Genomic DNA, 57,671 nt, shown 5'->3' with positions numbered 1-57,671 from the left:
CTTAGGTGCGCTCCTTGGCTATATGTGGGCTGCCTATGTGTTTGCCAGCGGTCTCATCGCTGTGCTCACCATTGAATATTTGATCATGCAGCCTGTCGATCAGATTGAACGAATCTGGCCGGCTATTTTTGCGATTCAAATGGGATTGGGTGACGGGGTTGAATGGGTAGGCGGTGTGTGGATGCTAATGGTAAATACCAGTTTGCAGCGCTACCAGATCGCATCCAAACCAGTAGCGCATTTTGGATTAGTGACCGGCGCGATAGGCACCCTTACTGTGATGCCGGATATGGCACTGGCTGGCCTCATCTTTGGCTTGCTGCAAATAGTGTGGTTTTGCTGGCTGGGCGTGTTATTCATCACCGGCGCGGGCAATCAACCCGTCTATGCTTCCGCCATCAAGGGCGTTAATACCACGCGGTAACGGGTTGCGGTTTGCTCAAAATCGATGTTCCATTGCATCACACTGGCAATGCGTTGTACCAGATACTGCCCGTGTCCTAATCCCTGGTAATAAGGGCGATCGCTGGTATCGGCCAGCGGATTCTCAAATACCCACTTGCCGTTTTTCAGGCTAATGTTCATGCCTTTTCCACCACCGTGATACACCCCGTTGTTCACCAGGTTCTGGCAAAGCAGCGTCATAAGATAAGCATTGCCAGTTACCTTCGCGTTGTCGTCGATATCCAGTTCAGCATCAAACTTCAATTCTGGATGTACATGGTGTATCGCTAACAATACGCGTTCAAGAATGGGCAAAACGGCTACGGCGGAAAATTGCAGGTTTTCCTTGCGGGCCAGTGCCAGCAGTACCTCAACGGTTTGTTGCAACGTGTTGGTGGCTTGTTCTAACAACTGACGTTCGGTGTTATTTGAATCGGATGTAGGCTGCACCGCCAGGGTGTTTTTTAGCAATGTAATGGGCGTACGCAATTCGTGACTTACATCGTGCGTAAAATCGCGCTCGCGTTGCCAGGCATCCTGTAAGGCCGAGTAGGTAGACGTAAAGTTGGTGGCCAGTGTGCCTATTTCATCCTGGCGTTCGGTACCAGCAATGGAGCAGGGCGAATCCGGTGTTTGCGTTTTAACCGATGAGGCAAGCGCCTGCAATGGCTTGGCAAGCCTGGAGGCTAAAAACCAGGTGCTGAGAATAGCAAGTATCATGGCCGCTGCCGACGCGCTGAATAAAAATACGCTGAACACATCGGTAAAGCTTGATAGCGGCGTCAGTGCCGAAGAGCGCATGGTAACGCCGTCAGCCGGTATGGCGGTATGGTTGAACGCTTTGAAGTACATCACTTCTTCGCTTTGTTTAGCTATCAGCATGCTATTGTCGATAGCGGCGCGCTGCCACGGACTGCTCGCTGGTTTGTCAGAAAGTGAAAATGCGTCAGAAGATAAGGCGCTTAACGCATGCTCAGAAAGCCAGTGTTGTTCCAGTCGCTGGATTTCTAAATCCAGTAAATGCGACGCTACAATGTCTTCTGTTACATCCACAAACAGCACACTAAGGCGGGTGTAAAACAAATTAATTACCAGTACCAGGCTGCCAAACGCAATGAACAACTGCGCCTGAATGCCGCTAAGCTTCATGATTGAGCCCTGTTAGCTTGTAACCAATGCTGCTAATGGTTTCCAGAAGGGGTTCGCCACTGGTTTTTTCCAGGGCTTTTCTGAGGCTGTACATATGAGATTTTAACGCATTGCTCTCGGGCGGTTCATCGCCCCAGATATGCGTGATTAAATCGCTGCGACTAACCGGGTAGGGGTATTCCACAAGCAGCTTGTGCAAAATACTGAAGCCAACCCCGGTTACTGTAACGGGTTGCTGTTGCCAATATACGGATTTGGCCCGCGTATCAAGCGTTAGATGCCCTTCGCGAATCTGGGTATTGGTGTGTAATTGCGGGCGTCTTGCCAATGCTTCCACGCGAAGTGCCAGTTCGCGAAAATCAAAGGGCTTGGTTAGGTAGTCATCCGCGCCCTGCCCAAAGCCTTTGGCTTTATCCGTAAAGGCATCCCGTGCAGTGAGCATAAGCACCGGCGTTACGCGTGTAGCGTTTTGCTTAACTTGCTGGCACACGTCCAGGCCGTCCATGTCGGGCAGGTTTAAATCCAGAATGATCACGTCAAAGGTATGGGTGAGCGCAAGGTCGAGACCTTGTTGCCCGGTGGCGGCAAAATCCACCTGCCATTTAAGGCCTTCCAGAAAACCCGCCACTTGTTTGGCAATCGCCAGGTTGTCTTCAACCAACAATATTCTAATGGATTTATTCATCATGTTGCCTATTTTTGGTCCCTGCCTGGGTGACGCTATCAAACCTGTGCACACCGAACAAGTTTCAAAGGATAAATAAGCCCAGGTGAAATGAAGGTAAAGCAACTCAAATTACTTGTTTTTACAGAAGGGTATTCTACGCTTTTAATAAGTGTTCCAGGTACCCAGAATTCATCCGTGACGACCTATCTTTATATTGGCAGTAGTACAGAAAATCAGGATGTTGACCAGCAGGCCGAACGATTGGCCGAGGTGTATCCTTACGACATCATAGTGCGGGAGCCCAACGCCGACCCCGGTGCCAAACCTAAACTCGACAGACTATTAAAACGCCTGCGATCGGGTGACAGGCTGATCGTGAAAGATGTATCCCGACTTGGGCGTAGTATTACCCAGGCTGCAAGGGTGGCCAAGGATCTGAAGTCGCGCAACGTGATGCTGGTGGTAGATAACCTGGAGCCCCTGTGTAATCCCACATTAAGTGTCTTTACCCTGATTGAATGCGCCGCCCAGATGGATCGTGATTTGTTAAAGGACCGTCAGGCAATTGGGATTGCCAAAGCGCGCGCTGCCGGTAAATACAAAGGCCGCAAAGCCATCCCCGCAAAGTTGGTAAAAAAAGCCCAGGAATTGATTGCCAAAGGAATGAAGCGAAAAGATGTTGCCTCCACACTCAGTATTGGTGAGTCCACGCTCTACAAGTATCTGGCATTGGCCAGGCAGAAAGAAACATAACAGAGAAACTCTTCTTTTGATGTAAATCAGAGCTCTAAAAGGTCACCCCTGATAGCGTAGACTTTCAGGGAGGCTTCGCGTTTGTCTGCTGCGCAGAGCCTGCTATTTCCAGGTATGCCTTTCCCGGGAGCATGGTAATGAATGAACAGAATGCGTCATTTCATACACAAACCGGCGATGAAGTACTCAGCGCCCTTAACTCAACTGCGTCGGGTTTAACCGATGACGAGGTTGCTGCGCGTTTACAGCAATACGGCCCGAATAAACTGCCACAGGCCCCTCAGCCGGGCACCTTTACCCGCTTTATTAAGCAATTCGCCAACCTGTTGGTGATTGTACTTATCGTGGCTGGTGTACTTACCGCGTTGCTACAACACTTGATAGATACCTTTGTTATTTTTGGCGTGGTGATTGTAAATGCCATGATTGGGGTAATTCAGGAAGGCAAGGCTGAAAAAGCCATGGATTCCATTCGCAATTTGCTGGCGTTAAAAGCGGCGGTGGTGCGCAACAGTAAACGCAGAACATTAGCAGGCGAGGCGCTGGTGCCTGGTGACATCGTGCTGCTGGAAGCCGGCGACAAAGTACCTGCCGATTTACGAATACTCCGCTGTCATGGGCTGGCTATTCAGGAAAGCCTGTTAACGGGCGAGTCGCTACCCGTAGAGAAGTCCGTTCAGGCAGTAGCAGAAGAGGCTGCGCTGGGCGACCGGGATTGCATGGCGTTTAGTGGCACTAATGTCACAGCCGGTCAGGGAATGGGCGTTGTAGTGGCTACCGGCGCCAATACCGAAATCGGCAGAATTGGCGGTTTGTTATCGGATGTGCAAAAGCTCACTACGCCACTGGTAGAGCAAATGGATGTGCTGGCCAAGTGGATCACCGGGATTATTCTGGCCATTGCCGTGATACTGCTGATGGTAGGCACCTGGGTGCTCCAACAGCCTTTTACCGAGTTGTTTTTAGCTGTTGTGGGGTTGTCGGTAGCGGCTATTCCGGAAGGATTACCAGCAGTGCTAACCATCACACTGGCCGTTGGTGTGCAGGCCATGGCGAAACGGCATGCCATTGTGCGAGTACTGCCAGCCATTGAAACCCTGGGGTCGGTGTCGGTGATTTGTTCAGACAAAACCGGCACCTTTACCCGCAACGAAATGATGGTGGTGAGTGTCGTCACTCACAACGCCAGGTTTGAAATCGATGGCGAAGGTTATGCGCCGGTAGGGGATATTCTGCGTGGCGGCGAGCCGGTGGATACCACTTCGCAACCTGTACTCACCGACATTGCCAGGCTCAGCGCACTGTGTAACGACGCTGAAATACACTGTAAAAACAGCGTATGGACTATTGAAGGCGACCCCATGGAAGCGGCACTGCTTTCTTTTGCTGGCAAAGTAAGTCTGCCCGATGGCGAGGATTACCGCCACGACTGGCCACGTACTGACGTGTTGCCGTTTGATTCGTCTACACAATTTATGGCAACGCTAAACCACAACCACAGCGGCACAGGGTTGGTATTGGTAAAAGGCGCGCCAGAGGTGATCCTGAAGCGTTGCCCTATGGCGATGTCGGATACGGGAGACGAAATACCTCTGGTATTGCAGGATTGGCTGGATAAAGCCGAAGCGTTGGCGCGACAGGGGCAGCGTGTTTTGGCATTGGCTGCTAAGACGGTGTCTGCAGAGCATACCGTACTGGCTACCCGCGATACCGAAGGAGAGTTGAGTTTGTTAGGGTTGATAGGCTTGATTGATCCGCCACGTCAGGAGGCCATCGAAGCGGTGAAAACCTGTCAGGCCGCGCGGATCCAGGTAAAAATGATCACCGGTGATCATGCCGTTACCGCTCAGGCCATCGGCAAACAGCTGGGGCTGGCGCACGGTAGTGTGCTTACTGGTACGCAAATAGATGGCTTGACGGACGCCGAATTAAAACAAGCCGTTCAGACAACTGATATCTTTGCCCGCACCACACCCGAACATAAATTGCGTTTAGTGATGGCTTTACAGTCACTGGGACTAACCGTGTCGATGACCGGTGATGGGGTAAACGACGCCCCGTCGCTGAAACGGGCCGACGCGGGTGTAGCGATGGGGTTGAAAGGCAGTGAAGCGGCCAAGGAAGCCGCCGCAGTGGTGCTGGCTGACGACAATTTTGCCTCAATTGCTGCAGCGGTTGAGCAGGGGAGAACGGTATACGCCAACATCAAAAAAGTGGTGAGCTGGACGTTGCCTACCAACGCCGGCGAGGCATTAACTATTATCGTGGCGCTGTTAGCGGGATTGCCTTACCCCATCACACCAGTGCAAATCTTGTGGGTGAATATGATCACGGCGGTGACGCTGGGAATGGCACTGGCGTTTGAACCAACCGACAAAGACACGATGAAAAAGCCCCCACGGCCGCGTGGACAGGCATTAATTCAGCCCGCTTTGGTGTGGCAAATATTGCTGGTGGGTAGTCTGTTTTTCATGGCCGTGTTCAGTATCTATCAGTATGCCATAGCGGCTGGACACGATGTGGAGTATGCGCGTACACAGGCTATGAACATGCTGGTGGGGCTGGAAATCTTCTATTTGTTCTTTATTCGCACTATGCACCGCCGTTCAATATCGCTTGCGGGTATAAAGGGCACCAGGGTTGTGTGGTATGCCGTGAGCTTTGTGGTGATTGCACAACTGGCAATTTGTTATATTCCGCTGCTGCAAACCGTGTTCGGAACCCAGGCGCCAACCCTTACTGATAACCTGCTTATTGTGGTTACTGGCCTGGTGATGTTATTGGTACTGGAAATAGAAAAGGTGCTGCGGCTTAGCCTGTATGCAAGGGTAAAAAAGTCAAAATAGGGTAGAGACCACCGGCATTTTATCTGGCAGACTGAATTTAAAAAGCAAAGACAAACGGATAGGTGGCAGGCTGTATGACTCAACGTCCATTACTCAGACATATTCGCGATCACAAAGCCTTGTTTATGGAAATTGCCCGCTTACGCGATGAAGCAGTGGCCGGAATGGGGCTGACTCACTACGAGTTTCATAAAACACCCAAATATATCAGTAGTACCGGTGAGCGGTTAACTATTGAGCCAGAGCGCAGTATTATTCTGCCCACTACCGATCTGCTGAAAGGCGTAAAAGGGAAATTGCTACGCGCTATTGAAGGCTTTTCCATTGTGCCTCACAGCGATTGTGGTTATCGCTATCCCACCGCGGCACTGGCCGGAAAAGACGCGCCGTTTATTAAACGCCTAAGATCAGAATATTTTCATCGGGTTGACGAAGACCGCAGTATTTGCCGGCCGGTAAACCTGTCATTTGGTATTAAAAGCCGCGGGAAAGCCGATAATCGCCAGGAATACGAAGTGTGGATCCCCGAGGAGTTACTCGAAGACGATCCTTCGCCATTACTGGTTAATCAATACGGTGAAGACTTGCCCGACGACGTTCGCCATTTTGCACAGCAGCCAGCAGTGATCCATGGCTGGATGGGAGTGAAACGCGCGGCATTTGAGGCCCTCTACCGTCCACCAGCGCACATGGGTGAACTGTTATTATGTGTGGGGATGTCGGTGGATGCCTACAACATTGGTGCGCGCCCCGACTTATCGTTTTCACCGGAAGCCGACAGTTCCATTGCGGCAAGCAATGCTGAGCTGGAATGGGAAATCATGGGGTATTACGCCCCTGTTGGCGTGCATTACGACCATGATACGTTGTGGGCGGCAATTAATCACACTCTGCAAGCCATTGGTGAGCCGCTCAATACGTTGTACGCCAAAGACATCATTCCGATTATGGAAAGTAAAACCGAGCGTATTTTAAGTGCGGTTGAAGCCCACGGCAGCACGCCGGAGGATATTCAGCGTTTAAATTTGCGTCCGTGGGAGTTTCTGCAAACCAGCAGTGAGTCACGGGTAAAAAGACAGGATCCCAATCGCTCAGTGAATTTTCTGGGCAGGCTAAACCGCTTGTTCTACCAACCAGAGCACAAACTACCCTCTATTAGTTCGCTGCACGATCTCATTGCTGATGACCGCTGATAGCGAGTCGTCAGCAATAGTTTCCAGCCTTTGAAAAGCCAGCTTTACGCACAGGATAAACCAATTGCACTGGCGTTGTTCACATACAAAGGGGTAGGTGTATCATCCACGCGGATTGGTATAAACCTTTGACACACCCGTGTTGTGTCCCTATCCCTCTGCCACAGCACAAGCAGACGGTAAACAAGGATTAATGATGTTTGAATCGGTAAATGCCTACGCTGGCGACCCCATATTATCGCTCATGGACACCTATATGCAGGATACCCGTGACGACAAAGTAAACTTAACCATTGGCTTTTACTACGACGAAAATGGCATTGTGCCTGACATGGCCGCCGTGAAGCAGGCCAAAGCGCGATTGTTTGCAGAGCCGCCTGCATCGCCAACGTATTTACCCATGGACGGCTTGCCAGAGTACCGTACTCGCGTGCAAACACTGGCTTTTGGTGACGCCCTCGCTGATGTGCAGGCTAGAACCGCTACCGTGCAAAGCCTGGGGGGCTCCGGTGCGCTGAAAGTCGGCGCTGATTTTATCAAGCGCTATTTTCCGCAGTCGCAGGTATGGGTAAGTAACCCCACCTGGGAGAATCACCATGCCATTTTCAAAGGCGCAGGTTTTGCGGTAAACACCTACCGCTATTACAGCGCTGAAACCAAAGAGCTCGACTTTGCCGGTATGCTGGAAGATTTGAATCAGCTACCCGCCCGTTCAGTGGTATTACTCCATCCGTGTTGTCATAACCCAACCGGTATTGATTTAACCGCACAGCAGTGGCAGCAGGTGATTGGCGTGATTGCAGAGCGGGAATTACTGCCGTTTTTTGATATGGCCTATCAGGGCTTCGGGCAAGGGCTGCAAACTGACACCCTGGCCATTGCGCTGATGGCAAAAACAGGCCTGCCATTTTTGCTCAGCCATTCGTTTTCAAAAATCTTCTCGTTGTACAGCGAGCGCGTGGGCGCACTCAGTGTGGTCTGCGAAAATCCGGCCATTGCGCACAATGTGCAAGGCCAGCTTAAGTTTACCGTGCGCAGCAACTACTCTACGCCGCCAGCGCACGGAGCGCGCCTGGTGAATCTGGTGCTCAGTGATGCAGGGCTTACCCAGCAGTGGCAACAGGAGTTGACAGACATGCGTAATCGCATGCAAGCCATGCGCAGCGGTTTGGTTAAGCAACTCAGTGAGCATCGCCCGGATCGGGATTTTGGCTATTTGCAGCGTCAGCAGGGCATGTTCAGCTATAGCGGATTAACGCCGCAGCAGGTTGCGCGTCTTAAAGACGAGTTCGGTGTGTATATGATTAGCAGTGGCCGAGTGTGTATTGCCGGTCTGAACAATACAAACCTGGAGCGTACGGCAATCGCGATTGCTGCGGTGCTATAAAAAGCGCTTAAAAAGCCGTCAATCACTTTGCAAAGTCCGTGTCTTCGCGGCAAGATGTGAACAGATACTCTGCCACAGGGAGGCGAGTGATGACGGCATACCGCTATCAGCAAGGACTAACGCTTTATCGATTCGACAATCTTGCCGATGTAATGGCCAAAGCGTCGCCGCTGCGCTCCGGTGATCAATTAGCCGGTATAGCCGCGATTACGGCTGAACAGCGCGTGGTAGCGCAACGTATATTGGCAGACTTGCCATTAAGCACCTTCTTAAATCAGGCGCTCATCCCCTACGAAGACGATGAGATCACCCGTCTTATCATTGATACCCACGATAAGGTTGCCTTTGCACCGATTTCCCACTTTACTGTTGGCGATTTTCGTAACTGGTTGTTGTGTGAAACGACTACCACCGACATGCTTCAGGACGTGGCACTTGGCCTGACACCTGAAATGGTGGCTGCGGTCAGTAAAATCATGCGCAATCAGGACCTGATTCTGGTGGCACAAAAATGCCAGGTAGTCACTGCGTTTCGCAATACCATTGGACTGCCCGGACGCTTCTCAACCCGACTACAACCGAATCATCCAACTGACGACTTAAACGGTATTGCCGCCAGTATCTTTGACGGCCTGATGTACGGCAGTGGTGATGCGGTTATCGGTATTAATCCCGCCACCGACAATGTTGCCCAGACAATCCGGCTGCTCAGTATGCTGGATGAAGTGATTCACCAGTACGGTATTCCTACTCAGTCCTGTGTGCTTACCCATGTCACTAATACCATTGAGGCAATCGGGCGCGGTGCGCCGGTGGATTTGGTGTTTCAGTCGATTGGTGGAACTGAACGAACCAACATGAGCTTTGGTGTGAACTTGAGTTTGTTACAGGAGGCGCGAGAGGCGGCATTATCCCTTAACCGAGGTACCGTAGGTAACAACGTGATGTATTTTGAAACCGGGCAGGGCAGTGCACTGTCGGCGAATGCCCATCACGGAGTGGATCAGCAAACCTGTGAAGCCAGGGCCTATGCGCTGGCCAGGGTGTTGGATCCGTTGCTGGTTAATTCGGTAGTCGGGTTTATTGGGCCGGAGTATTTGTACGACGGCAAACAAATTACCCGAGCCGGCCTGGAAGACCATTTTTGCGGTAAATTACTCGGCCTGCCGATGGGCTGTGACATCTGCTACACCAACCATGCGCAGGCTGATCAGGATGACATGGATAATCTGCTTACCCTGCTGGCCAGTGCCCACTGCCAGTTTATTATGGGGGTACCGGGGGCCGACGATATCATGCTGAATTACCAGACCACGTCGTTCCACGACGCGTTGTACATCAGGCAGTTATTTGGCTACCGGCCTGCGCCTGAGTTTGAAGAGTGGTTAGCCCGGATGAAAATTTTCAGTGCAAACCGCGACAGTTTACTGCAAGACACTATGCCAGCTAAATTTGAGCTGGCCCTTCGCTCATTAGAGGAGGACAGATAGCGGATGTCTAAAACAACAAAAGCCCCTACAGCAACCGTTACTACTAATCCCTGGCAAACATTATCTGCTTTCACCGACGCCAGAATTGCACTGGGCAGAGCCGGCACCAGCTTGCCAACGCGAGCCTTGCTGGACTTTCAGTTGAGCCACGCTCAGGCAATTGATGCTGTGCAAGCGGAGTTGGATGCATCGGCTATTCGCTCAGGTTTGCAAGCGCTTAGCTATCGGCAGAGTCATCCCGAGGTATACGACGTTAAGAGTCAGGCAGGGCATCGCCAGCAATATCTGCAACGCCCCGACTTAGGCCGCAAACTCAGCGAAGCGGATACGTTTGCACTTCAGCAGCAACGTACTGAACAGGGTTTTGATTTGGCTATAGTGATTGCAGATGGTTTGTCTGCCAGTGCCGTGAATCAGCATGCCGTTGCGTTTGTTGATGCACTGCTAAAGGAAATATCGTTTGCCCAATGTGGCTGGTCACTCGCCCCAATTTGTTTGGCACAACAAAGCCGGGTCGCGCTGGGTGATGATATTGCCAGAGCGTTGCAGGCACGTATGGTACTGATGGTCATTGGAGAGCGCCCCGGACTGAGTTCCCCCGATAGTGTAGGACTGTATTTTACCTGGCAACCTCAACCCGGTTGCGACGACGCAAAACGCAATTGCATCTCCAATGTGCGCCCGAAAGGATTGAGCATACAAAACGCAGCAAAACGCTGCCAGTATTTAATGCAGGAATCCTACAACAAACAACTGTCAGGGGTCGCCCTGAAAGACCGCTCCGACGATGCTTTGTTGACAGGTACCGCTCAGTCAGAGATATTTTTGCTCACAAGTACCACGAAGTGATGGCATTACTTTAATTTAACTTTCACTTGAACGGTATCAAAGAGAATTGACACCTCTAAAACGATAACAAAAAAACAAGAATAGGCTTAGCAATGAAGTACGTATTTAAGCTAGCAGGTAGCGTTAGAATGGCGCAGCTAATCGGATTGGTTGCGCTGGTGGGCCTGGCAGCCACCGGCGTTGCGCTGGCCAGTCAGAGCGATGAAACCTTTGAGGCACTCTATCAGGAAGAGTGGCAGAAACGACAGCAGCAATATGCGGTAGATGAAAACGCTGAAGTCAGCCGGATTCCGGTATCGTTACCTGTAGTGCATGCAAAGGCTCAGGCCGACCGACTGGCTTACTGGGAATCAGTTCAAAGCAGATTGGCCGCGATACCGCTAACCGCATTGTCGGCAGAAAACCAAATTAATTACCGGGTCTTTTCGTTTCAAATTCAAAGTCTGATCAACGATCAGACATTCAAACTGTTCGAAAAACCGCTTACGGGTGATACCTCGTTTTGGGGCGACCTGACTTACATGCCCAAAGGGCAGTTTCTTACTCAACAGGATTACGAAAACTATCTGCTGTGGCTGGCCGACATTCCGCGCTATTTTGATGAGCAAATCATTAATATGCGCGCGGGTCTTGCCCGTGGCTTTACGCCGCCCGCCATTGCGTTGGTTGGCAGGGAAGCAACCGCTGCGTCGGTAGCCAATGCTGCATCGCCAAAGGACACTATTTACTTCAAGCCGTTTTCGGCCTTTCCGGCTACCTTTTCCTCCGAACTGCAAAGTACCCTTACCGCCAGGGCAAACGCGGTGATTAAGGCATCGGTTATTCCCGCTTATCAGCAATTGTTGGCCTTTTTAACCGATACGTATATTCCGGGTGCGGTTACCGAGCTGGACGCGTTTTCGTTACCGGATGGCCGGGATTTCTACCAGTCACAAATCTTCAAGTACACCACACTTACCCTTACGCCCGAGGCAATTCACGATATCGGCCTGAGCGAAGTAAGAAAAATAAAAGCGCGCATGCACGCTGTAATGCGCGAAGTGGGATTCAGCGGTGATCTGGCTGAGTTTCTTAGCTTCCTGCGCACCGATCCGCAATTTTATGTCACGACGCCCCAGGCACTGCTTGATCGTGCAGCCTGGACTGCGAAAGAATTTGATGCAGTAGCCAAAAACTGGTTTGGCAGACTGCCGCGCAGCCGGTTTGCCATAATTCCGGTGCCCGACGATATTGCGCCTTATTACACTGCGGGTCGCGGTGGGCCGGGTATGTACCTGGTGAACACCTACGACTTGCCTTCACGTCCTTTGTATTCATTGCCTGCATTAACACTGCACGAATCCGCTCCCGGGCACGCTTTTCAAATGTCGTTAGCGGCTGAAAATACCGATATTCCGGCGTTTCGTCGCAATACCTACATTTCGGCCTATGGCGAGGGATGGGCGCTTTATTCCGAAAAACTGGGCGAAGAAATGGGCATGTACCATACGCCTTATGAAATATTTGGCATGCTGAGTTATCAGATGTGGCGGGCAGCGCGACTGGTAGTGGATACCGGCATTCACGCCAAGGGCTGGAGCCGCCAACAGGCACAGGATTTCATGAAGAACAACACCGCGTTGTCGGTACATGAAGTTACTACCGAAGTGGATCGCTATATCGCCTGGCCTGGGCAGGCATTGTCTTATTATCTGGGGCAGATGAAAATTGAAGCACTACGCGCTCAGGCCGAACAGGCGCTGGGTAGTCAATTCGACATTCGCGCGTTTCACGATACCGTGTTGCAGCTTGGCTCAGTGCCCTTGTCTGTGCTGGAGGCCCGTATTGAGCGCTTTATCGCGGAGGGTGGTCCGTCGCCCTACGCGAATAATTAAGCGGCTTGATAATCGTTACTGATGGGTGGGCTGGGGTGGCCCACTCGTGGCACAGGTCTGCGACATAGGCCACTACATCGGATTCTGCTACCGTTGATGGAATGATAATGTCGGTGGCAGCGCGTTTTTTTCCTTCGTTGCCAGCATAAAATGCCATCCAGCGGTCGTTGCGTTTTACTACTTCGACCGCCCGTCCAAATACATCCAGTTTCATTGATTTTCCACGCCTTGGGCCTGCTGTGTAAAAGGGTTGTCGTTACCCGCCAGTTTTCGTGACTGAATGATAATGGCAATCGCGCCTACAATACCTGGAGCAATCCAGAATGCGAATTGCCAGGCACCGATGTCGGCTAACAGGGTGCGCCCGCCAAAGGCAAAAAAGGCTGTGTAAGCACCGATCCCCGAACCAATATAGCCCGACAGGTGTTCAATTAACCAGGCGTGTTTGCCCACTTCGGTTGCATAGGTAAAGCGCAACTGACTAATCGCATTCATTAAGCCAAGCGGCGCAAAAATCATCATCAGTACATGATTATGCATTAATCCGGTTATACCAATTACCAGGCTGGAAGTCACCAGCATGACGGCCGGAATCATCCTTGATGGGCGGCGCATTGCACTGCGATCGTGTCTGGCTGACAGCGCCCAGCGCCCCATCATCAGATTACAGTACATCAGAATTGACAGGTGAATCAGAAACATTGCGAAGCGCTGCAAACGCTCAACCGATGCGCCAATGTTGCTGGATTGACTGAATATATCTGGCTTTACCTCAAATGGTACCATAATGAGCAGTAATGCCATTAACGCACCAGTAAACAGTGAAACCAGCATCACCTGCTGGTAATAGCCGCCAAAGCGGCGGTGATTAAGCGCGCCTTTGCGGGTAGTAATGGGTACCCAGAACAGTACTAGCGCCGCCACACTGGCAATTACATGGGTCACTAATAAGGATTGGTAGAATAAAGGCATGGTGGATCTCCGTGTGTACTCTCAGCAATGCATTCAGGTTACGCAAGCGGCGCCCGGTACATAAGTGCCGAAAGTCACAATGTAAAAAATGACTTTTGGCCTATTTCATTACACGGCGTAATCTTCAATACTACCGCTTGGTATAAATCGGTGATTAAGGACGACATGACGCTGGGTAATCTGTGGCGCAAGCTGATATCAAAAGAAGACGTTAATGCCTTGCTTACGGTGTGCTTGGTAATGGCCGCCAACATCTGGATTTTGCTGGGTCATGAGAGCTTCACCGTTGCTCAGTTGTGTCTGGTAATTGCGCTGTTCGTGGCGTTTGCAGTGATGTTTCTGGTTACCACAAGGGATAAGTCATTCAAGCGCGACCGCCTCACTCGTCAATATTTACTGGCAGTGCAATACGCCATTGTACTGGCATTGTTTGCCGCCAGCCCGCTGGGCTTTAACGCCATTTTGCTGGTGGTATGGTCGGCGCAATTGCCGTATTTCCTGCCCTTGCGATGGACATTACTGAGTTCGCCTTTATGGTCAGCCTTGCCTTGGTTTCTGTACGCGTTGGTATGGCAAACCAACGGTCAGTGGGTGTCAGGTTTGTTGTTCTGGACGTTTAATTTATTTGCGTTGCTCATGATGGAGAACCGCCGTAAAGCCGAGATGCAACAGCAACGGGCAGAGCAGGCAACCCGAGAGCTGCAGGCGCTACAAAATCTGATGCAGCAGGCCAGCAGAAAAGACGAGCGTACGCGCATCGCACGGGATATTCACGACGTAGTAGGGCACCATCTCACGGCGCTGTCACTGCATTTGCAGGTTGCCTCACATACGGTAGATGCTGCGCATAAACCGGCGATTGAGCAATGTCTGTCGATAGCCAGATTGCTATTGGCTGATGTGCGTGAAGCGGTGTCAGACATCCGCGAACTGGGTGAGTTGGATTTGTGTCAGGCCATTGAAACCCTGATAGAGCCACTCAGGCATAGAGTTGAGTTTACCCTCAGGTGTGGCGATACTTCCGCGCTGTCGTTGTCGCAGGCGCAAACCGTATTGCGCTGTGTTCAGGAGTCGGTAACCAACAGTTTGCGGCATGGTCACGCCACACGCATTGAGATAGCCATCACACACGAAGCAGGCCAATATGTGGCTGAAGTGAGTGACAATGGCAAAGCCTCCAGCGGATTTGTGGCTGGTAACGGTTTAACGGGTATTCAGGAGCGCATGGCAATGCTCAACGGTGAAGCCACCTTTAACGCCAGTTCAAGTGGCTTTGCTACCCGTTTAGTGTTTCCGGAGGCGTTATGACCATTAAGGTACTGGTAGTAGACGATCAGCAGTTGCTGCGCCAGGGGCTATGCAGTTTGCTGGCATTGTCTGATCAGGTAAAGGTAGTGGGCCAGGCAAGTGATGGCGAGGACGCGCTGAGCTGGATAGCGCAGCACCCCGGCCAGGCAGACGTAATGCTGCTGGATATTCGCATGCCAAAGCTGGATGGAATAGGGGTGCTCAGGCAGCTTCAGCAAACCAACCAACACATACCAACGATTATTCTTACCACGTTCGACGACCATGACAGTTTGTTGCAAGCCATTCGTGCTGGTGCAATGGGCTATCTGCTTAAAGACGTGTCTTTGGATACCCTGGTAGAGGGGATTGCCAGTGTACATGCGGGTAATACGCTTATTCAGCCTGCGATCACAGCATCATTGCTCAAAGGGCTGCAAGGCCTGGGGCCGGGTGAAGAGGCGGTGGCACCGGTGGAAACACTGTCTGAAAAAGAAAGAGCGATTCTGCGTTTAATGGCATCGGGCTGTAGTAACAAGGAAATTGCTCAGGCGCTGTTTAAATCGGAAGGCACGATTAAAAATCAGGTATCGGGTATTTTAGCTAAACTCGATGCCAGAGACCGAACGCGTGCGGTGTTGCGGGCAGTGGAGCTGGGGATCATCAGCTAACAGTTTTTACACACATAGCAGCTTTATTACACATTTTTGCTTACACATTGCGTCTTGTAGCACGGTGTTTGAATGATTAAGTTTGCGGATACAATGGTTGCAACTATACACAGCACATGAGTCAGCAAAAAGCACCGCCTAATCACAGCTTGCAAGGGCAATTTTGGTTACCACTGTTAGCGTTATTTGCGTTAACGGTAGTCACGCAAATGAGCAACGTGATTTACCAAAAAGTAATGAATCAGCAGTCATTTGCAGACACCCTTGTACTAGGTATGATTTTCCTGTCAGTGCTTACCCTGCCTGCTTTGCTGATAGGGCTCAAGCTTGGCAGGAGCATGGGAATGGGGCTCATTAATCAGCGCGTGTTGCAGGAAGGTGGTGCAGCCGCAGGTTTGAGATTTGCAGTTGCGGTTGCTATTCCGTTAGGGTTGAGTTTGCTGGCGTTGCGCTGGCTACTGGTTGATTACCTGCCACCAGAATTGCCTGCCTATGGCTTCAGAGGGCCAGTCGGCGGGTTATTGGTTTCTGTGGGCGCCGCCGTGGGTGAAGAAATCTGGTTTCGCTTCGGGTTGATGACACTGCTGTTATTCATTACCGTTAAAGTGCGCAAATCGGCACTTGCCACGCATACCATACCAATGATGATCATATTGCTGGTGGGGCTGGGATTCGGACTGGCACACCTGCCAAGCGTGGTAGCCTACGGTGCTCATTCTGGCTTTGCTGTGTGGGCAACCATTGCAGGTAATACCGCAGTTGCTGTACTTTATGGCTGGTGTTACTGGCGCTATGGTCTGCTGTCGGCCATTACCGCCCATTTTAGTGTGGATGTCGTACTTCACGTGTTGCCGGCGCTGGTTTAACCGGTAATCTGTTACCGGGAACCAGTAACAAGGCACGTTAACACTGCAACAGGTTACAGCGCCTTTTTGGTAGGAAATACTACGTTCGCGAAGATGAGTCCTGCTACCAGCGACATAAAGATCAAGAATACATCCTGGCCAAGGTGTTCAACGTTCACAAAATCCTGGCCGGAAATAAACGAATTTAACCCAATGTAGGTTTTAGAGCCTGGCACCAGCACAATCAGGCCATGCATCGCTACAATGGTGGCTGGCTGATTCGCGATGCGGGTAAATGCATTGGCCAGAAGACCCAGCGAGAACGCGCCCACGAAACTACCGATGCTTTGCGGCAAATAATCCGATGCCAATGCGGTACTACTGTATGCCAGCAACGCCGACGCTAACGCCCAGGGAATATGCTTGGGACGGGTCTTAAAAATCGCAACCAGGCCAAAACACAATACCAGCACGGCCAGCCAGGTCGACCAGTACGGCAGTGAAGACGCCGGGTTGTAGGTGTTTTCGCCAAAGATACTGAAGCCAGTCGCTACCCCCAGGTAAGCACCAAAATACAGCTTAAACAACTGCATTAAGGCATCCATGATCCGCGCAGTGCCCGACACCATATTGCGTGAACTTAATTCGGCGAGCCCCATGGTAAGCGCCAGACCGGGCACAAAAATAATCACCGATGACAAAATGATCAGCGGAATGTTTATGCCCGGGTCAAAATGACGACTAAACCCACAAGCCAGTAACGCAACCACAAACGCGGCAACGGGTTCCATCATCAGCGCGACACGTTTGGAGCGCTCCGACCACAACACCCAGAAATACACCACAAAGCCCAGCAGTACACACCAGCCCATCTCCGACCAGCTTGCACCCATCAGCAGCGAAAACGCACCGGTAGACATGCCATAAGACAGCCCCGTTACCCATTTGCCATAGGGGCTTGGCATGGTATCTATTTCGTTGAGTAGTTTGTCGGCTTCTGCCAGCGTAAGCTGACCGGTAAGCAACTGATTAGCCAGTTCGTCGGTACGCGATAACGAGTTTAAATCCAATTCTCCCGGATCTAACCGCGCCGCATGGCTGTACTCGTCTTCGTGCCGATCGCTCCAAATCACCACCGACAATGACGTTGGCGTAGAAATAAACGAAGCATGCACACCCAGATAGCGTGCTACCTCGTTAAGATAAGCTTCAAGCCGGAATGCGGGTGTACCGTATTTATGGAGCATCTTACCCAGTTTCAGTATGAAACGGCGGATTTGAATAAATTCTTTAGTGTCCAACGGTTAACTCGGCTTCGAAGTGATAATTATTAAAGGGAATAGGGCGCTAAATTACCATGTAGGGCCGGCAAGCGGAACCTTTAACGTATTTACCTGCCTAATTCCCGGTAGTAAACAAGCCCCAAGACATGGCTTGCAAGGCGCCTAAGGGCAGAAAGGGGAAGAAATGAAATACACACTGATGATTACGTTGTTGAGTTTGCTGTTAGCATCATGCGCAACGTCGCGTTTAAGCGACGAAGCCATGGAAACCTTAATTGAAGAATTTATTGCCAGTGAACAACTCGAAAACCAACATTCCGTTTCAGCTTTCACGTTAGACAGTTACGGTCAGCTGAACGATCACTATGTAGTGTTTCGCAGTGCGCCCATGCGCCATTTTCTGGTGAAGCTGGCACCGCGCTGCTCGGAACTGAGTTTTTCGATGGGACTGGTGCTACACCGCCGGTTTGGCAATACTCTGAGTGAAGGGTTGGATTACGTATACGTACCCGATTCTCTGCCGTTTAAGTGTTTTATCAGTAAAATTTATCCGCTCACCAAAATGCAGCACGACGTATTGCGCGCCAGTATCAAAGCCGAAATTAATGAGCTGGAGCTGAAGGAAGAGCAGGAAAAAGGCGATCAGGGCACAACACCCGAAACTAAGCTGTAACAAATTGTGGCAAACCCTTGAAGTTAATGCAGTAACGGCCCATGTTAACGGTATATTCCAAACCAATGGGCCTGGTGCATTATTGTTATGCGCAAATTAATCGACGCAATCCTCACTCCGGCTAAACACGCCAAAGCGCTCGGCACAAGCCAGTGGCAGCGCTGGTTTATGCAGTCGGAGCACCGCTTTACCATTACCGGCCTGAGCCGCAGTGGTAAATCAATGCTGTTTACCAGTTTAATGACCGTACTGAAATACCGCAGTGAAGAGCAGTATCAGTGCTTACCCTTACTGCGCTATTTGCCAATGGAACTGGTGGAAAAAATGTGGCTTGAACCATTGGGCGATCTACCACTGTTTCCGGTGGAAGAGCATATTCGCGATTTGGAAGCCGGGCACTGGCCGCCTGCGACGGAAACCGTAGCCGGGTTTAAGCTGGTAGTGCGGTTGCGGCAAGCTCATCAGTTAAAAAAATACCTGTTGCCGTTTACCGATGTGGTATTTGAATTTATTGATTATCCCGGAGAATGGCTTACCGACCTGCCCATGTTGAGTAAAAGCTATACGCAGTGGTCGGACAGTGCCTGGGCGCAGCAAATGAACGAACCACAGCAGCGCTATGCCAAAGCATGGCACGATAAGGTTAACGCGTTTGATTTTGAACAACCGCCAACACAAGCGAACGTAGAGCAACTTGTTTCGGCCTATCGCCATTACATACAGGAAGCCAAATCACAGGGCATCTCTATGCTTCAACCTGGCAGTTTTTTAATTCCAGGTTCCGGATTTGATTATGTCGCACAGGGGTTTACGCCATTGCCTTCCCGCATAAGTAGCGATATAGCCAGCCCCTGGACACAGTGTTTTACCCGGCATTTTGAGGTGTTTAAACACCAATGGCTTACCAGGTTGAAAAAAGACACCTTTCGCCAAACCGACAAGCAAATCATTCTGGTTGATCTGTTTGAAGGCTTAAATCATAGCCGCAGTCACTTATATCAGCTGCGCGAAACCCTCAGTCATCTCGCTGATACTTTTGTGTACGGCAATGAAAACTGGTTTAAGCGCAATGTATTGCAACAGCAGGGTATTGCCAAAGTGGCGTTTGTAGCCACTAAGGCCGATTTAGTGCCGGCAGGGCAGCGCGATGCCCTACTGAGTTTGCTGAAAGACGTAACGCGAGGTGCAACCGCGCGCTTTAAAGACGGAGAAGTGCAGTTTGAACACTTTCTGGTGTCGGCCATTCAGGCCACCGATGAAGGCAGTCACAGCAATGCACTGCGCTACGTGAATCCGGAAGGCCGCTATATGGAAGCCGATTTTGAGGCGTTACCGCCAGACTTGAAGTCGATGCCTGCTGATGAGCACTACCCAGTGCTCAAAGCCGCGGTGCCATCTGACTATCTGGCGCGCATGTTAAACGGAAAAGGACTCGACCGTTTGTTGCAGTTCTTATTGGAGAAGTAACCCATGAAAACCACTGACGAATCCCCTTACCGGGCAAAGATTCAGCAAACCGAAATTAAAACGCAGCGCCCTGATCACGCTATGCCGGTTAAACAAGCTCAGGATGACTGGCAGCCCCAACACGCCAACCAATCCGGGTTGTCGGCAAAGTGGTGGGTACTGTTGTCGGGTGCGGCCTGTTTTGTTGGCTTTAGTGTGTTTGAGGCCATTGCGTTTATTGACACTCACTTTGCCAGCGCGCCGGTATCAACCTCGATTCTAGCGCTATTACTCAGCGCCTTTGTGGGTAGCCTCGGGTGGTTAACTACCAGTGAATACCGTGGCTATCGCAGGGTCAATACGTTCATCGACAAACGCCCCATCCGCAGTGATTTACTGGCACTCAGTCAGCCGGTTCTGGCTGTAAAACAACTCGATCAATATGCGCAGCACTTCAGTGCGGGCAGCTATGCCCAACGTTGCTACCGGCAGTTTAAGTCGATGTTACAGGACGACCATTCCGTTGAGGATGTGCTAAACCTGTATCAACAGTACGTAATAAATCCTGTGCGCAAAAAAGCCAATGATGTTGTGAAGAAGGAAGCCATGGCTAGCGGCAGTATGGCGTTTATTAGCCCTAACCATCTTATTCAAACGTTGTTGTTGTTGTGGATAAGCGTGCGTACCATTAAGCGCGTAGCGCAGGTTTATGGGCTGCGCCCGGCCACCACAGGTAATTGGAAGCTGATGAAAATACTCGCCCAGAATCTGGCTGCACAGAGCCTGTTCGACCTGGCAACCGATGAGATGACCAATCAGCTAAGTGGCTCGCTGGCTGCCAAGCTGGTAGAAAATTCAGCAGAGGCGGTGGCTGCGAGCGCACTGAATGTGCGTTTGGGCAAAGCCCTGATAAAATTACTGGATGACCAAAGCGATACACGCCAACTGGGAGATTATCGGTAAAACTGGCGCGTTAATCGCACGGGCGCTTGTAAAAGGGAACCTGGACGCCACGTCTGGCTCATACATAATGGGTATAACCAACGCGCCCACAGGCAGTCGCCCCAGCAGGTCTCCCGCTAGGTCTCCCGCTAGGTTTCCCGGTAGGGGTTGGTGCGAAAACAAACCATAATAACAAGAGACATCACCATGATAACAAGACGACAGTTTACCGTAGCGCTGGGCACACTGGCCGCTGCGGGCTTCACCGGCGGACTGTTTCGCCAGCCCAAAGCCTGGGCAGAAACCCTGGTTACTAAAACCACAGCTGGCTATGGTCCACTGATCAGCGATCCCCAAGGCGTGCTCTCGTTGCCAGAAGGCTTTAGCTACCAGGTGCTGTCGACACTGGGTGAACTGATGAGCGATGGCAATAGTGTGCCTGATCGTGCAGATGGTATGGGATGTCTTGAAATTGACGATGAACACATTGCGTTAGTGCGCAATCACGAGTTACAGCCCAAACATCTGAAGGAATTCGGGCCAGGGCAACCTGATCCATTAAAAACGCCTCGTGCCTACGACAACAACGAATTGGGCCAGGCGCTTCCCGGCGGTACCACTACTCTGGTGGTTAACACCAAAACGGGTAAGAAAGTGAAGGAATACCTGAGTTTAACCGGCACAGTGCGCAACTGCTCAGGTGGCGTAACGCCATGGGGTAGCTGGCTTACCTGTGAGGAGAGTGTTGACAAGCCTTCCTCCACTAATCAGCAGTATCATGGCTATGTATTTGAGATACCTGCAAACGCTAATGGGCTGGTGGATCCTAAGCCACTCAAAGCACTGGGGCGCTTCAATCACGAAGCGGTATGCGTCGATCCGGAAACCGGCGTAGTGTACTTGACCGAAGATCGAGGCGACAGCTTACTGTACCGCCTGGTGCCCAATGAATACGGCAATTTACAGGCAGGTGGAAAACTCCAGGCGCTGGCGGTGAAAGGGTATCCCAAATTTGATACGCGCAACTGGCAAAAACAAGAAATGCCGGTGTCATCCTGGGTAGATTGTGAGTGGGTGGACATTAAAAATCCGGATAGCCCCGAAGACGATCTGCGCAAACAAGGCTATGAAGAAGGCGCCGCATTATTTGCCCGTGGCGAAGGCGTGCATTGGGGGCAGGGCGAGTTTTATTTTTGCTGCACCAATGGCGGTAATCAAAAACTAGGGCAGGTAATGCGCTATCAGCCGTCGCCGTACGAAGGTACCCCCAGCGAGCACGACAAACCGGGGCGTCTGCAATTGTTTGTGGAAAGCAGTGATGCGCAAATCTTTAATTTTGGCGACAACCTGACTGTGGCGCCAAATGGACATCTGATTGTGTGTGAAGACCAGTATACGGCGGTGGTAGACAATCACCTACGCGGCGTTACCCCCGAGGGTGAAGTGTATCCGTTTGCACAACTTGCCTTACAAACTGAAATGGCAGGCGCATGTTTTTCACCGGATGGTTCTACCTTGTTTGTGAACATATACTCGCCCACGCAAACACTGGCAATTACCGGGCCGTGGAAGCACTTAAGCTAATTCAACACTGCGAATATCTCACACCCCTTTCAAACAACATGACCATTTGGAAGGGGTTGTTTATCTGCTTTATAGGAATAATTTACAGCATTCACAGGAATAATAATTATTCCAAATCCTCAGTAGAATAAAAATTATTTTGTAATAATACCCACGCTTTAACTATAAAAAATCGCCACGTTGTTGCTATTTACTATATAAAAAATAAAACAATAATGCCTTGCCTTTCTAGTTAAATTGCTGATTTATATTGTTTTTTGTTGTTGTGATTCGTGCGGTAACACCCATGGACGCTGCGTTATAACAACGCGGTTTATATTGGAATGGAATAAAATGCAATTTCTCCCGTGATTTTGAAATATTTTGAGATAAAATATTTCTTAAAAAATCAAAAATAAGAAAAAATTATTCTTGACCTCAAGGGTTGCTGTAGGTTAAAAGTTGACCATAAGCGGTATAAACCGTACTACAAAAACAGCAACAGGGGTCTCACACATGAAAAAGGAACTCACGCCATTTGAGGCGCGTTCAGCGGGGCGCTATTTAGCGCAATCCATTCGCCGGGCGGTTCGTCAATCCTGGCAACATCGCTCAACCTGCGCAGCAGTTATTTTCGCTGGCACCGTGGCCGCTGGGATCAGCGCACCGGTTCAGGCTCAGCAAACCACTGGTAGTATCAAAGGTACAGTTAGTGCGGTTAACGGCGTGGTATCGGTAAGCGGTGTTAGCGTTGAAGCAACCAGTAACGTGATGCCAAAGCCCAGAACAGGCACTACCAAAACTGACGGCTCATTTACGCTGCCATTTTTGCTGCCAGGTGACTACGACGTGAAATTTACTTTCGCTGATGGTTCGGTGAGAACATTAAAAACCCGCGTTTTGCTGGATCAATCCGCTGTAGTGAATCTGGTATACGAGCCAGCAAATACTGAAGTGATTGAAATTGTGGGTTCGCCCATTATTCAGGAAGGCGACTCCTCCCTGACTAACTCGTTTAGTCAGGAACTGATTGCGGCCATGCCAATTGGGCAGACTTACCGTGACATGCTGAAGATTCTACCGGGTATTGAATATAGCGAAAACAGCGTATTAGGCCCATCAGCAGGTGGTTCGGGTGTAGACAATAGCTATGGTTTTGACGGTGTGGATTTGTCGTTACCTATGTTTGGTAACTTGTCGTCTGAACCTTCTACCCATGATATCGCCTATGTGTCTGTGGACCGCGGCGGTGCGAAGGCCATTGGCTTTAACCGTTCAGGTGGTTTCGCGGTTAACTCGGTTTCAAAATCCGGTACTAACGAATTTCACGGTAACGTGGAATACCGTATTCAGAACGCTGATTTCTCGGCAACACCCAAATCCGGCGTGATTCAGGATACCGACAGAACCTGGATTATCACCTCTCTGAGTGGTCCGCTGATTGAAGACGAACTATTCTTCTACGCATCGTACTATCGCCCGGAAGTTGATGGCACTAACAAAGTTACCGTATATGGCCCGGCTAAAAAATATAACAGTACCCGCGACGAATTCTTCGGAAAACTAACGTGGGCACCTAACGACGATCTATTGATCAACTTAAGCCAACGGGTATCTAACCGCGAAATCGAAGGCGCATCTATCGGCGAATTTGAGACCGACAGTGTGTCTTTGGGGAGTTCTGCTGATTTGAGCATTCTGTCATTAGATGGCTCGTATCTGCTAAGTGATACTTCTTCATTTACCTTCAAGTACGGTATGTACCAGGAAGATACTGCCAGCCGCCCTGATGTAATGTTAAGTGCGGTACCATCGATTGGCGGTTCGCTGGATCTGAACAATCTGGATCAGATGGGTTATTTCGGTGTGCCGAGTTTGCGCGACATTCCTGCTGGTGCCGATGCCGATACTATTGCTGCTATCAACGCCTACAACGCTGCCGCGTTGCCGCTGATTCAGGCCTATGGCTATGTGGGCGATAGCGGTGAAATGATGGGTGGTACCGGCGTAGGCGCATACCCAACTATCAACAATCAGGACTTCGAAAGGGAATCACTGGAACTGGCCTATGATACCGAGTTAGAGCTCGGTGACATGACTCACTTTTTGCACTTTGGCTTTAAGTGGTCTGAAATCATGGAAGACCTGGCACGTTTATCAAACGGCTGGGGAACCATTAGCTATGTTGGCGGGTTGGGTGCAGAAGGCGATAACGACGTATCGGATGTTTACTATCAGGTTGCGGTAGAGCAAATGAGCCTGGTAGGTGAAGATGGCACGGTACCTACCATCAAGTCTTTTGCTGAGAGCTACAGTTTCGAAATTAACGACGAAATTGAACACGGTGATTTTACCTACAACATTGGTGTACTGGTAAGCAAAGACATCCTTTACGGACAGGGATTGAAGAAAAACAGCAGCAATGTGTCTGGCTATGAATTAGCTCCGGGTGAAAAGTACGAAATGTACGAAGTAGACTGGAAAGACATGATCCAGCCACGATTGGGAGTAACCTGGGATTACGATGCCTCTGGCAGCGTATTTGCAAATTATGCCAGTTACAACCCGGAAGCCAGTTCTTTGGCCCGTGCGGCATCATGGGATCGCAACAGCCGTCGTACAATTCTGGTTAACTTCGATGAAAACGGTGATTACCTGAGTGCCGGCGGTGCTGCAGGCTCCAGTGGTAAGTTCTTCGCCGATAATATGAAGCCGCGCCGAATTGATGAATTAACAGTGGGTGCCACTAAGCTGGTTACACCTGAACTGTTCCTGCGCACACACCTGCGTTATCGCTACGGTAGCCACTTCTGGGAAGATATGCCAAACGATGCGCGTCTGTATGGCGATTACACCGGTGGCAGTGTGCCAGACAATATCGCTGCCAAAGGCTTGTATATTCCCAACCTGGCAGACATGAGAGCGGAAGTGGGTGGTTCGTCTTATGTGATTGCCGAAGTAGACGGTGGCCAGACTAAGTATTACGAATGGAGTATGGAAGCGGAATACAACGCAGACAACATGTATGTTAATGCGTCTTATACCTGGAGCCATTACTACGGTAATTTCGACCAGGACAATACCACCACAGGCAACGATGCCAATACCTTCATCGGTTCGTCGTTCTACGGTGACGGCCCTGGCCGCATGGTGTGGGACAACCGCTACGGTAAGCTAATTGGCGACAAGCCGCACAAATTTAAAGTGCTAAGCACCTATACTTTCCCCTGGGAAGGCGTAGCTGGCGCGTACTTTATCTTCCAGTCGGGTGAAGCCTGGACTGCCTGGGACGGCGCTGTGTATGGCTATTCTTCCAGCACCAGCCGTTATGCAGAACCAGCTGGAAGTCGCCGCGGTGCAAGCCACTGGCAAATGGATTTAAGCTATACGCAAAACTATGAGTTTATGGATGGTCTGGTTGGGCGTTTCCGTGCCGACCTGTTTAACGTGTTCGACAAGCAAACAGGCTACAGCTACGATCCTTTCCCTGGCGATAATTTCGGTAGCCCGCGCAGTTACTATAACCCGCGTCGCATCCAGTTATCGGTAGGTCTGAGTTTCTAAGCTCCGTACAACCTCGTTGACTCACGATGGTTCAGCCACCTCAATTTGAGGTGGCTTTTTTATTGGTGTAGCGCGAAGGCTCAGGCCATACAAAAACAGTTGATTTTGTTGCCGTCTAAGTCGCGGAAATACGCGCAGTAATAAGTGTCCATGCGCGTACCTGGTGCGCCTTCATCTTTTGCACCCAATGCCATGGCTTTTGCGTGTAAGGCATTTACCTGCTCAGGATTGGCGGCGGCCAGCGCTACCATGCTGCCATTGCCTACCGTTGCAGGCTTTTCGTCGAACGGTGTGGCTACCGCAAACATAGGTGCACTTGGGTTATTTCCCCACGCAATCATGCGCGGAGCATCAATGGCGCGTTGTGCGCCCATTATTGACAATAACTCGTCGTAAAACGCACCGGCCCGGGCTAAATCGTTGGTACCAAAAATGGTGTAGGCTATCATGCTAAATCCTTGTAGTAGGGTTGAGTAAACCCATCTAGCTTAAGCGTAGACATTCCCGCACAGCAAGTACTCATTCAATTTTATCTGTCACCCATGTTCCGCTAGTGCTACAGGCGGTAATCTGTTAGTCTAAATAGGAATGATTGTTATTTATGAACGTTGCCAACCGAATGCAGATTGGGCAGCGTGAACAGACTGGAAATTCACTATGACATTATGGGAACTGGGTAAGTCGCAATCCGCGCTGGTTAGTCAGGTAGACACCGCGCTGGACCCTCAGATTATTGCCCGTCTCTACGAAATGGGACTGGCGCCAGGGCGCAGTGTGCAATGCGTAAGACGAGGCCCTCTTGGCGGCCCTATGGTAATGCAATTAGGGGGAAGCGTGTTCGCGATGGAACAAAATCTGGCTTCTTGTATTGAGATCGCGCTTCAAGACTAACCATAAACTGTTAGCACACTTCAGGAACAGTAGTACTCATGCAACGCATATTAATGGTAGGTAAGCCAAACTGTGGTAAAAGTTTGTTGTTTAACCAACTTACCGGATTACGCCAAAAAGTAGCCAATTACCCAGGGATCACCGTAGAAGTAACCCGCGGCAGGTTTGATAAATTTGAACTGGTTGATTTACCCGGGGCTTATTCACTGAACGGGCTTACCCGCGACGAAGTGATCGCAGTAGAAGAAATTAAGCGTTCACTGGTAGATGACAACACCAGTATGGTGCTGGTGGTACTGGACGCCACCCGATTAGCACAGAGTTTGATTCTGGGCCTGCAGGTTAAGCAACTGGCCGTGCAGCATGGTAAACCCGTTATGTTTGCGCTGAACTTCATTGATGAAGTGAAACGCGTGGGCGAAAGCATCGATACCGAAGGACTGTCTAACGCTCTGGGTAGTCCGGTTATGCCGTTATCTGCTCGCTCTCTTGATGGCTTGCACGAATTCAAACAAGCACTGTTGTCGATGGCTGACTGGCCGAAGGTACACAAGGACGCGCAGCCTCCTGCAGCAGATTACTCGGATGTTGCCTCTCGTAGTCAGGAATTGGCCAGCGAATTCGGCATTCAGCACGATATTGTGCTGAAAAACCAGAATCGCATCGACAGCTTTATGCTGAATAACTGGACCGGTGGGCTCATTTTTATCGCTGTGATGTTTGTGTTGTTTCAGAGTATTTTTACCCTGGCAGCACCGCTGATGGATGGTGTGGAAAGCTTTATTGAGCAGGCAGCCAGTGGTGTGGGGTCGCTTACTCAGGAAGGCATGTTTCATGACTTCATGCACGATGCCATGTTTGGCGGTGTGGGTTCGTTCTTAGTATTTGTGCCGCAAATCATGGTGTTAACCCTGATCATTGGGTTGTTGGAAGATTCTGGTTATCTGGCTCGCGCGGCGCTAATGTGCCATCGGCCGCTGAGCTTTTTTGGTTTGTCTGGTCGCAGTTTTATTCCTTACTTGTCGGGTCATGCCTGCGCTATCCCGGCTATTATGGCAGCGCGTACCATTGAATCCCCACACAAACGCTTAGTTACCATGCTTACCATTCCGCTGATGTCCTGTTCAGCGCGTTTGCCAGTCTATGCTTTGCTGGTAGCAGTATTAGTGCCTGCTGACGGTACCTTCCTTGGCGTATTCAACTTACAGGGCGCGGCGTTCTTTGGCTTGTATTTCTTCGGCATTGTGATGGCCTTGATTATTAGCCAGGTGCTCAATCGCTTTTTGCCGCGCGATTTAGAAAAGACCGACATGCCGTTTATTCTGGAATTACCCACTTATCGCCTGCCTCACTGGAAGCCATTATTCCACCGCGTTATTAACAGCGGTTTGCAGTTTATCCGCCGCGCTGGTCCGATTATTTTTGTGGTATCGGTAGGCATTTGGGTCCTGGGTTATTTCCCTCTAAATGCCTCGCTGGAAGACTCCTGGTTAGGTCAGATTGGGCATTACATTGAACCTATATTTGCCCCAATGGGACTGGATTGGCGCTATGGCGTGGCTATTTTGATGTCGTTCCTGGCCCGTGAAGTGTTTGTTGGTGCGCTGGGCACGCTGTTTGGTATGGAAGGCGCGGACGAAGACGTAGCCGGGTTAGCTGAGCGCGTACAAGCTGAGGGCCTGACACCAGAAGCCGGTTTGGGCTTAGTACTGTTCTACGTTGTGGCACTGCAGTGTGTTGCTACCGTTGCTATGCTTAAAGGCGAAAGCGGCAGTAATAAACTGGCCTGGGGGCTGTATGTGGCCTACGGTGTGCTGGCCTATGTGATAGCCGTGGTAGTGAATCAATTTTCCGGCTTTATGTTTGCGTAGGTTGGTATCCCACAGGGTATGCTATGCAAAGAACAAGGGCGCTGTATAGCGCCCTTGTTGTATCAATCCAGCCTTATTTTTGTTTCCGTTAATTTACCTGTTTACTTCTCTTTCAGTGCAATACTCTGTTTGTAGTAAGCCAGCGCAGATTCGTGGTTGCGGGTCTTTTCGTTAATTTCTGCCAGTAGCAATAAGACTTCCTTCGACGGTTGCAGCTTCATGGCCTTTTGCAGTGCTTTACTGGCCAGGGTCATGTCGTTGGCCTTATACGCCACTTTACCCAGAACACGGTATAACTCCTGGTTGTCTTCGTCGGCCTTTATCCACTTCTCCAGTGCACTGATAGTTGGGGCCGGATTAGGTAGTGCTAATTGTTGTAATAAAGGTAAAAAGTCGGGCTGTGGCCCGCGTTTTTGCCAGTCCAGCAGCATGGTCTGAGCTTCCTGATGCATGCCCTGAGCCAGCAACTGTTCGGCGTAGGCTACCTGATAACCAACATCGTTGCGATGTTTGCGGGGTAACGATTCCCAGAAGGTTTTTAACTGAATTGCGCCCTGCTTGCTGGCAACTTCAGACAGCCGGCCTTTGGCAATCTGCCTGGACCATATGGTGTACTGATCGCCCAGTACTTTTTTATAACCATCAAGTTCGCTTTCGAGTGTGGCCCACTGATTACTCTCTGCCAGTGCTTGCACGCGCAGTGCAATGGCGGGTTTAGTGGCCTTTTGTTTAACGTCGAGTTTGTCCAGCTCTGCCAGTGCTTGTTTGGGCTGATGAGCAGACAATGCCATGCGCGCCAGCGTAACACGTGCAGCTAACGCCGAACTTGGGTATTCCGCCGCTTCGTTAAGTTTACGGGTAGCAGTGTCATGTTTGCCGCGTGCTACGGCTGCCTGAGCGGCTACCAGATAATTCACACCCTCAAACTCACCCTGCTCAGCTATGTCAGCGGCTTGGGTAGCGGCATCCCACTCCCCTTCTGCCAATGCCTGAATACTGCGGTAAAATGCACGTTGCTTTTTGCGCTCGGCCCGGCCACCAAACCAACTGCCTGGCAACCTGGTGAGTTGCCACGCCCTGCCAAACAACATGCGGATAAGGACCCAAATCACCACAGCGCCTAACAGCATGATCCCAAGCGCTACTACGCTGGTTTCAATCATCAGGTTACCCATGGAGATCAGCACATAGCCTTTATTGCCAATGAGCGACGGCGCGGCTATCAGGGCAATTAGCACTACGGTAATGAACAGCAGCTTTAGGATCAGTTTTCTCATAGCGCGCTGACTCCTTCACCAAACACGCGTTTCACCCGGCTATCCAGCAGCGCTTCAAGGGCGGCCTGCGAGTTGAGTTCGGTTGGAATGGCTTTGCTGATATCAGTGGCTTTTAAATGACTGAGCGCCGTTTCAAATCCGCTTACCTGCGGGCTGTCGGCTAAGTAGTGTTCAACAAGAATGGCAGTGGCTTGATCAAGCGACGCCTCAAACAACGCCTGTTCGCTGGCCAGAGCAGCGGCCTGCGCTTGTTGTAATGCCAGTTTGAGCTGCTCTTGCGCCAGCCATTTCTGTTTGGCTGTCATCATGGGCTCAATGGGTTCGTCACGCACTTCCACGTGAATAAAGTCGTCTACTAGAGAGTGCCATACATTTAACAGGTTTTGTTTCCAGTCGCTGGCTGAATCCGTCACGCTGGTGTCTGGTGCCGTGTAGTTTTCTTCCGGGGCATCCAGGGGAAGCTTACTCACTTGTTTAAACATACCGTTAAGTGCCAGTGCTACCGACACCTGAGAAGTCGGGTTAACCTGTTGTAACGCCTGAATGTCCTGGGCAATCAACGCACGAACGGGTAACACTGAAGGATCAGATAACGATTGCAAGCGCTTGTCGGCATTCCCCAACAGCAAAATGGCGGTACGTACATCCTGCTCCAGCCACATTTTGCGTCCGGCCATACGCACTAAATAATCGGCCTCGGCTACCAGCCAATCGGTAGGGCGGCGTCCGTTCATTTCCTGCAATTGTGCTTCGGCGTTAGCGAGTGCACCTGCCAGTTCATTTATCTTAGCGTCAGCCGCTTGCTGCGCGTCGGCTAGGGCGCGGTCGGTTGCTTCCTGTTTGGTGAGGTCAGTTTTTATCACATTGCTGTCGGACGCGGCGCGATTGCCCTGCGCAGCAATCGAATCAGACACACTGGCTTCAAGTGCGTCCAATTTCGCCTGCGTTACGGTACGTTGATTAACGAACCAATACCCACCGTATGAGGCAGCACCCAGCAACGCCAGATTCAGCACTACAAATAACCACAGCAAACCGGTACCCGCGGGTTTATTAGCGGCCTGTTTTGACTCAGCAGCAACTTTCGCTCTGGCCGAAGCAGTGGCTTCAATGGTTTCAGCCAGACGAGTTTTGGCGGTGTCTTGCGGTTGCTGATTATCAGCCATAGGTTACTCCCAGTTTTGCTTTATCCATGCAATGAGCGACAGGTCGTTGGCTTGTGTGCAAATATCTATTTGTTCAATGCCCTGCTGACGCAACTGCTCTGCAATTCTTTCGCTCACCGTTAACCAGCGGTACTGATGTAACGATTGAGCCTGATAGGTGTTTAATAAACACTGTGCCTGTTCGCCGCTGGTTGCCACAATACCGTTGATGGCTTTCCAGTTAATGGGTTGACTGAACAAGGGTGACGCCAGTGTAATGCGTTCGTAAACGTCAAAAATGGTGAGCTGGGCGCCTCTGGCGACCAACGTCTCCTGAATATGGGTCCGACCACCTTTACCTTTTAATAACAAAATGTGCTGGCCGGTGCAATCGTGTAACAGCGGTAAATCCAAAAGGCCTTCCGAACTTTCGCGCTCTGGCGTGATAACCATCTTACTCAGGCCTACCAAAGCGTCTGCAGTACCCTTGCCAACGGCTACGATACGGGTTGCGGGCGGAAACTGCGTTGCTGCACTGGTCAATGCCTCACGCAACGCCTCAGCCGCGGCCTTGCTGGTGAGCACCACTATCGCGCTGCTGTGTTGGCAGAGCCATTCACATGACTTAAGGGCTTGTGAGGGAATACTTTTAATGGTTTGCAGCGCGACTACCGAGGCGCAAAGCTCCGCCTGAGCAAACGCCTGGGCGCTTGCCGCCAGTTTAGGCTCGGGACGGGTAACCAGATACATGGCGGCGTTTATACTTAATCGTTGTGAAGCGCAGATAAAATGTCGGCTGCGCCCTGGGCCAACAGTGACTCAGCCACTTCTATGCCAAGGTTTATGGCCTGGTCGCGATGCCCTTGTGCGTTGGCATACAGGATCACAGAACCATCTGCTGTGCCTACCAGTCCCGTAAGGTGAAGAGTGTCGCCCTGCAGCGTGGCATAACTGCCAATGGGTACCTGACAACCGCCTTCCAAACGCGCATTCATGGCGCGCTCAGCTGTTACACGGCTGGCAGTGTCGGCGTGATTCAGCGCACTAAGTAGTTCTATCAGTTCTGCGTCGTCGTTGCGGCACTCAATGCCCACTGCACCCTGACCCACTGCGGGCAGCGAATCGGTGTGAGGGATTGGCTGGGTGATGCGATCTTCCATGCCTAAACGAATTAAACCTGCACAGGCCAGAATAATGGCATCGTATTCATTGGCATCCAGCTTTGCCAAACGGGTATTTACATTGCCGCGCAAATCCTTGATCACTAAATCCGGACGGTGATGCCTTAACTGACACTGACGGCGAAGACTGCTGGTGCCTACCACTGCGCCTTCAGGTAACGACTGAAGCGAATCAAAGCGATTAGATACAAAGGCGTCGAACGGATTTTCGCGCGGGCAAATGGCGTGTAAGCCAAATCCTTCGGGGAAGTCTACCGGCACATCTTTCATAGAATGCACGGCAATGTCGGCACGGCCTTCCAGCATGGCGACTTCCAGTTCTTTTATAAACAACCCTTTGCCGCCAATTTTGGCAAGGGGCGTATCCAGAATCCGGTCACCCTGGGTAGACATCGGTACCAGTTCAACACTGAGGTGAGGGTGATGGTGCAATAACTGCGCTTGCACATACTCGGCTTGCCACATGGCCAGAGCGCTCTTGCGTGTGGCAATTCTAATGGTGCGATGAGGCTTCACTGCATTGTTCGCCATAGGGTAAATTCTTGTGTTTCAAATACAAATTCAATCAGCACAGTGTAACTGAAATTGCCTGAACGCGCGACGAAATTAGCTTGATCTGCCTCTATGCAACGGTGACTAACTGAGTCTGGCCTGGATCCAGGCGCTGATGTCGTGAATTTCTTCCATACACACGTTGTGCTGCATGGCGTAGGCTTTCCAGCTTACCTGATAGCCTGCATCCTGCAGGGTTTGAAAAGCGGCTTGCCCCATTGCAGCCGGCACCACGTCATCGTGCGTACCATGGCCAAACTGGATAGGCGTATGCTTATTGGCATCACTGGCTTCATTGGCGAGCAATGCAGGCTCGCACAGGTAAGTAGACAGTGCCAGAATACCGGCCAGGGTTTTGCTGTAACGCGTGCCAAGGTGCAGTGCAATTACGCCGCCCTGAGAAAATCCGGCAAGGATAATGCGGTTAGCCGGTACGCCTTTGGCAATTTCAGCTTCAATAAGCTGCTCAACCAATTCTGCTGACTCTCTCACTCCGCCTAGATCGGCACGTTTATCAAAATCCATTGATTTGATGTCGTACCAGGCGCGCATGCGCATTCCACCGTTGATGGTCACCGGGCGTTCAGGCGCATGCGGAAAAACAAAGCGAATAGCCATGTCTTCGGGAAGCTGTAATTCCGGAACGATGGGCGCAAACCCATGACCGGAATCGCCCAGACCATGCAACCAGATCACGGTAGCTGTAGCGGCTGAAACGGGATTGATATCAACATAAGGTAACGGCTGGCTCATGGTAACGATGTCCTTGATTTTGTTGTTCTGCGCCGGATTTAGTAATTTGGAATACTGCAGTGCAAAACTACCATCATGCCTCGGCCGGAGCAATCGCGATTTTTGAGACAACGGTGGCATGTCATTGAATTTATGACAAAGGCTGTGAATAGCTACGCCTCGGTGTGCTACAATCGGGATTTAGCATACACTGTTGATGAAGTGGTACGCGATATGAGTACATTACTGGGCAACCTGTTTATTCTGGCTGCGCCGTCCGGGGCGGGCAAATCGAGTTTAATTAAAGCCTTGCTGGCACAAACACCGCCTGCGGGTGCCAATCCGTTGCAGGTATCGGTGTCGCACACTACCCGTGCACCCCGTCCGGGAGAAGTAAACGGCGAGCATTATCATTTTGTTACGCATGCCGAGTTTGAGGCACTGATCGCGCAAAATGCATTTTTTGAATATGCAGAAGTGTTTGGCAATTACTACGGCACGTCGCGGATCACCATAGAACAAACCCTGCATCAGGGCATTGATGTGTTTCTGGATATCGACTGGCAAGGTGCCCGACAGGTGAAAAAGCTGATGCCCGATACCTGTGGTGTGTTTATATTGCCGCCGTCGGTGGAAACACTGCGCCAGCGCCTCGAAGGTCGCGGGCAGGACGATGAAAGCGTGATTGCCAAACGCATGGCCGAAGCCGTATCGGAAATGTCGCACTACGACGAATTTGATTACGTGCTGATCAACGATGACTTTAACACCGCGTTGGCCGAATTAAATTACATTGTGCAGACGCAGCGGTTGCGAACCCATAAACAGCAACTGCGCCATAACGCGCTGGTCAGGAGTTTATTGGGCTAAGCTCAAATTTAGTACTACCCTTTTCCCGCCGTGTTGTTGTATACTACGCGGCCATTTTTAGTAATAGTATTGTTCAGTTCGGAGATATACATGGCTCGCGTTACAGTCGAAGATGCAGTTGATAAAGTTGGTAACCGTTTTGACCTGGTACTGGTTGCTGCACGTCGTGCCCGCCAAATCGCCACAGAAGGCAAAGAGCCGATGGTTGATGCGAGTAACGACAAGCCTACCGTTATTGCATTACGCGAAATCGAAGAAGGTCTGGTTAACGCTGAAACCATCGAACAGGATGAGCTGCGTGACCAGCAAAGCCAGGACCACGTAGAGTTTGCTTCAGTAGCAAGTCTTCTGTCTGACCAGTAAGCCCAACGGCCTCTGGCAGTACTTTTTGACAGCGCCAGTGCTTCTTATTCAAGAAACACTGGCGTTTTTCGTTGGAAAGCTGCTCATTTCACCGTATTCTTAACGCTTGATATTATTGGAAATGCGTAACAAACGTGTATCTGTTTGAAGGGTTAAAGCAAAAAATCGCCGAATACTTGTCGCCTGAACGGGTTCAACTCGTACAGGAAGCCTTTGTATTGGCGCACGAAGCGCATGATGGACAGATGCGCTCAAGTGGCGATCCCTACATTACGCACCCGGTTGCTGTAGCCAGTATTCTGGCTGATATGCACATGGACCATGAAACCCTCATGGCCGCCCTTCTCCACGACGTAATCGAGGACACTCACTACAACCAGGAAGATTTGGCCGATGCCTTTGGCAATACGGTGGCTGATCTGGTGGAAGGCGTGAGCAAGCTCGACAAAATAGCCTTTAGCAGCAAGCAGGAAGCACAGGCTGAAAACTTCCGCAAAATGATGATGGCCATGGTGCAGGACATCCGGGTTATTCTGATCAAGCTGGCCGACCGCACACACAACATGCGCACTCTCGGCTCTTTGCGCCCCGACAAGCGTCGTCGTATTGCGTTGGAAACGTTAGAAATCTATTCGCCTATTGCGCATCGCTTGGGTATTCACGACATTAAGAATGAACTGGAAGACTTAGGCTTTCAGGCTATGTACCCCATGCGCCATCGCGCGCTGAAATCGGCGGTGAAGCAAGCGCGGGGTAACCGCAAGGAAATCATCGAAAATATTCGAAAGGAATTGTCTACCCGGTTAGCCGAATACAAAATTGATGCGTCGGTGATTGGTCGCGAGAAACACTTGTATTCCATTTACCGCAAAATGAAAAACAAGGAAAAGATGTTCAATGAAGTCATGGACATCTATGCGTTTCGTATTGTGGTTACGTCGGTAGACGACTGCTATCGCTCTCTGGGGGCGATGCACGGCTTGTATAAGCCCATTGAGACTCGCTTTAAAGACTATATTGCTATTCCACGCACCAACGGTTACCAGTCGCTGCATACTTCTCTGGTAGGCCCACACGGCATTCCGGTGGAAGTGCAAATTCGCACCATGGCCATGGACCAAATGGCCGATAAAGGTGTTGCTGCACACTGGTTGTACAAAGAATCCGGTGATGGTACCACCGCACAATTGCGGGCCCGCAAATGGATGCAGTCGCTGCTTGAATTACAGCAAAGCGCCAGTTCGTCGTTTGAATTTATCGAAAGCGTAAAAACCGATCTGTTTCCCGACGAAATTTACGTGTTTACACCGGATGGCCGAATTATTGAGTTGCCGTCGGGCGCAACCGCAGTGGACTTTGCCTATGCGGTGCATTCCGATGTGGGTAATACCTGCGTGGGTGTGCGTGTTGAGCGCCGTAATTACAGCTTAAGCAAGCCGCTGGAAAACGGGCAAACCGTTGAAATTATTACCTCGCCGAAAGCCAAACCCAATGCCAACTGGCTGAACTTTGTAGTGAGCGCCAGAGCGCGCACCCGCATTCGCCAGTACCTGCGTAAACAGCAATCCCAGGAAGCCATTAACATGGGTAACCGCCTGTTGCGCCATGCATTGGGGTCAGTGAAGCTGGATGATATTGCCCAGGCAGACATCGACCGCGTAGTGGTAGAAACCAAGCACGAGACATTTGATGATCTGTTAGTGGATATTGGGTTAGGCAACGAGCTTAGCGCCATTGTTGCCCGCCGGTTACTGGGTGAAAGCGAAGATCTCACCGAGAAAAAAGGCAATGTGGCTATCCGTGGTACGGAAGGACTTCTGGTTACCTACGCACGCTGCTGTCACCCCATTCCGGATGACGAAATTGTCTCGGTCCTCAGCCCGGGTAAAGGCATGACCATTCACCAGAATGGCTGTCCGAATATTCGCAAGCTGGCTAAGGAAGAACCTCAGCGCGTGCTGCGCATGCAATGGGACGAAGAGCCGCAGGGTGAATTTAAGGCATCATTGCGCATCGAACTGATTAACCATCAGGGTACACTAGCCACCCTGACAAACAATATCGCCTCGTGTGATTCCAATATCATAGGCCTGCAAACCGAAGAGAAAGAGAGCAATGTCTACTTTGTGGATATTGAACTGACTACGTACAATCGGGTGCACCTGGCCAATGTAATGCGTAAAATACGCACCATGCAAGAAGTACAAAAAGTGTCGCGACACAGCCAGTCGCGTCAGCAATAAATCCATTATCCACAGGACTCATTATGTCTAAGTCAATTATTCAAACCGATAAGGCCCCTGCGGCAATTGGCACTTATAGCCAGGCTGTTAAAGCAGGTACCACAGTATATTTGTCTGGCCAGATCCCACTGGTGCCGTCAACCATGCAATTGGTGTCTGATGATTTTGCGGAACAAGCCACTCAGGTATTTGAAAATATCAAAGCGGTTTGTGAAGCCGCTGGCGGTTCAACCAACGACCTGGTGAAAGTGAACATCTACTTGTTGGATCTGAGCAATTTTGCCACCGTAAACGAAATTATGGCTAAATACTTCACTCAGCCCTACCCGGCTCGCGCGGCAATTGGTATTAAAGCACTGCCGAAAGATGCGCTAATCGAAATCGATGGCGTAATGGAGTTGCCGGAGTAAGTCATGACACCTGAACGTTACCAGCGCATCAGAAACATGCTGGCCAAACGTCAGACGGATTTGACAGTATGCCTTGAGAACGTCCACAAGCCGCACAATGTGTCGGCTGTGGTTCGCACCTGTGATGCCATTGGTATTCACAAAGTGCACGCTATATGGGAAAGCCGCTATGGCATTCGCCGTGGTACCGCCATGGGCAGCGAGCGCTGGGTAGGTGTAGACACCCATCAAAATGTGGGCGATGCCATTCGCGCGCTCAAAGCGAATAACATGCAGGTACTGGTTACCCACTTGTCTGACGAGGCTGTAGACTTTCGCGCAGTAGACTACACCCGGCCTACGGCAATTCTGTTTGGCCAGGAAAAGTATGGCGCAACCGATGAAGCCATTGCCCTGTGTGATAAAGAAATTGTTATCCCCATGGTAGGCATGGTGCAATCGCTTAACGTGTCGGTAGCTGCCGCTCTGGTGCTGTACGAAGCACAGCGTCAGCGTCAGAATGCAGGCATGTACCAGATTCAGCAACTCACCGAAGCCGAATGTCAGCGCATTTTGTTTGAAGGCGGGTATCCGGTGCTGGCGAAAGTGTGCCGAAGCCGGGATTTGCCCTATCCGGTGATTGATGATCGGGGGCAAATTGCTGCTGACGATGCCTGGTGGGCAAAAATGGATATCAACACCAGCGCGTTTAAGTCGCTGCTCAACGCATAAAAACTTACGCTCAGCCAAAACAGGCAAACAGCCCGAAAGAAAAAGACCACATTGCTGGTCTTTTTTATACCTAACTGACTGAGAGATCCCAATGCGTTTACTACTTATTACTGCGCTCTTTATAAGTGTGCTTGTTTCCTGTTCATCGATTGCCCAGCCGCGTGACATCGCGCCTGAGGCCGATGCGGTAAGGCCGCTATTGAACGGCATGACCATTCCTAATGTTACCGTTTATCTGGCCGACGGTACGCCGGTCAGCCTGGCCGGGCTGACTATGCAAAAGCCAACGGTGCTCCTGTTTTATCGCGGTGGCTGGTGCCCTTATTGCAACCGTCAGTTTGCTGAACTGCAAACAGTTGAACAGGAGATTGTTGAACTGGGTTATCAAATCTTAGCAATCTCGCCAGAAACGCCTGCGAATCTGCAAAAGCAGGCACTCAATACCGAGATGCAGGTTATTCAATTGTCTGATACTGCACTCAATGCGATCCGCGAATTCGGCTTGGCTTTCCACGTAGATAAAGTGACGCAAATGCGCTATGCCGCCAATAACATCAATCTGGCAACAGACGCAGATGGTAATGCTGTATTACCCGCACCTGGTGTGTTTATAGTGAATCAGCAGGGCGTAGTGGAATTCAGCTACGTAAACCCTGATTTTAAGGTGCGTCCATCGGCAGCGCTTATCCTGAGTGTCGCTAAAGTGCTGGCTAACTAGGGTTTACAGCCAAGGAGCACACTGCTAATCAGCCGGGCTATGCGGCCCGGCTAATTCTCAGTGCCAAATCTAGAGAGCAAATCTTACCCGCTAAAACTCGCAAGCTAATCCTGAGGACAGGCAATGTTATTGCGCTGCATGTAATCCACTAAATCCAGCGCATCGTGACGACCCGTGTTGCGCAAACCGTTGTATACACCGGCTTTGTCATCTGCCGATTTGTGTTGCCCCAGTTTTCTCACCCCTTGAAGCGATGTCACTCTGAGCTGAATTCCCACAATACCGCGCAGCAGTTTTTGCTGATAATCCGCTTGGTCGGTACCAGCAGCCGGGCGGGCCATGGCGGGTTCAAATTTATCCATGATACGGTCTACTACATCCAGGGTTGCGGCATCATCCATTGCGTTAAGGTAGCCCTTGGCATGCACGGCAACATAATTCCAGGTAGGAACATTGGGTGCGCTGGCATACCAGGTTGGCGAAATATAGGCATGAGGGCCGGCGAACACGGCTAATGTTTCTGTGTTATTCAGCTGTTTCCAATGTGGGTTGGCACGCGCCACATGCCCTTCCAGCACTAAATCATCACCCTCCTGGCGCGCCAGCAATGGAATGTGGGTGGCCTGCAGATCCTGGCTTACCAGCACCGCAAAAGCATACTCATCAATAAACGCCAGTTGCTCGTGCTGTTCTTTAAACGCAAACGGGGCGGGCACAAACATCGGATATTCCTTTCATCAACCATGGAGCAATATATCACCATACCCACAAGTAAAACGCTACCTTCATACAGTACAGAAACGGCGCATTTGTTCGTATTGTGCCTGTGAATTAGCAGGTAATGAGGCGCTCACTGCAAACAGCGGGGATTCAGGCTCGCATTGCGCCTGGGCTTGAATTACACTGCTGTCTATAAATACAGGAAGGAATACTTATTATTATGCGAGCGGAAGAGTCGCTTGCCACGCTACCTATTACACAACTTAAAGGCGTGGGCGCAAAAGTCGCAGAAAAACTCGCGAAAATAGGCTTAAATACCGTGCAGGATGTGCTGTTTCATTTGCCATCCCGCTACGAGGATCGCACGCGCATTTACACCATCGGCGATTGCCGGCCATTTACTCACGTTAGCATTCTGGGTGAGGTAATGTCGGCCGATATCCAGTACGGCAAAAAACGCATGCTGGTGGTGAAGCTTAGCGATGGCACCGGCACCATTACCCTGCGTTTTTTTCACTTCGGGGCGTTGCAACGCAATATGATGACACCCGGCAATGAACTACGTTGCTTTGGTGAAATCCGTACCGGCAAATGGGGGCTGGAAATGATGCACCCGGAATTTAAACTCATCGAAGCCGATACCGAAGAACTGGAAGAAACCTTAACCCCGGTGTACCCAACCACCGAAGGCGTGAAACAACTTACTCTGCGCAACCTAACTGAACAGGCGCTGGCTATGCTGGATAAAGGTGCGCTCAATGACTTGTTACCCGACGGTATGTACAGCCAACAGGTGAGTTTGACCGAGGCATTAAAGCTTGTTCATCGTCCGCCACCCAGTGTCGCCGTAGAGCAACTGGAAGGCGGTAAGCATCCCGCGCAAATGCGTTTGATTCTGGAAGAGTTACTGGCTCAGCATTTAAGCGTGCTGAAAATTCGCCAGCAAAGCGACGCGCAACCCGGTATTGCTATCAACGTAGACAATGCCCTGATCAATAAACTGCTCGGCAACCTGCCGTTTTCACCTACCGGTGCACAGCAGCGGGTGGTAGCGGATATTCAACAGGATATGCGACAGCCACGGCCAATGATGCGTCTGGTGCAGGGCGATGTGGGGTCGGGTAAAACCCTGGTGGCCGCACTGGCCGCGCTGTCGGCAATTGGCGCGGGGTATCAGGTAGCCCTTATGGCGCCGACTGAGCTGTTGGCCGAGCAACACGCCAATAACTTCAGCCAATGGCTGGAGCCTCTGGGGATTCAGGTGGGCTGGCTGGCAGGTAAATTAAAAGGCAAAGCGCGCGAGCAAGTGCTGGAAAACCTCGCCAACGGCACGATTCAAATGCTGGTAGGCACCCATGCGATTTTTCAGGAGCAGGTAACGTATAGCCAACTGGCGCTGGTAATTGTTGACGAGCAGCATCGCTTTGGTGTGCATCAGCGACTGGCACTGCGCGAAAAAGGCGAAGCACAAGGGCGTTTTCCGCATCAGTTAATTATGACCGCTACCCCCATTCCCCGCACGCTGGCCATGACAGCTTACGCTGATTTGGATACCTCGGTGATTGATGAATTACCACCCGGGCGCACGCCGGTAAAAACCGTGGCCCTGCCTGATACCCGGCGCGGCGATGTGATTGAACGGGTACGGGAAGCCTGCGGCGAGCAAGGGCGTCAGGCGTACTGGGTGTGTACGCTGATTGATGAATCCGAAGTACTGCAGTGTCAGGCAGCAGAAGACACCGCTGTAATCCTTAAAACCGCCCTGCCCGACTTAAATGTTGGTTTGGTGCACGGCCGCTTAAAGGCCGCAGAAAAGTTAGCGGTAATGGATGCGTTTAAATCGGGTGAGCTGGATTTACTGGTAGCCACCACGGTAATTGAAGTAGGTGTGGATGTACCCAATGCCAGCCTGATGATCATTGAAAACCCTGAGCGCCTTGGGTTAGCCCAGTTACACCAGTTACGCGGGCGAGTAGGGCGCGGCGCGGTAGAAAGCCATTGTGTACTGATGTATCAAAGTCCATTATCGAAAACCGCTACCAAGCGATTGGCGGTATTGCGGGAGTCTAACGACGGTTTTTATATCGCGCAGCGGGATTTGGAGATTCGCGGCCCCGGAGAACTCATGGGCACCCGTCAAACCGGTATGGCCGAGTTAAAAATTGCCGATCTGGTGCGCGATGCCCAGCTCATACCGCAGGTACAGCACATTGCTGTGAAGTTGTGGCAGGAGTATCCAGCTCATGCGCAGGCCATCATTAATCGCTGGATTGGTCATAAGGAGCAATATGGTCATGCCTGATTTACCCTTTATTTTCGACAATCAAGCCGCGCCCAGTGCTACAGAAGAAGCCGTGCTTGCTATAGTGCAACAAGCAGGGATCACCGTTACACAGCACAGTGATGCACCATTGCAACTGCATATGGCAGACGACTGTCTGGTGCTAAACGACGCGAGTGATGCCAAAAGTGTTGGTGTAAAAGTAGATTTCTTGTCTGGCCAAAGCCAGTACCGGCGGGCGCATGGCGGGGGCAGTAAAGAGCCCATTGCAAAAGCCATTGGCATAAAGAATGGTCAGCACCTCAATGTGCTTGATGCCACGCCGGGCCTCGGCCGTGATGCGATCGTGCTGGCGGCGTTAGGTGCAAATGTCACCCTGGTTGAACGCTCGGCGGTGGTATACGCCTTGTTGGCCGATGGCCTGCGTAGACTGGCACTTCAGGAACCCGCATTGGCATCCCGTTTTCAATTGGTTCACGCCAATAGCGCCGAATACATGCAAACTCAACCCAAGGGGAGTGTGGATGCGGTATATCTGGACCCGATGTTTCCGCATCGGAAAAAATCGGCGTTAGTGAAAAAAGAAATGCGTGTTTTTCAGGAATTACTGGGTCCGGACGCCGATGCAGACGCACTGCTACCCGCTGCTCAGGCCATTGCGTTAAAGCGTGTGGTGGTAAAGCGCCCCAACAGCGCTCCATTTTTGGCGCAAACCAAACCTTCCATGGCCATTAGCAGCAAAAAACATCGGTTTGATGTATATATCAATGTTTAACTATGCTGTTATAGTATTTAGAACAATTTATGGCCGTTGCTGCAACGGCGTTGCCACTATAACTCTATTACTTGGGAGACAAGCATGATTGAAGTGGGAAGTACTTTACCTGAAGTGTCGTTTGGATTCATAAAAGATGGAAAAATGACCGATGCCCGTACCAACGAAGTTTTCGGCGGAAAACGCGTTGTGTTGTTTGCCGTACCGGGTGCGTTTACACCAACTTGTTCCCAGGCGCATTTACCTGGCTATGTGGCATTAGCTGATAAAATTAAAGCCAAAGGTGTAGATACCATTGTGTGCCTGAGTGTAAACGATGCCTACGTAATGGACGCCTGGGGCAAAGCCTCCAATGCCGAAGAAATTTTAATGCTGGCCGACGGCAATGCCTTTTTCACCAAAAGCGTTGGCATGGATATGAATACCAGTGATTTTGGTGGTACCCGTTCAGTGCGTTACTCTATGCTGGTGGAAGACGGCGAAGTGGTGAAGATTTTTGTTGAAGATCCGGGTCGCTTTGAAGTGAGCGATGCTGAAACCATGCTGAAGAACCTGTAACACATCTCTTATACTAAGAAGGCAACTGCCTTCTTAGTTTTTCCCTCCTGCGGTTATCCTTTTCTTCGCCTTGAAGCATTCCCATCGCCGATATGTATTTGTTCCTCGCATGGGGCGCATTACAAAAAACAACGTATCTTCAGTGTTTTGTGTATTCCGTTTTGTGCGTATTTGTGTCAGTTTAAAAATGTTAACTCACATAACAAATATAAACGTTGCCATAAAAAAGGAATCACTATGAAACTTCAGGTATCAGGGCGGAAACTCGTTTTGGGATGTGTCATGGCGCTGTCGTTAAGCGGCTGTGGCGAAAAAGCCGATCCGGCACAGGTAACCGTAAGCGGCGGCACAGTGCAAGGCGTAAAATCCGATCAGGTTATCGCATTTAAAGGGATTCCTTTTGCAGCGCCGCCGGTGGGTGACTTGCGCTGGCGGGCCCCTCAAGCAGTACAGCCATGGCAAGGTGTACTGGATGCCAGTGACTATGGCAACGACTGTATGCAGTTACCTTTCCCTAGCGATGCTGCTCCGTTGGGCAAAACCCCGGCTGAAGATTGTTTATACGTAAACGTGTGGAAACCTGCCAATGCCACTGAAAAAACGCCAGTACTGGTTTGGATTTACGGCGGTGGTTACGTAAATGGTGGTGCATCACCAGCGGTGTATAACGGTGAGCACTTTGCCGAAAACGGCGTCATTTTTGTGAGCTTTAACTACCGGCTGGGTCGATTTGGCTTCTTTGCGCATCCAGCGCTCACCGAGGAAGCAAACGCCAATAACGAGCCCACGGCTAACTTTGCCGTGATGGATCAGGTTACTGCGCTTCACTGGGTAAGAAATAATATTGCTGCCTTCGGAGGCGACCCTTCAAACGTAACCATTATGGGTGAATCTGCCGGTGGCGATTCGGTGTTAACCTTGATGCAAACTGCACCAGCTAAAGGATTGTTCCAGCGCGCTGTGATCATGTCGGGTGGCGGTCGCTCGTTAACGCAGCGCAGAGTGCTCAGCAAAGCAGACGCGGGTGAGCAATCGGCTGAAGCCATTGGTGAAAACTTTGCCGAGGCCAAAGGCATCAGCACGTCAGGCGCTGAAGCACTGGCGGCATTGCGTGAGTTAAGTGGCGAGAGCGTAGTAGACGGCTATAACCTGGCAAGCATGTTTGCACCACCTGCGGGCGGAAAAACCACTTACGTGGGAGGCCCGGTACAAGACAGCGAACTGATCACAGGTAGTATCCAAACGGCACTGGAAAATGCCACGGTTGCCGACGTAGATGTGATGGTAGGGGCAACCAGTATGGACATTGGCTTTAACGCATTCCCCGACAAAGCCAGTTTATTTGCCTCTTACGGTGAGTTTGCCCAAGCCGCCGAAGCTGCTTACGACCCAACGGGTGACGCGCCTCTGCAATTGGTAGGTTATATGGCCGGGCAGGATCGCATGATGCAGGAGCCAGCCAGATTTGTTGCTACCAATATGACCAAGCTAGGCCACCAGGCCTATTACTACCGTTTTGGTTACGTGGCGGAATCCCTGAGTAACGAACCCGGTGCCGCGCACGCGTCTGATATCCCGTTTTTCTTTCAAACCGTGGATGCAAAATACGGTTCGGCACTCACCCCTAAAGACGCTACTACGTCATACATGATCCACCAGTACGTAGCTAACTTTGCTAAAACGGGGAATCCAAATGGCGAGGGTTTGGCTACCTGGCAAGCCTTTGAGCCGGCTACGTCCAATATGATGGACTTTAACCGCGCAGGCGAGGGTAGCCATGGCGTTGACCCATGGAAAGCGCGTTTGGATGTGGTGGCACAAGCGGCAAGCCGCTAGCTGAAGCATACCCTATTTACCTGAACTGACTTATACCAATTCTTATAGAAGTTTGCCCTCTCAGAGTGAGTCAAAACGACTTAGATCACGACGCGCACTCCGAGGCATAGTCATTCTATGTCCGGAGGGCGCAACACAGATGTAAGTCGTTTTGGCCACTCCCTACGGGCAACACTGGCAGGCTTTTTAGCGTTGTTACGCTTGCTTGATTTGGCACCACCAAACCTGTGCAACCAAGCCTAGCTAAAAAACCTGCCAGTGTTGCTGAGTGGGTAAACTTCTATAAGAATTGGTATTATACTACGCTCCTTGCAAGAGGAGCGTGTAGTGAAACAGTTCGATGTGGTAGTGATTGGTGCCGGTGCGGCAGGGTTATTCTGTGCGGCACAGGCAGGCAAACGGGGCCGAAAGGTACTGGTGCTGGACCACGCCAAAAAAATAGGCCGCAAAATTCTGATGTCTGGCGGCGGTCGGTGTAACTTCACCAACATGTACGCCAGTGCCGAAAACTACCTGTGTAATAACCCTCACTTTTGTAAGTCTGCATTAAGCCGCTACACTCAATGGGATTTTATTGGGCTGGTGGCGGAATACGGCATCCCCTATCACGAAAAGACCTTAGGCCAGCTGTTCTGCGATAACTCAGCATCGGACATTGTGGATATGCTGGTAAAGGAATGCAGCAAGGCCGGTGTAACCATTACCACGCACTGCGAAATTGGTGCTGTAGCAAAAGCCGATGAAGGCTTCACACTAACAACCACACAAGGCGATTACCAATGTGAGTCTTTGGTTATTGCAACCGGTGGCCTGAGCTTACCGAAATTGGGTGCCACACCGTTTGGTTATCAGATTGCAGAGCAGTTTGGTTTAAAGGTGTTGCCTACCCGCGCAGGCTTGGTGCCTTTTACGCTGCACGAGCACGAAAAAAACCTGTTATCCCAATTAAGTGGTATCGCCATCGACACCTACGCCAGCTGTAACAATACCACGTTCAAAGAAGCGACTCTATTTACCCACCGGGGCTTAAGCGGCCCGGCCATGCTACAGATTTCCAGCTACTGGCATCCCGGTGACACCTTGCACCTGAATGCCGCGCCGGGTGTGGACATTAGCGAGGACCTGGCCGAATCACAATTAAAGAACCCTGATTCTTTATTAACAACCTGGCTGGCAAAACACTATCCAAAACGCGTGGCTACCACCTTGTGTGAATTGAATGGCTGGGAAAACAAACCGCTGAAACAACTCAACAGCAAAGACATAGCACACATTGCAACCCAACTCACCGACTGGCAAATAAAACCAAACGGTACAGAAGGTTACCGCACAGCAGAGGTCACGCTAGGCGGCGTAGATACCGATGAACTATCGTCTAAAACCATGATGAGCAAGAAAGTAGAACAACTGTTCTTTATAGGCGAAGTGGTAGACGTCACCGGCTGGCTCGGCGGCTACAACTTCCAGTGGGCCTGGAGCAGCGGCTGGGCCGCTGCTCAGTATGTTTGATTGACTATTAAACAACATCACCCTTTGCAATGGTTTGCGTAAATTTGGTGAGAATCCATTACGCAGCTCATGATTTTTCTTTTAGCTAAATCAAAGTTGAGTTTGATTATTTCAAATAAATGTTAAAAAAACTGTTGAGTAAAATGTAAACAAAACAGTATAGTAGGTGCATGGAAGCGCGTACATTCACTGGTGATACAGTGTGTAAAAAGGCGCTCACAGGTTTTGCAGCAAATACATGGACAGTGGGGGAGAGCAATCATCGCTACAATAAGGACGCTGCTACTCATTCTTTTAATGCAATGCATTGCATTATCTTCGGCCCGGGCAAATACCTCTAGCCCGGCGTTATTATCTCCAGTTAAATCAGAGCTTATTGCAACCAACAATGGCTATGTGATTCATCGCGACGGTAAGCCTTATTTTATCAAAGGGGCTGGCGGCAGAAGTAATCTGGCATTACTTGCGCAAAGCGGCGGGAACTCTATTCGCACCTGGGGTACAGACAACGCCAAGGCGGTATTAGATGAGGCGCATAAACACGGCTTAACCGTGATGCTGGGTTTGCGTATTGGTCATGAACGTCACGGTTTCGACTACAACGACGAAGACGCGGTGGCAAAGCAAAAAGCCTGGGTGAAAACGCAAATTCTGGCGTTTAAGGATCATCCTGCATTGTTGGCGTGGGGAATTGGCAACGAAGTCGATTTGTTCTACACCAACACCAAGGTGTGGTTTGCGGTACAAGACATCGCAGCCATGATCAAAGCACTGGACCCGAATCATTTAATCACCACGGTTACCGCCGGGATGGATAAAACCAAGCTCGATCTTATTCTGGAGCGGGTACCTGATATTGATTATCTGAGTATTAATATTTACGGCGGTTTGGAAACCTTGCCCAAAGCGTTACTGGATATGGGATATAGTGGCCCGTATGTGGTAACAGAATGGGGGCCAACGGGCCATTGGCAGGTACCAAAAACCGATTGGGATGTACCTATTGAACAAACCAGTACTCAAAAAGCTCAGTCTTATCGGGAGCGTTATGCCGCCGGTGTGTTAGCCGCGCCGGGAAGAGCATTAGGTTCTTATGCTTTCCTGTGGGGGCAGAAGCAGGAAACCACGCCAACCTGGTACGGTGTATTTACCGAAGCGGGTTACCCCAATGAAGTGGTCGATGCGCTGCATTATAACTGGCAGGGTACGTGGCCTTCGGTGAGAGCGCCTTATATCAAATCGTTTACGTTGAATGGTAAGGTGGCCATGAACAATATTCATGTAAAACCCGGTGAGCCGCTGCATGTGAATCTGGCGGTGGGCGAGTATCAGGCCGACGGTTACACTATTCGTTGGGAAGTGTTACCGGAGAGCACCGATATTAAAGCTGGCGGCGATCCGGAATCCCGTCCACAGCCTCTACAAGGGCTGGTAGTAAGAGATAATCACACCGGAAATATGACGCTCAATGCACCGCAAAAGCCCGGAGGCTATCGCTTGTTCGCCTACGTTCTGGGTAGCAGTGGCAAAGTGGCTAATGCGAATATTCCGTTCTACGTGGATTAGTCTTGCTGATTCGCTTTCCTCAGCTCACATAGATGTTCATCACTGACTTTATGCTTATTTGATCACAACAAGTTATAGCCTGTGGCTATGCTTTGTCGAAAATTCCCTATTTTACTTTATTGAAACGCTTTATTAACGTCTGCTTGAACATTAATCACACTCAAATCACAGGGTGAATACCTTGCCGAGAGCGCGTTAGTAGAGAAGGAATAGGGTATGGGGTTAGGTAAAAGCAGCCTGCCAAATCAAAAATCAATCGCAATTCTGTTATTTAATCTTGCCTGCTTGTGCTGGGCGTGTGTTGTGCAGGCCAATACGCAACTTGACATTCTCTCGGATACTACGGGTCCTGTTATAAATCGAGATATTTTTGGTCAGTTTTCAGAGCATATTGGTGAAGGAATATATGGCGGTATTTGGGTAGGTCGTGACTCATCAATTGCCAATGTAAATGGTATCCGTTCTGACGTAGTGAATGCACTGCGGGAATTAAATGTTCCGGTATTGCGTTGGCCTGGCGGGTGTTTTGCCGACCAGTATCATTGGCGCGATGGGATTGGCGCTGCTTCTGAACGTGTTTCAAGAATTAACGGATGGGGCAATGTAATAGAAACTAATCAGTTTGGTTCTGACGAATTTATGGAATTGGCTAAACAGATTGGTAGCGAGGCATATATCTCTGTAAATGTTGGTTCAGGCTCGGTAGCGGAAGCAGCGGACTGGCTTGAATATCTAACCGCTGATATACCAACAACATTAGTGAATGCCAGGGAGAAAAATGGTCATCCCGAACCCTATCGGGTAAAATATCTTGGATTGGGAAACGAAGCCTGGGGGTGCGGCGGTGCAATGTCTGCAGAGGAGTATTTCGCCCGGCTGAAACCTTACAGTGTTCTGGCACTGAACCATCATCCTCAACAACGATTTTCCGGGATAGATTTGTTGTTTAATCATAGCGCTCAGAATCCCGATGCCATGATCCGTGTAGCTGCTGGTCCTAATGATAACGATGTGGCTTTTACCGAATCACTCATGCGTGCCTGGGCCGCTGCACCGGGTTACTTACCCGTGTTTGATGCGATGTCACTTCATCATTACACCATGAGTCGTGGCCCGATGTCTGATTCTTCCATCGATTTTTCAGTTTCCGAGTACCTGAAATTCATGCACATGGCCTACCAAATGGACGATATTCTTCAGCGCCATATCGACATTATGGACAAATACGATCCGAAGAAGCAAGTTGCCCTGGTAGTTGATGAGTGGGGTAACTGGCTAAAACCCGAACTATCAGAAAATCCCATGTTTTTAAAACAACAGAACAGCCTGAGGGATGCGCTCACTGCGGCAATAACCCTGAATACGTTTATGCGCAAAGCAGACAGGGTGAAGATGGCAAATATTGCCCAAATGGTGAATGTGATCCAATCGATGATTCTTACCCGTGGTAAAGAGATGGTGCTAACACCCACGTATTACCTTTATAAGATGTACAAGCCTTTTCAGGGGGCAACCCTGATCCCGCTCGCTCCGCAAACAGAATCGTTTTCGATGGAGGGCGTTACATTGCCTCGAATTGATACTGTGTTGGCAAGAGATACAGAAGACAATTTGTGGTTGTCTGTGGTGAATCTGCACCCACATGCATCTACCGCTATTACCTTGCCTGAAACCTTGTTGGTTACTCAGGCTAAGGGGTATGTACTAACGGCAGACAACGTTAATGCCATCAATACATTCAATGATTCCAATCAGGTTGTAATGGCGCCAGTCCAGTTTTCAGCGGCCAATGAAGAAGCTTTGCTGCTGACCTTGCCAGCGAAATCGGTTTCGGTGTTCAAATTAGTGACGGGCAGGTAGTTAAATATTGAATAAAAGCATGCGTGATTAATAAATTTCATTCATAAACTCATGGTGTTTTATTCACTACTGCTTGCTGCGTACGCCCCGTAATATGGAGTAACAACACTATTTGTTAGCTGCTCAGCAGTAACTACTCATGCGGGGAGAACGTAAATGGAAAACAAACCCAACACGGTACCTGAGAGAAGACAGTTTATCCGCAATATTGCTATTGCGGGTACGGGTATCGCAGCGTCGCTTGCCAGTGCATCTGCCGTTGCAGGCTATCAGTCGGCACCGGGTTGTTCCACTGCCGTGGTAGGCAACAACACCCGTAAGCTTGGCGAGTTAACGGTATCGCCAATTGGTCTGGGTTGCATGAGTATGTCCAGCGGCAGTTATAACCCGCCGCGTAGTGCAAAAGACATGGTGCCGGTGATTCGCGGAGCAGTAGAGCGTGGCGTAACATTTTTTGATACCGCCGAAGTGTATGGCCCATTTACTAATGAAGAGATCGTTGGTGAAGCACTGCAACCGGTGAGAAATGACGTGGTGCTCGCCAGTAAATTCGGCTTTAAGTTTGAAAACGGCCAGCGGGCAGGGCGTGACTCGCGTCCTGACGCTATTCGCACCGCAGTAGAAGGTATGTTGAAGCGCCTTCGCACAGACCGCATTGATTTATTGTACCTCCACCGAGTCGACCCGAATGTGCCGGTGAAAGAGGTTGCTGGTGCGGTAGGGGAATTAATTAAAGAAGGTAAAGCCCGCTATTTTGGACTGTCGGAAGTGTCGCCAACCACATTGCGCAAGGCCCATGCAGAGTATCCGGTTACCGCGGTTCAAAGTGAATATTCCATTATGGAACGCTCAGTGGAGAATCAGGTGCTGGCAACTTGTGAAGAACTGGGGATTGGGTTTGTGCCATGGGGTTCGGTGTGCCGGGGCTTCTTAGCCGATAAATTCGACGAGTACAGCCGTTTCAGTGAGCCATCGCGCTTCGTATCAGTGCCGTATTTCACGCCGGAGGCCATTGAAAAGAACATGGCAATACTCAATCTGGTGCGAGAGTGGGGGGCAGAACGAGGTATGTCGCCTGTGCAGTTTGCCATTGCCTGGTTGTTGTCGGTAAAGCCCTTTATTGTGCCTATCCCAGGCACCACAAAATTGCATCATCTGGAGGAGGATATAGGGGCAATTCACACGCGGTTTTCAGACAGTGAAATGACCAAGTTCCGCAAGCAATTTGAACAATTGGACTTAATGGGATTCCGCGCAAAATATGCGGCGTTAACCGACAAGTAGAGCAGGTTAAACAAACAGCCAACAAGCGTTGGCTGTTTACGTTCACCAAATGAGTAAAGCTATTTACACCGTGCGTGTGGCAATAGCGGGTGGTGTGGCTGCGGCTTTTAGCGCAGGCCCCAGTACCGCTAACTGACCCACTACAAATAGCACCGCCATGCCCGCCGGAATGTAATACCAATCCAGTGCCGTCATCGCAAACCATTCAATCAGCAGCATATTTAAACCAATTGTCATTGCTACACCCAACAGAATGCCGGTGGTACTGATGATCACATTTTCCAGCATAAAGTAGCGCACGATGGCCTGTTTGCTCGCTCCCAGTGCTCGACGGGTACCAATTTGCTTGCGGCGGCGGTTAACATTAAAGCTGGTTAAACCCACAATCCCCATAGCGGTGATAAGCGTTAGCAGCACCATTACGGTAGACAGGATTTTAATCATGGCACTGTGCTGACGATAGCTTTGCTCACGGGTTTGGGTAACCGTAGTCACATTGCGAATAAGGCGATTCCCGTAGGCATTAGCCAAGGTGTTTTCCAGCTCTGCCATTAAACGGTCGCGTTGGCCTGGTTCGGTGCGAATAAAGTAACGGGTAGACTCAGTTACCATTTTTTCTGGCGACAGCATGGCGTTTTCCAATTCGCTCCAGCCTATCCAGGGCGCTTGCAGCTTATCTACAATGCCGGTAACAATAACAGGCTCATCCTCACCAATGTAAACGGTTTTGCCTACTACGCTTTGCCATGGAATGTCGGGAAACAACTTTTCTGCCAGCGCCCTGGTGATCATGGCTGTATCCGGCCAGTCTGGTTGATTGCGTTCCCGCCAGCGTATATCGGTAGACGCAAAGTTGCCGCCAGCAACCACCTCTAAATCAAGGGCGTCGATACCGTGGGTGTCTACAAAATAGACGGCGGTGCTCACATCGTCCTGATCATCTCCTGGCTCGGTAGTGAGGCTCATCGACCAGCCCCCGCCGCTGATGGGAATAGCATTAATCTGAATGGCATCCACTACCCCAGGTGTATTGCGGATCACATCCAGATCCTGATCAATAATGCGTTTGGGTTCAAAGTCTTTGCCAAAGCCGGTGCTGGTTAAGTAAAAGCTGTTGGCTTCATCAATACCGCTTTCGCGCTGCATTAATCCCTGACGCTCCACAATAATAAATATCGCGTTCACCACTATGGTCATGGTTAATGCGATTTGCAGCGCGATTAACACGGCCCCCACTTTGTTGCGCAGTAGCGCGCGGCAAATAGGGCCAAACTCTAAATTGGTTTTCATCACGGGCTCCTTATTGGGTCTTCAACTGGCTGGCAGGCGGTATGCTGCACACGCGCCAGGCGGGGTAACATCCGGCAAGCACACTGGCCGCAATGGATATACCAAACGACAGCACCACCATCGTGGTATCCAGGTGCACTAATTCGCTGATGAAGTCGCCGTACAAGGATTCAATGGCTTCCAGCCCCAAGGACGCCAGTGCTAAGCCGAATACGCCACCGATTAAACCGATCAACGCAGTTTCGGTAATGTACTGTGCGAAAATCGCGCTTTTGGTAGCGCCAATCGCTCGGCGTAAGGCCACGTCAGCATTGCGGGTGGCGAACTTGGAGAGCAACAAACCAACGGTATTGAGAATGCAAACAAACAAAAACAGGAAGGCCATGTACATCATGATTTGCGCGTCGTCGGCCACCACTTCTTCGGTTTCCATCCAGGTCATCACGTCAGATAAACGGTTGTTGTGAGGGCGTGGGAAACGGCCTAACGCTTTTTGCTCGTCTACATACGCGTTGAGGAAGGTCATGTAAGCGTCGCGGTCGGCATCGGTGGGTAACTCAACCCACATCTGATAGTTAACACATTCCGACATCAGGAAGGCTTCAAACCCTTCGCCTTCAGGGGACTTCCAGCAGTTGGTATTACCGCCATTCGACAGCTGCATTACCTGCTTCATGTAAAACGGAATAAACACCTCTTCGGTTTCGCTGAACGCGCCGGTGGTAACATCATAGAAGCGCGGTACCAGCACCCATTCGTCAAGCACGCCTACCACGGTAAAAATTTCACCCGCGATAGTAAGGGGTTTACCCACGGAGTTCTCACCACCGAATACGCGGTCGTTGGTTTCTTTGCTGATCACGGCTACTTGTTTGCGTGCAACATCATCGCTGTACTGCCAGCCGCTACCGTATAGAAACGGTGCATTGAACATGGGGAAAAAGTCAGCAAAGTTCAGGCGTAAGCTGGCCATAAAGGGTTTTACATTCGGATCATCCGGCTGCACTACGCCGCCTGTACTGGCCATCGCCGACTGACGATATGCCTGTTGTGCCTGCATCAGGTTGGTGGCGTCGGTCCAGGTTAACTGGTCGGGCGGCTCGTTGGGCTCCCGGGCAGCAAAGTGCGGGCTCCAGCTATCCAGCTGGACGTAATAAAGCTGGTCGCTTTTTTCCGGGATAGGGTTTGCCGACATCAGGTAATTTACCGTGATGGTGGTCATGCAGGCTCCGATACCGAGCGCAATGGCCAGCATCATTAACCCGCTGAGCCAGGGCGTGCGCTTAATGCTCTTACTGGCCAGTTTTAAATAGTAATAAAACATAATGGTGTCCTGAGCTGGCTATTGGTTGCTGGCCAGTGCCATGGGCACCAGGGTTTCGTGTTCGCTTATTTGTCCGTCGCGAACAAATACATTTTTGCCGGTTTGCATAGCCAGTTCCGGATCGTGGGTGACCATCACAATGGTAGTGCCCTGCTGGTTAATTTCCTGCAATAAGGCCATCACGCTTTTTGCCATTTGGCTGTCCAGATTCCCGGTAGGTTCGTCAGCCAGTAAAAAACGCGGCTCACCGGCTAACGCGCGGGCTATGGCGACGCGCTGTTGTTGTCCGCCCGAGAGTTGCGCGGGTAAATGCTTCATACGGTTGGCTAAGCCTACACGTTCCAGGCTTTGAGTAATGCGCTTGTGGCGCTCTTGTTTGTTAAAGCCGCGATAGCGCAAAGGCACATCTACGTTGTCGTAAAGGTTCAAGTCCGGGATCAGGTTGAAACTTTGAAAGATAAAGCCGATTTTTTCGTTGCGAAGCTGGCTGCGCTGACGATCAGACAGGTTACTTACGTCAGTTCCGTCCAGCAGGTATTGGCCACTTGTGTAGGTTTCCAGTAGACCCGCAATGTTCAAAAAGGTGGTTTTGCCTGAGCCAGACGGGCCGGTTACTGACACAAAGTCACCTTCGTCTATGGTGAGATTAAAGTCGCGCAGTGCAGTGGTTTCCACTAAATCGGTGCGAAAAACCTTGTTGATATTGTTCATTGATAGCATGTTGGTTCCCTGTCGTTTTATTGTGTAATCAGAACGGTTTCGGCGTTGTTGAACTGCGCAATGCCCGAAACAATAATGGTGTCGTGCTCACTAAGGCCCGAGGTAATTTCAACCGCAGCCAGGCTCCTGGCACCGGTGGCGATAGGGGTGCGATAGGCGATGTTGTCGCGCACCACATAGGCAACCCGGCCACCGCCGTTATCCAGAAACTGACCGCGTTGTACCATCAGCACATTGGATTTGTTTTCCATCAGAATACGGGTGGTGAGTCGTTGGTTTTGGCGCAGGCCAACCGGCGAGGCATCGCTGCCGTCGGCGGTAAAGCGCACGCGACCGGTTACCTGATTGTTTTCAATTTCAGGGGAAATGGTAACCAGCTTGGCCGGATACATCTGGCCGTTAACGTTCACCTGAGCCTGCATGCCAAGGGCTAAATCATCGGCGTAGCTTTCCGGAATGCCGACTTCCAGTTCAAATTCACTCAGGTCTACCACGCTTAAAATGGCTTGGTTTTTGGCAACCTGATTTTTCTGTTCAACGGCAAGATTCCCTACAATCCCATTCACTGGCGAGCGCAATTCAAGCGAGTCTACCTGACGCTGCAATTCGGCAACTTTGAGTTCCTGGCGGGTAAGCTGATGCTCTTTACTTTTAATTTCAAACAGCAGGCTTTCTTTGTTGAGTTCGGCATCGCTCATAGCGTGCTGGTGGACTAGCTCGGCATTGCGCAGGTCGTCCTGGGCCTTTTCAAAGTCGATATTGCTGATGGTTTTGGTTTCATAAGCTTTGTCGGCCCGGCGCTTTTCCCGCGATGCAGCAGTAAGGGTAATGTTGGCAAGATCCACGGCTTTCTGGTCGTCGAGCATGGCTTTCTTGGCCTGGATACGTTGGCGCGACAAGGCAGTGTGTAACTCTTCAAGCGCGGCGTTTTCTTGTTCCAACTGATTGGTTAAATCGGGGCTGTCGATGGTAGCCAGTACCTGACCTTTGGCTACTTCATCACCGGCTTCAACGGTAAAGGTAATGGTGCCCTGAGCGGGGCTGTATAGGCGAGGACTTACCGCCGCCACCACGCGACCTTCGATAGACAGGTCGCGCACCAGATCGCCATAAGCCACACTGGCGAGTCGCAGACGGGCAGCGGAAACTGACGCGTCTGATGCCTGCCAGCTTGACACTGCCGGTACCACGTAAAACAGCAACAAGCCTACGGCAGCTGCGCCAGCCAATGCGTACCACTTAAGTGGCCGGGATTTTTTTTGAATGATGGTGTCCTGACCGCTGGTATCGGCGATGTTCATGAACAGGTTTCCTTTTCAAGGTTGAATACCTGCTAAGTCGAGGACAAATCCGGAATAGTTTAAATGGGGAAATAAAAAATAAGGACAGGGCCGATAGCGTTGCGCTAATGAGGCCCTGCTTTGTTTGCTAGTTTGTGGCGCGCAGGCGCTCCAGCACGTGAATGACACCGCGTAACTCCGCCAGCGATTTCATTCTGCCAGCATAAGAATAGCCTGGGCGTACGCCGGGCTTATTCATTTCTTCATCCATTAAATGGCCGTGGTCCGGGCGCATGGGAATACTATTGCGCTTACCCCGGTTAGTTTCCTCGTCCAACAGGGCGTTGATCAGGCCAATCATGTCGTTGTCGCCATCGAGGTGGTCTGATTCGTAAAACGAACCATCGGGCTCGCGCTTCACATTACGCAAATGCACAAAGAAAATACTGGGGCCAAATGCGCGTACCATATCAACCAGGTCGTTGTCAGCCCGTGCACCAAACGATCCCGCACATAAGGTTAAGCCATTGGCAGGGCTTTTTACGGCTTCAAGAATGGCTCTGGCGTCGCTGGCAGTCGACACCACACGAGGCAAGCCAAATAGCGAAAACGGTGGATCATCAGGATGAATGCACATTTTCACACCGGCTTCTTCTGCTACAGGAATAATCGCTTTCAGAAAGGCGAACAGATGCTGACGGTAGCCTTCGGTACCCAGTGCAATAAACTGAGCAATGGCTTTGCGAATGCCCTCGCGGTCATAAGAGCCTTCACCGCCTGGTAAGCCTGCAATGATATTCTTCTCTAGCAATTCGCGTTCGGTGGGCGACAGCGCTTCAAAGCGCGCTTTGGCAGTATCCAGCTGGGTTTGATTGTAGTCTTGCGCTGCGTTGTCGCGTTGCAGCATAAACACGTCGTAGGCAATAAAGTCGGTCATTTCAAAACGCAGCGCCTGAGAGGCATTGGGTAACTGATAACTCAGATTAGTGCGTGTCCAGTCCACCACCGGCATAAAGTTGTAGCAAACGGTATCAATGCCGGCTTTGCCTAAGTTGCGCAGGGTTTGTTGATAATTGTCGATGTGTCGAAGGTAGTCGCCCGTGCGGGTTTTAATATCGTTATGCAAAGGTACGCTTTCTACTACAGACCAATTCATGCCAGCCGCTTCAATTTCAGCTTTACGCGACTGAATCAAATCCAGCGGCCAGACTTCGCCGGTAGGGATTTCATGTAACGACGTAACGATCCCGGTTGCGCCGGCTTGCCGGATTTGCCGTAAAGTAATGGTGTCGGTGGGTCCGAACCAGCGCCATGTTTCCTGCATAATAATCACCTGGTGAGTTTTTGGTATAGTGGTCAGTCCAAAATGCTTGCATATAACAATGCTGCGATCAACATATTTACGTTTTTATCTTAAAAAATGGTTCAAAACTTAACTATTTCATATTTAGATAGGTGCTATCTAAATATTGGAGATATCATTATTCAATTGTTTTTGTTGGTTTTTTATTTATTTTTTCACATATCGTAGCTGTTCACTTTAAAAAGTTGTTAACAGAACGTTGAACCAATTTTTTATTTCCGTATATTGGCCTTACCAAATTGCTGCTGGTAAAGCCAGTTGCTCAATATTCCAGTTTAAGCGTACTGAGTGAGACAACACCTACGGCGTTTTTCAAGGTAGTTGTCGCCTGAGCTGTTAAGCTGCTTCTTTTTTACTTTCGGGATTTAGCTCTACGCTTCCGATCTTATCCCAATTTCTGGTCTCACCAGACCAACGATTCGGATTCTTCACTTTCGCCTTGG

General features: G+C 50.5%; 49 protein-coding genes (1 of these 49 running past the window's edge). 32 read left to right on the top strand and 17 right to left on the bottom strand.

Annotated elements, in window-relative coordinates; all coding sequences use genetic code 11:
- Positions 1 to 424 carry the 3' portion of a hypothetical protein gene (locus ACLR2L_RS00245; protein WP_413364645.1) on the top strand. Its footprint begins 281 nt before the window's first position, so 424 of the gene's 705 nt are visible here — the last part of the coding sequence; the start codon falls outside the window, past its left edge; its stop codon occupies positions 422 to 424.
- On the opposite strand, the gene ACLR2L_RS00240 is transcribed toward ACLR2L_RS00245, so the two are convergent.
- Complete coding sequence (locus ACLR2L_RS00240; RefSeq protein ID WP_413364643.1) at positions 385 to 1,593, bottom strand: histidine kinase dimerization/phospho-acceptor domain-containing protein; 1,209 nt, start codon at positions 1,591 to 1,593, stop codon at positions 385 to 387. The two genes, ACLR2L_RS00245 and ACLR2L_RS00240, sit on opposite strands and share 40 nt — an antisense overlap.
- Positions 1,583 to 2,281: a response regulator transcription factor gene (locus ACLR2L_RS00235; protein WP_413364641.1), complete on the bottom strand. Its 699-nt coding sequence runs from the start codon at positions 2,279 to 2,281 to the stop codon at positions 1,583 to 1,585. Before ACLR2L_RS00235 ends, ACLR2L_RS00240 begins: the two co-directional genes overlap by 11 nt.
- A gap of 174 nt (positions 2,282 to 2,455) precedes the next feature.
- Between ACLR2L_RS00235 and ACLR2L_RS00230 the strand changes: the two genes are divergently transcribed.
- The 7 genes from ACLR2L_RS00230 to ACLR2L_RS00200 all read left to right on the top strand — a co-directional run bounded on the left by ACLR2L_RS00230 (position 2,456) and on the right by ACLR2L_RS00200 (position 12,652).
- Positions 2,456 to 3,013, top strand: a complete 558-nt coding sequence (locus tag ACLR2L_RS00230; protein WP_413364638.1) for a recombinase family protein — start codon at positions 2,456 to 2,458, stop codon at positions 3,011 to 3,013.
- Between the two features lie 137 nt (positions 3,014 to 3,150).
- On the top strand, positions 3,151 to 5,859 hold the full coding sequence (locus tag ACLR2L_RS00225; RefSeq protein WP_413364636.1) for a cation-translocating P-type ATPase: 2,709 nt from the start codon (positions 3,151 to 3,153) through the stop codon (positions 5,857 to 5,859).
- Positions 5,860 to 5,933: 74 nt separating this feature from the next.
- Positions 5,934 to 7,052, top strand: coding sequence for a hypothetical protein (locus tag ACLR2L_RS00220; protein WP_413364634.1), 1,119 nt, complete (start codon positions 5,934 to 5,936; stop codon positions 7,050 to 7,052).
- Positions 7,053 to 7,191: 139 nt separating this feature from the next.
- On the top strand, positions 7,192 to 8,439 hold the full coding sequence (locus tag ACLR2L_RS00215; protein ID WP_413364632.1) for an aromatic amino acid transaminase: 1,248 nt from the start codon (positions 7,192 to 7,194) through the stop codon (positions 8,437 to 8,439).
- A gap of 89 nt (positions 8,440 to 8,528) precedes the next feature.
- Complete coding sequence (locus ACLR2L_RS00210; RefSeq protein WP_413364630.1) at positions 8,529 to 9,929, top strand: ethanolamine ammonia-lyase subunit EutB; 1,401 nt, start codon at positions 8,529 to 8,531, stop codon at positions 9,927 to 9,929.
- Between the two features lie 3 nt (positions 9,930 to 9,932).
- Entirely contained in the window at positions 9,933 to 10,778 is an 846-nt protein-coding gene (eutC, locus tag ACLR2L_RS00205) for an ethanolamine ammonia-lyase subunit EutC (protein ID WP_413364628.1), read from the top strand.
- 92 nt (positions 10,779 to 10,870) lie between these two features.
- The gene (locus ACLR2L_RS00200; RefSeq protein WP_413364626.1) at positions 10,871 to 12,652 is read left to right on the top strand and encodes a DUF885 domain-containing protein; all 1,782 of its coding nucleotides are present in this window, start codon (positions 10,871 to 10,873) and stop codon (positions 12,650 to 12,652) included.
- Here the strand turns inward: ACLR2L_RS00200 and ACLR2L_RS00195 are convergent.
- Both ACLR2L_RS00195 and ACLR2L_RS00190 read right to left on the bottom strand, forming a co-directional pair.
- Positions 12,612 to 12,866, bottom strand: a complete 255-nt coding sequence (locus tag ACLR2L_RS00195; RefSeq protein WP_413364624.1) for a hypothetical protein — start codon at positions 12,864 to 12,866, stop codon at positions 12,612 to 12,614. The two genes, ACLR2L_RS00200 and ACLR2L_RS00195, sit on opposite strands and share 41 nt — an antisense overlap.
- Entirely contained in the window at positions 12,863 to 13,624 is a 762-nt protein-coding gene (locus ACLR2L_RS00190) for a hypothetical protein (RefSeq protein WP_413364622.1), read from the bottom strand. Before ACLR2L_RS00190 ends, ACLR2L_RS00195 begins: the two co-directional genes overlap by 4 nt.
- 150 nt (positions 13,625 to 13,774) lie before the next feature.
- Between ACLR2L_RS00190 and ACLR2L_RS00185 the strand changes: the two genes are divergently transcribed.
- The 3 genes from ACLR2L_RS00185 to ACLR2L_RS00175 all read left to right on the top strand — a co-directional run bounded on the left by ACLR2L_RS00185 (position 13,775) and on the right by ACLR2L_RS00175 (position 16,448).
- Positions 13,775 to 14,932: a sensor histidine kinase gene (locus ACLR2L_RS00185; RefSeq protein ID WP_413364620.1), complete on the top strand. Its 1,158-nt coding sequence runs from the start codon at positions 13,775 to 13,777 to the stop codon at positions 14,930 to 14,932.
- On the top strand, positions 14,929 to 15,582 hold the full coding sequence (locus tag ACLR2L_RS00180) for a response regulator (protein WP_413364618.1): 654 nt from the start codon (positions 14,929 to 14,931) through the stop codon (positions 15,580 to 15,582). Before ACLR2L_RS00185 ends, ACLR2L_RS00180 begins: the two co-directional genes overlap by 4 nt.
- A gap of 116 nt (positions 15,583 to 15,698) precedes the next feature.
- Positions 15,699 to 16,448 (top strand): CPBP family intramembrane glutamic endopeptidase, encoded by a 750-nt coding sequence (locus ACLR2L_RS00175; protein WP_413364616.1) that lies wholly within the window; start codon positions 15,699 to 15,701, stop codon positions 16,446 to 16,448.
- 53 nt (positions 16,449 to 16,501) lie between these two features.
- Here ACLR2L_RS00175 and ACLR2L_RS00170 read toward each other — a convergent pair whose 3' ends face one another.
- Positions 16,502 to 17,728 carry a threonine/serine ThrE exporter family protein gene (locus ACLR2L_RS00170; protein ID WP_140960852.1) on the bottom strand — a complete coding sequence of 409 codons (1,227 nt, stop codon included), beginning with the start codon at positions 17,726 to 17,728 and terminating at the stop codon, positions 16,502 to 16,504.
- Positions 17,729 to 17,894: 166 nt separating this feature from the next.
- Between ACLR2L_RS00170 and ACLR2L_RS00165 the strand changes: the two genes are divergently transcribed.
- The 5 genes from ACLR2L_RS00165 to ACLR2L_RS00145 all read left to right on the top strand — a co-directional run bounded on the left by ACLR2L_RS00165 (position 17,895) and on the right by ACLR2L_RS00145 (position 25,898).
- Positions 17,895 to 18,383 (top strand): DUF6491 family protein, encoded by a 489-nt coding sequence (locus tag ACLR2L_RS00165; protein WP_413364614.1) that lies wholly within the window; start codon positions 17,895 to 17,897, stop codon positions 18,381 to 18,383.
- Positions 18,384 to 18,470: 87 nt separating this feature from the next.
- A complete protein-coding gene (locus tag ACLR2L_RS00160) occupies positions 18,471 to 19,850 on the top strand; it encodes a YcjX family protein (protein ID WP_413364612.1) in 1,380 nt (459 codons plus the stop codon).
- A 3-nt stretch (positions 19,851 to 19,853) separates the two neighbouring features.
- Entirely contained in the window at positions 19,854 to 20,792 is a 939-nt protein-coding gene (locus ACLR2L_RS00155; protein ID WP_413364610.1) for a DUF697 domain-containing protein, read from the top strand.
- Between the two features lie 186 nt (positions 20,793 to 20,978).
- Positions 20,979 to 22,355 (top strand): alkaline phosphatase PhoX, encoded by a 1,377-nt coding sequence (locus tag ACLR2L_RS00150; RefSeq protein ID WP_413364608.1) that lies wholly within the window; start codon positions 20,979 to 20,981, stop codon positions 22,353 to 22,355.
- Between the two features lie 495 nt (positions 22,356 to 22,850).
- Entirely contained in the window at positions 22,851 to 25,898 is a 3,048-nt protein-coding gene (locus ACLR2L_RS00145; protein WP_413364606.1) for a carboxypeptidase regulatory-like domain-containing protein, read from the top strand.
- An 80-nt stretch (positions 25,899 to 25,978) separates the two neighbouring features.
- Here the strand turns inward: ACLR2L_RS00145 and ACLR2L_RS00140 are convergent, their stop codons facing one another.
- On the bottom strand, positions 25,979 to 26,347 hold the full coding sequence (locus ACLR2L_RS00140; RefSeq protein ID WP_140958357.1) for a VOC family protein: 369 nt from the start codon (positions 26,345 to 26,347) through the stop codon (positions 25,979 to 25,981).
- Between the two features lie 208 nt (positions 26,348 to 26,555).
- Between ACLR2L_RS00140 and ACLR2L_RS00135 the strand changes: the two genes are divergently transcribed.
- Together ACLR2L_RS00135 and feoB are read left to right on the top strand one after the other, a co-directional pair.
- Positions 26,556 to 26,789 (top strand): FeoA family protein, encoded by a 234-nt coding sequence (locus tag ACLR2L_RS00135; protein ID WP_140958356.1) that lies wholly within the window; start codon positions 26,556 to 26,558, stop codon positions 26,787 to 26,789.
- 38 nt (positions 26,790 to 26,827) lie between these two features.
- Positions 26,828 to 28,660: a ferrous iron transporter B gene (gene feoB, locus ACLR2L_RS00130; RefSeq protein WP_413364603.1), complete on the top strand. Its 1,833-nt coding sequence runs from the start codon at positions 26,828 to 26,830 to the stop codon at positions 28,658 to 28,660.
- Positions 28,661 to 28,761: 101 nt separating this feature from the next.
- Here the strand turns inward: feoB and ACLR2L_RS00125 are convergent, their stop codons facing one another.
- From ACLR2L_RS00125 to ACLR2L_RS00105, 5 genes are all read right to left on the bottom strand, one after another.
- Positions 28,762 to 29,937, bottom strand: a complete 1,176-nt coding sequence (locus ACLR2L_RS00125) for a heme biosynthesis HemY N-terminal domain-containing protein (protein ID WP_413364601.1) — start codon at positions 29,935 to 29,937, stop codon at positions 28,762 to 28,764.
- Positions 29,934 to 31,103 (bottom strand): uroporphyrinogen-III C-methyltransferase, encoded by a 1,170-nt coding sequence (locus tag ACLR2L_RS00120; protein WP_413364599.1) that lies wholly within the window; start codon positions 31,101 to 31,103, stop codon positions 29,934 to 29,936. Before ACLR2L_RS00120 ends, ACLR2L_RS00125 begins: the two co-directional genes overlap by 4 nt.
- 3 nt (positions 31,104 to 31,106) lie before the next feature.
- Positions 31,107 to 31,832 (bottom strand): uroporphyrinogen-III synthase, encoded by a 726-nt coding sequence (locus tag ACLR2L_RS00115; protein ID WP_413364597.1) that lies wholly within the window; start codon positions 31,830 to 31,832, stop codon positions 31,107 to 31,109.
- Between the two features lie 14 nt (positions 31,833 to 31,846).
- Positions 31,847 to 32,794 (bottom strand): hydroxymethylbilane synthase, encoded by a 948-nt coding sequence (hemC, locus tag ACLR2L_RS00110; RefSeq protein ID WP_413364595.1) that lies wholly within the window; start codon positions 32,792 to 32,794, stop codon positions 31,847 to 31,849.
- A 105-nt stretch (positions 32,795 to 32,899) separates the two neighbouring features.
- On the bottom strand, positions 32,900 to 33,568 hold the full coding sequence (locus ACLR2L_RS00105) for an alpha/beta hydrolase (RefSeq protein ID WP_413364593.1): 669 nt from the start codon (positions 33,566 to 33,568) through the stop codon (positions 32,900 to 32,902).
- A gap of 213 nt (positions 33,569 to 33,781) precedes the next feature.
- Here ACLR2L_RS00105 and gmk point away from each other — a divergent pair, with 213 nt between their 5' ends.
- The 6 genes from gmk to ACLR2L_RS00075 all read left to right on the top strand — a co-directional run bounded on the left by gmk (position 33,782) and on the right by ACLR2L_RS00075 (position 38,862).
- Positions 33,782 to 34,417 (top strand): guanylate kinase, encoded by a 636-nt coding sequence (gene gmk, locus ACLR2L_RS00100; RefSeq protein ID WP_413364787.1) that lies wholly within the window; start codon positions 33,782 to 33,784, stop codon positions 34,415 to 34,417.
- Positions 34,418 to 34,507: 90 nt separating this feature from the next.
- Entirely contained in the window at positions 34,508 to 34,780 is a 273-nt protein-coding gene (gene rpoZ, locus ACLR2L_RS00095) for a DNA-directed RNA polymerase subunit omega (RefSeq protein ID WP_140958349.1), read from the top strand.
- 134 nt (positions 34,781 to 34,914) lie between these two features.
- A complete protein-coding gene (spoT, locus tag ACLR2L_RS00090; RefSeq protein ID WP_413364590.1) occupies positions 34,915 to 37,023 on the top strand; it encodes a bifunctional GTP diphosphokinase/guanosine-3',5'-bis pyrophosphate 3'-pyrophosphohydrolase in 2,109 nt (702 codons plus the stop codon).
- 23 nt (positions 37,024 to 37,046) lie between these two features.
- Complete coding sequence (locus ACLR2L_RS00085; protein ID WP_140958347.1) at positions 37,047 to 37,433, top strand: RidA family protein; 387 nt, start codon at positions 37,047 to 37,049, stop codon at positions 37,431 to 37,433.
- A gap of 3 nt (positions 37,434 to 37,436) precedes the next feature.
- Positions 37,437 to 38,144, top strand: coding sequence for a tRNA (guanosine(18)-2'-O)-methyltransferase TrmH (trmH, locus tag ACLR2L_RS00080; RefSeq protein WP_413364588.1), 708 nt, complete (start codon positions 37,437 to 37,439; stop codon positions 38,142 to 38,144).
- Between the two features lie 91 nt (positions 38,145 to 38,235).
- Entirely contained in the window at positions 38,236 to 38,862 is a 627-nt protein-coding gene (locus ACLR2L_RS00075) for a peroxiredoxin-like family protein (RefSeq protein WP_413364586.1), read from the top strand.
- A 104-nt stretch (positions 38,863 to 38,966) separates the two neighbouring features.
- Here the strand turns inward: ACLR2L_RS00075 and ACLR2L_RS00070 are convergent, their stop codons facing one another.
- Positions 38,967 to 39,584, bottom strand: coding sequence for an FMN-binding negative transcriptional regulator (locus ACLR2L_RS00070; protein ID WP_413364584.1), 618 nt, complete (start codon positions 39,582 to 39,584; stop codon positions 38,967 to 38,969).
- Positions 39,585 to 39,802: 218 nt separating this feature from the next.
- Between ACLR2L_RS00070 and recG the strand changes: the two genes are divergently transcribed.
- From recG to ACLR2L_RS00030, 8 genes are all read left to right on the top strand, one after another.
- Positions 39,803 to 41,884 (top strand): ATP-dependent DNA helicase RecG, encoded by a 2,082-nt coding sequence (recG, locus tag ACLR2L_RS00065; protein ID WP_413364582.1) that lies wholly within the window; start codon positions 39,803 to 39,805, stop codon positions 41,882 to 41,884.
- Positions 41,877 to 42,638: a class I SAM-dependent methyltransferase gene (locus ACLR2L_RS00060; protein WP_413364580.1), complete on the top strand. Its 762-nt coding sequence runs from the start codon at positions 41,877 to 41,879 to the stop codon at positions 42,636 to 42,638. Before recG ends, ACLR2L_RS00060 begins: the two co-directional genes overlap by 8 nt.
- An 84-nt stretch (positions 42,639 to 42,722) precedes the next feature.
- Positions 42,723 to 43,196, top strand: a complete 474-nt coding sequence (locus tag ACLR2L_RS00055) for a peroxiredoxin (protein ID WP_413364578.1) — start codon at positions 42,723 to 42,725, stop codon at positions 43,194 to 43,196.
- A 237-nt stretch (positions 43,197 to 43,433) separates the two neighbouring features.
- Positions 43,434 to 45,032 (top strand): carboxylesterase/lipase family protein, encoded by a 1,599-nt coding sequence (locus tag ACLR2L_RS00050; RefSeq protein ID WP_413364576.1) that lies wholly within the window; start codon positions 43,434 to 43,436, stop codon positions 45,030 to 45,032.
- A 327-nt stretch (positions 45,033 to 45,359) separates the two neighbouring features.
- The gene (locus ACLR2L_RS00045; RefSeq protein WP_413364574.1) at positions 45,360 to 46,541 is read left to right on the top strand and encodes an NAD(P)/FAD-dependent oxidoreductase; all 1,182 of its coding nucleotides are present in this window, start codon (positions 45,360 to 45,362) and stop codon (positions 46,539 to 46,541) included.
- A gap of 297 nt (positions 46,542 to 46,838) precedes the next feature.
- Positions 46,839 to 48,107 carry a glycoside hydrolase family 2 TIM barrel-domain containing protein gene (locus tag ACLR2L_RS00040; RefSeq protein WP_413364572.1) on the top strand — a complete coding sequence of 423 codons (1,269 nt, stop codon included), beginning with the start codon at positions 46,839 to 46,841 and terminating at the stop codon, positions 48,105 to 48,107.
- Between the two features lie 216 nt (positions 48,108 to 48,323).
- Positions 48,324 to 49,967 (top strand): alpha-N-arabinofuranosidase, encoded by a 1,644-nt coding sequence (locus ACLR2L_RS00035; protein ID WP_413364570.1) that lies wholly within the window; start codon positions 48,324 to 48,326, stop codon positions 49,965 to 49,967.
- A gap of 156 nt (positions 49,968 to 50,123) precedes the next feature.
- A complete protein-coding gene (locus tag ACLR2L_RS00030; protein WP_413364568.1) occupies positions 50,124 to 51,251 on the top strand; it encodes an aldo/keto reductase in 1,128 nt (375 codons plus the stop codon).
- A gap of 63 nt (positions 51,252 to 51,314) precedes the next feature.
- On the opposite strand, the gene ACLR2L_RS00025 is transcribed toward ACLR2L_RS00030, so the two are convergent.
- The 5 genes from ACLR2L_RS00025 to uxuA all read right to left on the bottom strand — a co-directional run bounded on the left by ACLR2L_RS00025 (position 51,315) and on the right by uxuA (position 57,189).
- Positions 51,315 to 52,541 carry an ABC transporter permease gene (locus ACLR2L_RS00025; RefSeq protein ID WP_413364566.1) on the bottom strand — a complete coding sequence of 409 codons (1,227 nt, stop codon included), beginning with the start codon at positions 52,539 to 52,541 and terminating at the stop codon, positions 51,315 to 51,317.
- Between the two features lie 10 nt (positions 52,542 to 52,551).
- The gene (locus ACLR2L_RS00020) at positions 52,552 to 53,865 is read right to left on the bottom strand and encodes an ABC transporter permease (protein ID WP_140958327.1); all 1,314 of its coding nucleotides are present in this window, start codon (positions 53,863 to 53,865) and stop codon (positions 52,552 to 52,554) included.
- A gap of 18 nt (positions 53,866 to 53,883) precedes the next feature.
- Positions 53,884 to 54,585, bottom strand: coding sequence for an ABC transporter ATP-binding protein (locus tag ACLR2L_RS00015; RefSeq protein WP_413364563.1), 702 nt, complete (start codon positions 54,583 to 54,585; stop codon positions 53,884 to 53,886).
- Positions 54,586 to 54,602: 17 nt separating this feature from the next.
- Complete coding sequence (locus ACLR2L_RS00010) at positions 54,603 to 55,886, bottom strand: efflux RND transporter periplasmic adaptor subunit (protein WP_413364561.1); 1,284 nt, start codon at positions 55,884 to 55,886, stop codon at positions 54,603 to 54,605.
- A gap of 127 nt (positions 55,887 to 56,013) precedes the next feature.
- On the bottom strand, positions 56,014 to 57,189 hold the full coding sequence (gene uxuA / locus ACLR2L_RS00005; RefSeq protein ID WP_413364559.1) for a mannonate dehydratase: 1,176 nt from the start codon (positions 57,187 to 57,189) through the stop codon (positions 56,014 to 56,016).
- Positions 57,190 to 57,671 lie beyond the last annotated feature (482 nt).

The organism is Alteromonas sp. AMM-1 (assembly GCF_047290655.1).
Taxonomy (GTDB): Bacteria; Pseudomonadota; Gammaproteobacteria; order Enterobacterales; family Alteromonadaceae; genus Alteromonas; species Alteromonas mangrovi.
Note: the sequence above shows the minus strand (reverse complement) of the source record. Positions and strands in the feature narration are given on the sequence as shown.

Excerpts from the sequence above, each read along its gene's own strand:
- recG (WP_413364582.1), top strand. The coding sequence starts at position 39,803 with ATGCGAGCGGAAGAGTCGCTTGCCACGCTACCTATTACACAACTTAAA.
- uxuA (WP_413364559.1), bottom strand. The coding sequence starts at position 57,189 with ATGCAGGAAACATGGCGCTGGTTCGGACCCACCGACACCATTACTTTA.
- ACLR2L_RS00050 (WP_413364576.1), top strand. The coding sequence starts at position 43,434 with ATGAAACTTCAGGTATCAGGGCGGAAACTCGTTTTGGGATGTGTCATG.
- ACLR2L_RS00150 (WP_413364608.1), top strand. The coding sequence starts at position 20,979 with ATGATAACAAGACGACAGTTTACCGTAGCGCTGGGCACACTGGCCGCT.
- ACLR2L_RS00085 (WP_140958347.1), top strand. The coding sequence starts at position 37,047 with ATGTCTAAGTCAATTATTCAAACCGATAAGGCCCCTGCGGCAATTGGC.
- ACLR2L_RS00220 (WP_413364634.1), top strand. The coding sequence starts at position 5,934 with ATGACTCAACGTCCATTACTCAGACATATTCGCGATCACAAAGCCTTG.
- hemC (WP_413364595.1), bottom strand. The coding sequence starts at position 32,794 with ATGGCGAACAATGCAGTGAAGCCTCATCGCACCATTAGAATTGCCACA.
- ACLR2L_RS00125 (WP_413364601.1), bottom strand. The coding sequence starts at position 29,937 with ATGAGAAAACTGATCCTAAAGCTGCTGTTCATTACCGTAGTGCTAATT.
- ACLR2L_RS00075 (WP_413364586.1), top strand. The coding sequence starts at position 38,236 with ATGCGTTTACTACTTATTACTGCGCTCTTTATAAGTGTGCTTGTTTCC.
- ACLR2L_RS00140 (WP_140958357.1), bottom strand. The coding sequence starts at position 26,347 with ATGATAGCCTACACCATTTTTGGTACCAACGATTTAGCCCGGGCCGGT.
- ACLR2L_RS00020 (WP_140958327.1), bottom strand. The coding sequence starts at position 53,865 with ATGTTTTATTACTATTTAAAACTGGCCAGTAAGAGCATTAAGCGCACG.
- ACLR2L_RS00160 (WP_413364612.1), top strand. The coding sequence starts at position 18,471 with ATGCGCAAATTAATCGACGCAATCCTCACTCCGGCTAAACACGCCAAA.
- rpoZ (WP_140958349.1), top strand. The coding sequence starts at position 34,508 with ATGGCTCGCGTTACAGTCGAAGATGCAGTTGATAAAGTTGGTAACCGT.
- ACLR2L_RS00235 (WP_413364641.1), bottom strand. The coding sequence starts at position 2,281 with ATGATGAATAAATCCATTAGAATATTGTTGGTTGAAGACAACCTGGCG.
- ACLR2L_RS00165 (WP_413364614.1), top strand. The coding sequence starts at position 17,895 with ATGAAATACACACTGATGATTACGTTGTTGAGTTTGCTGTTAGCATCA.
- gmk (WP_413364787.1), top strand. The coding sequence starts at position 33,782 with ATGAGTACATTACTGGGCAACCTGTTTATTCTGGCTGCGCCGTCCGGG.
- ACLR2L_RS00155 (WP_413364610.1), top strand. The coding sequence starts at position 19,854 with ATGAAAACCACTGACGAATCCCCTTACCGGGCAAAGATTCAGCAAACC.
- ACLR2L_RS00175 (WP_413364616.1), top strand. The coding sequence starts at position 15,699 with ATGAGTCAGCAAAAAGCACCGCCTAATCACAGCTTGCAAGGGCAATTT.
- trmH (WP_413364588.1), top strand. The coding sequence starts at position 37,437 with ATGACACCTGAACGTTACCAGCGCATCAGAAACATGCTGGCCAAACGT.
- ACLR2L_RS00115 (WP_413364597.1), bottom strand. The coding sequence starts at position 31,832 with ATGTATCTGGTTACCCGTCCCGAGCCTAAACTGGCGGCAAGCGCCCAG.
- ACLR2L_RS00040 (WP_413364572.1), top strand. The coding sequence starts at position 46,839 with ATGCAATGCATTGCATTATCTTCGGCCCGGGCAAATACCTCTAGCCCG.
- ACLR2L_RS00010 (WP_413364561.1), bottom strand. The coding sequence starts at position 55,886 with ATGAACATCGCCGATACCAGCGGTCAGGACACCATCATTCAAAAAAAA.
- ACLR2L_RS00105 (WP_413364593.1), bottom strand. The coding sequence starts at position 33,568 with ATGAGCCAGCCGTTACCTTATGTTGATATCAATCCCGTTTCAGCCGCT.
- ACLR2L_RS00060 (WP_413364580.1), top strand. The coding sequence starts at position 41,877 with ATGCCTGATTTACCCTTTATTTTCGACAATCAAGCCGCGCCCAGTGCT.
- feoB (WP_413364603.1), top strand. The coding sequence starts at position 26,828 with ATGCAACGCATATTAATGGTAGGTAAGCCAAACTGTGGTAAAAGTTTG.
- ACLR2L_RS00210 (WP_413364630.1), top strand. The coding sequence starts at position 8,529 with ATGACGGCATACCGCTATCAGCAAGGACTAACGCTTTATCGATTCGAC.
- ACLR2L_RS00030 (WP_413364568.1), top strand. The coding sequence starts at position 50,124 with ATGGAAAACAAACCCAACACGGTACCTGAGAGAAGACAGTTTATCCGC.
- ACLR2L_RS00025 (WP_413364566.1), bottom strand. The coding sequence starts at position 52,541 with ATGAAAACCAATTTAGAGTTTGGCCCTATTTGCCGCGCGCTACTGCGC.
- ACLR2L_RS00240 (WP_413364643.1), bottom strand. The coding sequence starts at position 1,593 with ATGAAGCTTAGCGGCATTCAGGCGCAGTTGTTCATTGCGTTTGGCAGC.
- ACLR2L_RS00190 (WP_413364622.1), bottom strand. The coding sequence starts at position 13,624 with ATGCCTTTATTCTACCAATCCTTATTAGTGACCCATGTAATTGCCAGT.
- ACLR2L_RS00070 (WP_413364584.1), bottom strand. The coding sequence starts at position 39,584 with ATGTTTGTGCCCGCCCCGTTTGCGTTTAAAGAACAGCACGAGCAACTG.
- ACLR2L_RS00120 (WP_413364599.1), bottom strand. The coding sequence starts at position 31,103 with ATGGCTGATAATCAGCAACCGCAAGACACCGCCAAAACTCGTCTGGCT.
- ACLR2L_RS00145 (WP_413364606.1), top strand. The coding sequence starts at position 22,851 with ATGAAAAAGGAACTCACGCCATTTGAGGCGCGTTCAGCGGGGCGCTAT.
- ACLR2L_RS00225 (WP_413364636.1), top strand. The coding sequence starts at position 3,151 with ATGAATGAACAGAATGCGTCATTTCATACACAAACCGGCGATGAAGTA.
- ACLR2L_RS00200 (WP_413364626.1), top strand. The coding sequence starts at position 10,871 with ATGAAGTACGTATTTAAGCTAGCAGGTAGCGTTAGAATGGCGCAGCTA.
- ACLR2L_RS00180 (WP_413364618.1), top strand. The coding sequence starts at position 14,929 with ATGACCATTAAGGTACTGGTAGTAGACGATCAGCAGTTGCTGCGCCAG.
- ACLR2L_RS00135 (WP_140958356.1), top strand. The coding sequence starts at position 26,556 with ATGACATTATGGGAACTGGGTAAGTCGCAATCCGCGCTGGTTAGTCAG.
- ACLR2L_RS00055 (WP_413364578.1), top strand. The coding sequence starts at position 42,723 with ATGATTGAAGTGGGAAGTACTTTACCTGAAGTGTCGTTTGGATTCATA.
- eutC (WP_413364628.1), top strand. The coding sequence starts at position 9,933 with ATGTCTAAAACAACAAAAGCCCCTACAGCAACCGTTACTACTAATCCC.
- ACLR2L_RS00195 (WP_413364624.1), bottom strand. The coding sequence starts at position 12,866 with ATGAAACTGGATGTATTTGGACGGGCGGTCGAAGTAGTAAAACGCAAC.
- ACLR2L_RS00035 (WP_413364570.1), top strand. The coding sequence starts at position 48,324 with ATGGGGTTAGGTAAAAGCAGCCTGCCAAATCAAAAATCAATCGCAATT.
- ACLR2L_RS00015 (WP_413364563.1), bottom strand. The coding sequence starts at position 54,585 with ATGCTATCAATGAACAATATCAACAAGGTTTTTCGCACCGATTTAGTG.